Consider the following 53,742-nt stretch of genomic DNA (forward strand, 5'->3'; position numbering starts at 1 on the left):
GGTGGAAGAAGTACCAGTCCTCGCGGTCGAACCGGACGGCGATACGCGGCTTCGCGCCGAAGTTCCGGGCGAAAAACAGCAGCGCCTCGACCTCCTCGCCGGTGAGATAGATGGGGTCGCCGGCGCTGGATTTCGCCTCGATAGCGTAGAACGTCTCGCCGTCGCCCGAGAGCACGTCCGGCAGTTCCCGCTCGGTCGCGCTGCCACTGGCCGGCGCGCGCATCACCGCAAAGCCCGCCTCGTCGAGTGCGTTGACCAGTTCGCGCTCGCGGCGGTCGCCCTTCGCGTTCGAGTTTGCCATTATCAGGACGTGGAGCGACGGGGGTAAAACCGTTCAGATACGACCAGACCGTTCATTCCGTTCAGAGAGGTACACATCGATTTGACCTATCGCGGGGCATATACATGCCACTCCCATCCCACGCTATGGAATGAATACGTTCGCAACAGCAGCGACAGAACCGACAGCGACGACGACACAGATGGGGCGCGGCAGATGAGACGACGACGATTTATCGCCACGGGCGCTGGCGTCGGCGTCGGACTCCTTGCCGGCTGTTCCGGGTCAAGCGACACGGGCGGGTCCGACGGGTCCAGCGGCGACGGGACCAGCACCGATGACACCAGCGACAGCGACACGACAACGGACGACGGTGGCGCGGTCGGTGCGTTCCGCCTGCTCATCAGCGACCAGCCCGCGGCCATCGGCGATTTCGACTCGCTCGATGTATCGTTCTCGCGGGCTCGCATCTTCCACGCGGGCGGGGAGGACACAGAAAGTGAGACCGAAGCCACGGAGACGGCCGAGGCAACCGAGACGAACGAAACCGCCACAGCGGAGGCGACAGAGACTGCAACGGCCGAACCGACCGAGACGGCCGAGATGGACGACGAAGACCAGACAGCGGACGCAGACGACGAGGAAACGGACGACGACAACGGCTTCGTCGTCCGCGAACTCGACGGCGCGACCGTCGACCTCACCGAGGTCGTCGGCGACAAGGCCATCAGCGTCCTCGACGGGGAGCTCGAAGAAGGCCAGTACAGCAAGATCGAACTGTCTGCTGAATCCGTTGATGGGATCGTCGACGGCGAGTCAGTCGACGTGAAGATCCCGAGCGAAAAGCTCCAGATCGTCAAACCGTTCGAGGTCGTCGCCGGTGAATCGGTCGAGTTCGTCTTCGACATCAACGTCGTCAAGAAGGGCAACGGCGGATACAACCTCCTGCCGGTCATCTCGAAAAGCGGCGTCGCTGGCAAGGATGTCGAAGTCGAGGAAGTCGGTGAAGGCGCAGATGCCGACGACGAGAGTGACGATGACGCCGAGGAGACTGAAGTCGAGACGACCGACCGCGACTCGATGACGGAGTCGGACCGACGCGGCAACGAAACGACGGCTGACGAGTAACGGTCAGTTATTCTTCGATTCGGGACTCCAGTTCCTGAATGACCTCGTCGGTCGTGCCGCCGTCACCACGGACCGCCTGCGTGTAGCGTTTGTACTCCTGTGGGGACACCTGCACGGTCTTGGTCTCGCCTTTGTGCGAAATCTCTAGCTTGACGGTGCCATGTGGGTCGTTCCGGCGGCGGAAACTCGCCATCGCAGTAAAAACGAACCAGAACGCCACGCAGGACCCGATGAAGTACGCCATCGTCGTCTCGAACGCCAACGTCTGCTCGCCGACCGTCCAGTTGTACGGGTAGGCCATCTGGAACAGTCCGACACCGACCAGACAGAGGGCCGCCCCGACGGCGACACCGCCCTGCTCGCGGCGGCTCGAGGGGAGCACGGCGACGACGCTCAGGAACATCGCTGGGATACCCAGACCGCCCAGCGTCCCGCCGAGTTTCTCGGCGGCGTGGGGCGCTGTTGCGCCGACGACTGCCGACAGCGGGGTCGTGACGAGGAGAATCGCCACAATCACTGCCAGCGCACCGACAAATCCCAGGGTCGCACCGGCGACGACGCGACGCGGATCGCGCCCCTCCCAGCGCCGGTTATCGTACGCGTCCCCCAGGTTCTCCATACCGGCCCGTTGGCACCCGACCCACAAAACGCTACGTCAGACGCGTGTGCGACGCCGTGCGGCCGCCAGCGCGTCCTCGCCGGCGGCTGTCAGCGTCCCGAGATGGTCGCTGTCGACGAGTTCGAGCGAGGCCTCGGGAAGCCGCCGAACGAGTGTTCTTCCCGTCGACGGGGCGACGTTGGCATCCGCCCGGCCCTGGAACACCGTCACCGGAACGGACACGTCTTCGAGGGCGAACGGCCACGGCTGCGAGAGGAGTCGCTGCTCGCGGATAATCGCGCTCGGGCCGCGTGCCATCGCGGTGAGCATGTCCGCGCGGACGACGCGAGCCACTTCGTCGGCGGTCAGGGCGTCCGTCTCCGGCGTCTCCTCGGCGACGAACCCGACGGCATACGACGGGTCCCGGCGGACGGCGAACCACCGCTGCAGGCGGAAGAGGCGGCCGAGCGCCCACGGGGCGTGTCGGGACAGCGCCCCCACGAACTGCTGAACGCGCCCCGTCGCACCGATAGCCGGCGGGCCGCTGCCGCCAAGCAGTGCGATTCGCCGTATCTCGGGCAGCCGGTGACAGGCCAGTGCGAACGGACCGCCGCCGGAGAAGCCGACGGCACCGGCCGCGTCGACGCCGAGATGCGACAGGAGGTGTGCGGCGTCGTCCGGCCAGTCATCGAGCGTGGCCGGGGCGTCTTCCGAGTTCCCGATGCCCGGCCGGTCCGGAGCGATGAGGGACACGCTGCGCTCGCGGGCCGGTGCGGCAAGGAGCCGTGCGATGACGTGTGATCCGGGGGTGCCGTGACAGAAGAGAACCGGGTCGCCGTCGGCGGCGCCGTAGGTGGTGTAGGCCAGTCGCCGGCCGTCGGGCAGTGAGAGCGACTCCGTCTCGGAGTCGGCAGGCAGCCAGTCGGTAGCCGGAACCGGCGGCGCGGACGGCATCCGTCGTTATTCGCTCTGGATGCGGGGCGCGAGCATGTAGGTGACTCGGCCCTGTCCCTCGGCGAAGCTGAAGTGCATCTTGACCGGGAACTCCTCGCCCAGTTCCATCTCGACCTCGGCGTCTTTCGGGATGGCCTTGTTCATGTTCTTCAGGTAATCCAGCGAGAACAGCGAGTGGGCGTCCCCGGGGGTGAGGTCGATGAGGTCGTCGCGGGTGAGTTCGAGGTGCACGTCGTCAGTGTCGCCCTCAGCGTCGACGTAGAATAGCTCCTCTGTCGCGTCGACGCCCAGCGCGATGTGGTCGCTGACCATGTCTGCGGCGGTGACCGACCGGTCGATATCCTTCCCCTCGATGACGATGTTCGCCGAGAGGTCCAGGTCCGGGAGATCGGGCTCCTGGCGGATGGAGTCGGGGTCGATCAGCGCGAGCGTGTATTCGAGGCCGTCGATAGAGATGTGGAGTTTCCGCGTCTCCTCGTCTAGATCCAGATGGACGAGCTGGCCGGCGTCGGCCATGCCGGCGATGTCTTCCAGGCGGGAGAGATTGACGCCGATGAGCCCACCGTCGGTCTCGTAGGACTCGAAGGCCGCCGCGTCGAGCCGCAGGTCGACCATTCCAACGTTCGCCGGGTCGACTGCCCGGATTTCCAGCCCGTCTTCTTCGAGGTGGATCTTGCACTCGTCCACCAGCACGCTCACAGAGTCGAGAGTCGCCTGGAGCGTGTCTGCGCTCACGATGGCGTTGAACATCTTGAACCGAAGTATGCCCCCATCCATTAAAAAGTCCCTCATTGAAACCGCGTGCGCGCGAGCGGCCGATGCTGGCTACACTGCCGCTGGCAGGTCGGTCAGACTTCCGGCTGGAACACGTCGGGGTTCGCGTCTCCTTCGCGGTTGATGATTGCCATCATGCCCTTGCGGGCGACCCGCGAGAGTGCGTGATCGACCAGTTTGATCGGGCCGGGCACCTCGGCGTGGAGGGTCGCGATGGCACAGGACCCCGGCTTGACCGGCGTGGTCTGGACGAACTTGTTCGGCGGTCCGGCGATGGAGCCCTGCTGCCAGACCTCGTCCCAGACGGACCCGATGGGGTGGAAACTGGAGTCCAGGTTCGGACCGCCAGCCACGAAGTACACGCGGGCGGTGTCGCCGACCGACATGCTGGGCGCGCCGTATCGATCCGGCGTGATGGCGTACTTCTCGCCGTTCATCAGGACGTAGGTCGGGTCCTCGGCCACCATCGCCTCCATATCGAAGTCGTGGTGGCCCTTCTCGCCGGCGTCGCCGGTGGTGTACAGTTCGTGCTGGCCGAAGTAGAACTCGTGATCCACCTCGGGCAGCCCGTCTTCCGGCTCGACGAGTATCATCCCGAACATCCCCGAGGAGATGTGCATGTCGAGGTTCGGGACGGCGCAGTGGTAGATGAACGCGCCGGGGTAGGTGGCCTTGAACCGGAACGTCTTGGTCTGGCCCGGCGTGACCATCGACGCCTCCGCTCCGCCACCGGGGCCACGGACGGCGTGGAGGTCGATGTTGTGGGGCATCGAGTTCCCCTCCTCGTTCGTGATGGTGAGTTCGACGGTGTCGCCCCGGCGGACCCGGATCATCGGCCCGGGAATCTGGTCGCCGAACGTCATGTAGGTGTAGGTGACGCCCGGTTCGATCTCGGCGACCTGCTCTTTCGTGGTCATCTCGACCGACACGGTCTTTGGCTCCGACCGGTCGATGGGGTCCGGGATTGCGGTCGGGTCCGCGGCGATACGGTCGATGTCGGTCTGTTGTGCGGCGTTCATAGCTGGCTCCTGTGGGGTCGTCTTCTCCTCGGTCGGTTGCTCTCGTGCACCCGGCGCGCTGGCACAGCCCGCAAGCGCAGCCGTGCCGACGCCCAGGGCCTCTAACACCCGCCTCCGCGTCGCCGTCGGAATGGTTGACATTGGGGGGTCACTCCCTACAGATGGGACTCGGCGCGTGATCGGTATATACTGGGCTGTGAAATCTCAGCCCCTGAGACGTGTTCTTATGCGGTAAGAACGCCACTGAACGTGTTCGGCCTGACGGTCATAGGCTCTCCCGGAAAACCCGAGTCGGCATCCATTTCAGCGCTGACCGCCTCCGTGATACTATGACTACGATTTCGCCAGAGTTCGGCACTGAAGACGCACGCGGTGTGAGGTAACCATGTCGGGCAAAGACGACTACTACAACAGAGCAAAGCAGGAGGGCTACCGCGCCCGGTCGGCCTACAAGCTCCAGCAACTGGATGACACGGCCGGCCTCCTCGGTGAGGGCCGTACCGTCGTCGACCTCGGGGCCGCACCCGGCGGCTGGATGCAGGTCGCCGCCGAGCGCATCGGCGAGCGCGGGACGCTCGTCGGCGTCGACCGCCAGACTATCGACGACCTGGAGGACCCCGAACCGACCGTCGAGTACGTTCGCGGCGACATGACCGAGGACAGCACGAAAGCCGAAATCCGCGAGATCGTCGGCGAGGGCGACGGCAGCGGCGGCCCGGTCGACGTAGTCATCTCAGACATGGCTCCGAACATGACCGGCCAGTACGACCTCGACCACGCCCGGTCGGTCCATCTGGTCCGGCAGGCTTTCGAAGTGGCGACGGAGTTGCTCGACGCCGGTGGGGACTTCTGTGCGAAGGTGTTCGACGGGAAGGACCTCGACGACCTCATCGCCGATATCGAACCGGAGTTCGAGTACGTCCGCGAGGTTCGCCCCGACGCCTCCCGGGACTCCTCCTCGGAGCTGTATCTGGTCGCCAAACACCGACTGACAGCGCCGGTCCGTGAGGGCGATGTCGTCGAGGTCACCATCGACGACATGGGCGAGGAGGGCGACGGCATCGCCAAGGTCGAGAACTTCACCGTGTTCGTCAGCGGCGTCGAGGACGGCGACACAGTCGAAGTCCGCATCGACGACGTGAAGCCGCGGTACGCCTTCGCCGAGCCGGTTGAATAAGCCGCTGTCAGTTCTTCTCAGTCCGCTCGCGCCGGAGCCGGGGCGACATCGTTGCGCCGGGCGAACCCGACCACGGCGTAGACAAAGGGCGTATCGACGACGGCGATGGTGAGCTTCAGCAGGTACTGGCCGACGATGAGCCCCAGCGCCTCGCTCGGCGGCATGCCCTGGAACAGGACGAAGCCGACGCCGACGAAGATGACCGTGTCGATGAGCTGGCTGGAGGCCGTCGACCCGATGTTACGGAGCCAGAGCTTCTCGCCGTCCGTTCGCTCCCGGAGCCAGTGGAAGACGAACACGTCCCAGTTCTGGCTGACGACGTAGGCCGACAGGCTGGCGACGACGATGGCCGTACTGGCCCCGAGGACGTTCCGGAAGGATTCGAGATCGATGGTCTGTGCTGCCTGTGGCAGGCCAGGTGCGAGAATCGTGCTCCAGATCAGCGCCAGCAGGACGAAGTTCATCGCGAAGCCGACGTTGACGACGACCGTCGCGGCCCGGCGGCCGTACAGCTCGGCGTAGCAGTCGGAGGCGAAGAACGTCAGCGCGTACGCCAGCGCGGCCCCCGGCAAGACGAGCGTCGACCCAGCCAGCGGGAGCGAAAACGACAGTGAGAACGCGAGCAGCTTCGAGGCGGTCACTTGTGAGGTGACCAGCGCCGTCACGAACAGCGCGACGAGACCGACGCGGACTGCTTCGGAGCGCTCACCGCTCATCGTCGAGTCTTCCCTGGCGTTCGTCGATGTCGTCGAGGATATCGAGCGTCTTCCGCACCGAGGCGCGGATGGCCTCGCTCCGGTTGACGAACTTCCCGTCTTCGCCGACGTGCTCGTCGAGGTCGTTCAGCAGTTCGGCCGGGACTTCGACGCTTATCTTGGGCATATCCGTAGCGTACTCGGGGAGTCGTATAAGAATACCCGTCTGCCACGTGGGCCAGCGGATTCGCTGTGGCGAGAGCGAGTGACTGTCAGTCAGCCGGCTCGCTACGGCGGTTCGTCGTCCGCCGACCGCCGAGGGTGTACACCCAGAGAATGCCGAGGCCGAGCATGTACGCCAACGCGGTCGGGATGCCGACGAGGAACATCGTGAAGATGCCGCTGGGCGAGAGAATCGCCGAGAGGGCGACGATGCCGATGACGACCTCCCGCCAGCGCTCGTACATCAGGCGGAACGGGATGATGCCGCCCTTGTGGAACAGGAACATCGTCACCGGGATCTCCGCCAGCAGGCCGATCCCGATGGTGAGGAAGAACACGAGCCAGCCGAACTTGCTCACCCGGTAGGCGATGACCATGTTCGAGTTCAGCTGGTCGTAGGCGATCCAGGAGATCGTCATCGGGGCCACGTAGAGGAACCCGAGCAGGCTCCCGCCGATGAGCGCGGCGAACAACGTCCCGCCCCAGACGCCCAGGATGTTGCGGTTGCCGATGACGAGGCCGCGCTCGCGCATCGCCGGCCACGCGAAGTACAGCACCACAGGGATGACAGAGACGGCCCCGATGATCGTGGAGAACTTGACGATGAACACCAGGTGCTCGACGGGGTGGAGCGTGACGATGCTCACGTCGGCGGCCATCTCCGGCGGGAGCCGGCTGACGAACGTCCGCTGAATTGCACCGATGCCGCCCTGGTAGAGGAACAGGAACGCGGCGGCCAGCACCGCGCCGAAGATGCCCAGAATCACGAACGCACGGGAAGCCAGCGCGCTGAGGATGAACTGGATGTCGTAGTAGTAGCCGCCGATCTCGTCCTCGGTGGTCTCGTCCTCGGTGAAGGCGTCGACCATGCCGGCGGTCGTCGAGGTGAACACGCCCGAGTCCTCCTCAGGCTCTCCCTCGGCAGCGCCGTCCGCGCTGTCGCCGGCTTCGGCCTCGCCCTCCGCGTCGTCCTCGTGGGCCATGTCCCAGCGGTTGAGGACGGCCTGCGCTTTCTCCTTGTCGTCGTTCGCTAGGGCGGTGTCGGCGTGGGCTAAGGCCTCGTGTTCGGCCATCTCCTCGAACACTTCCGGCGGAGCGACCTCCACCGCAGAGGCGTTGAGTTCGCCGATATCGATGGCCGACGGGTCACCGACCTGGCCGGGACCGGCCTGCTCCGAGAGCGTGGTCAGGACGTGGTAGTAGAGGACGACAACAGCACCGATGACACCGAACACGGCGGCGAGAAGCAGTGCCGTGCTTTCGACGGGGAGCCCGAACAGCGCTGGCGGCTGGATGTCGCCGGTGAGGCGGTCGGAAGGGAACAACTCGGCGCCCCGCTGGATGTACTGGAACGCCTCGGTCGCGAAGAAGTAGTATACGACGCCGCCACCGAGGACCGCGCCGCCGAGAACCGTGTTCCAGTGCTCGCGGGCGACGGCTCGCGTGCTGACGAGGTCGCCGGAGCGGCGAATCAGCATGGCGAGTTTCGCCAGCGCGAGACTGATACCGTAGAGGCCACACAGCGGCGCGGCCCACATGATCTGGGTGAAGGGGTCCGGCGGCGAGAACAGCGCGCCGAAGGCGAAAATACCCATCACCGCGTAGCGCCACCTGTCCCGGAACGTCTCGTAGGGGACGATTTCGGTGTAGGAAAGCACTGTCATCACGAGCGGCAACTGGGCGGCGAGCCCGAAGGAGACGGCCAGCAGGAAGACGAACTGGAACCACTTGACGATGGAGTACTGCGGGACGAAGCCGGCCTTGAACGCGTCGCCGGCCAGGAAATTGAACATCAGCGGGAAGAACAGCTCGTAGGCGTAGGCGACGCCGCCGAAAAACAGCGCCAGGCTTATCGTGACGAACAGCCCGCCCTTCCAGGCCGGGATGTGTTCGGCGGGCCACCAGCCGCGCTGGCGGAGGCCGTCGCGGCCGAAGTAGATCAGCAGCGGCAGGGCCATGAGAATCCCGATGACTGCGCCGATTTTCACCTGCAGAAGGATCACATCGAACGGCGTCACTGCGACGATGCTCGTGGCCTCCTGCGTGGTGAGGTCCATCTGGGAGTACAGCAGATCCTGCCGCAGCGTGTCCCAGACGCCGTACTGCAGCGCCATGATCGTGCCGATCATCCCGATGACGAAGACGATGAACACCTTCTGAAGGTGCACCTGTGCCGAACGGAGCAGTGCGCCGAGCGTGGCGCGCCCGCTCTGGACCGTCTGGACGGTGTCCTCGTCGATAGCACTCGCCATCTTCTCTGTGCCTAGCCCAGTGGGCGTTATCAATTTATTCATCCCGATGACGGCGACTGCTCGAAAAGAAAGTTTACAACACCCACCGTCTAAGCCCGGGACAGATGGAGGACGGTGACGCGGACGACGAGCGTCGCAGGCCCGAAGAGCCGGTGCTACCGTCCGACGACGAGTCCGAGTCATCCGCGGATTCGCAGGACGCTATGAACGATGACGACACGTCCACACCTGACGGTACAGACGGTGAACCTGGCGATGCAGATATCGACGCCGACGATTCACCGCCCAAAACCGATCCTGTGGCCGAGGCCGATGCCAACCGGGAGACCGAGGCGGTAACCGGTCCCGCCCCCGCGCCGGCCGGCGGCGACGAGGACACTGTCGGCTCTCACGTTGCACCGATCGATTCCGAATCCAGCGCCGGGCTGTTCGACCGGGACGCGTCGGATATCGCCGCCGCTGTCCCGGCGGACGTTCCGACTGACTGGGGTAAGTCGACGCCGTCACCGGCCGGTGCCGGCGGTGCCGCGCCGACGACCGGCGGCGGGTCGGCCCCGTCGAGCTACGACCAGGACGACGACGTGCTCCACGAGGGCGCGCCCGACGACGAGGAGATGCCCCTGGCCGACCACGTCGAGGAGATGGCGATGCGGCTGTTCGTCGTCGTCGGCGTGATGGCCGTCATTGCCGTTATCGCGCTGCCGTACTCCGATGAACTCATCAACTTCCTGTGGTACTCGTTCCTCGATGGCCCTGCTGAAGCTTGCGGCCAGGTCGCGACGAATGCTGAGGGCAACGTCGTCGAGGGCGCGGACTGTCCGAACGTGTACAACCCGCTCGCGCTGATTCTGGCGCGGCTGAAGGTGTCCTCGCTAGTCGGATTTATCGCTGCCTTGCCGGTGTTCGTCTACCAGACGTACCTGTTCATGCGACCGGGGCTGTACCCCCGCGAGCGGCGCTACTACCTGGCCGCGGTGCCGACGAGCCTGGTGCTTGCAGCCGTCGGCGTCGGCTTCGCGTACTTCGCCGTGCTGCGGGCGATGTTCGATTATTTCATCACCTACTCCGACCGCGCGGCCGACCTGGCCTTCGGCCTCAGCGAGACGTTCAACCTCATCATCCTGATGCTCGGGCTGTTCGCGCTTATCTTCCAGATCCCGCTGTTCGTGATGCTCGCGGTCATGATGGGTGTGACCACCCGCCAGTGGCTCCAGGACCGGCGGCTGTACTTCTGGGGTGGGTTCGCCGCGGTGGCGTTCCTGTTCAGTCCGGACCCGACCGGAATGGCCCCGCTCATGGTCGCCGTGACGATGATCGGGCTGTTCGAGGGCACCTTGCTGCTCCTCCGCTGGACCGGCAGCACCTCCCCGGTCCCGACGGCCGATGACCTCGCCGCCCGCCGTCCGGCCGCGTGGCTGGTCTTCGCCCTCGCCGGCTACGTCCTCAGCCCCGCGCCGGTGCCGACGGGCTACTACGAGCAACTTCCGGCGGCTGTCACCGAGACGCTCGCGGCTGTCGGCCTCGGCAACGCCACGCCGATGCTGGTCGGGGGCGGCATGATCGTCCTGTTCGAGGCGCTGGCCTACGTGAACAAGAACTACTACGGCTCGGTCAGGCTCTGGCGCGGCTTCCGGGCCGCCCGCCTCCCCGTCTGGGCCGTCGCCATCGTCGTCGGCTACCTCGGCAGCCCCGACCCGACGCTGTTCCGCCTCGTGAACCAGTTCAGCCTCCCGCGAAACGCTGCCATCGCCGTCGCCGCCGGCCTCATCCTCCTCTATGAGGGAACCATCGCCGTCGGGCGCTGGCGACGCGAGGCGGAGGCGGAGACGTGACGACGCTGCTCGTCGCCCGGCACGGCCAGACGACCTGGAACCGCGACGGGCGCATTCAGGGATGGGCTCCGAGCCGGCTGACCGACCAGGGCCACGACCAGGCCACGGCGCTCGGGGACTGGCTCGACGACCGCTACGCCGTTGACCGCGTTTTCGCCTCGGACCTCCGGCGGACCCGCGAGACGGCCGCCGCGGCCGACGACGGCTACGGCGGCCTGCCCGACCCAGAGTTCGATACCGACTGGCGCGAGCGCGGCTTCGGCACCGTACAGGGTCTGTACGCCGAGGAACTGCTCGATGAATTTCCTGACCACGACCGGGATGCGAGCGTCATCTCGCTCGATGCGGCCCCGGAAGGCGGCGAGGGTATTCCGACCTTCCGCCAGCGGGTCGCGTCGGGATGGGACCGGGCGATTGCGGCCACCGACGCCGGTGAGACGACGCTGGTGGTCACCCACGGCGGCGTCATCAAGGTCCTGCTGGCGAAGCTCACGGACAGAGACCCCGACGCGGCGCTGGCCGAGGACTCACAGCCGAACTGCGCCGTCAACGAGATACGGCTCGACGGCGACGAACCGGAACTGGTCGGCGAGGAACTGACCGGCTGGCAGGCGCTGCTTGACTGAGCGCTTACTGTTGCTTGATGCGATACGACAAATCGCCGTACTCTCGCCGGTGAACCCTGAAGTACGAGCGACTGCGGGTTGTCGCCGCGCTGTGGCGCTGGCTATTTGACGAACATAAAATAGAGACTGATGACAATGAGCACAAGTGTTAGCGTCCCGACAGCGCTCTCCACGCCCGGGGATACTGTAATGAACCGACCCGGAACGAGCTTCGAGAGTACGTACGAGAGGCTGAGAAGCAGCGGTGCGACACGTTCTAACTTGGACTCGGATTCCGTGTTTTCGGTTGATTGCGCGAGAACTACCGGAATGGCCAACAACGAAAAGACACCGAGTACGAGAAGCGCCGAATCGAGTAACAGATCAAATCCCATACATAGCGTGGTATTCCTGCCGTGTTTCGAAGGCTGGCCGCGCATATCACTGAACCTAGCCCCAACCGCGGCCCACTGCGGTCTATATTTGTTCCGACTGTACCACCACACTTATACTTTATCTCACACTTCCTATCACAACGAAAGCGCTACTTTGCGTGCCTGATCGTCCAGCGAAGAAGCGATGGCTGACTGACGTACTCGTCAGAGAAGATAGCGCCGTCAGTCGACGGACGGGTAGTCGGCGTCGAAGACGCTCTCGACCACGTCTTCTGTTTCTTCTTCGCCTGGCTCCTCGGTTTCGGGACTCACACTGCCGGTCTCGTATCCGTGGAGGTCCAGCGTCACATGGTCGAAGCCACAGTCCTCGATGTGGTCGCGGGCGGTCCGAACGAAGTCCGGGTCCAGCGCGGTTTCGAGTTCTGCCTCGCCGACCTCGATGCGGGCGAGGCCGTCGTGGTCGCGCACGCGGAACTGCTCGAAGCCCCACGTCCGCAGGAGGCGCTCGGCCTTCTCGACGCGGGAGAGGCGTTCCTCCGTGACCTCCAGCCCGGTCGGAATCCGCGAGGAGAGACACGCCATCGAGGGCTTGTCGGCGACCGAGAGGTCGTACTCGCGGGCGATCTCGCGGACCTCTGCCTTTTCGATGTCGTGTTCCAGCAGCGGGGAGTAGGCGTCCAGTTCCTCGACGGCGCGCAGGCCGGGACGGTGGCCCTCGCCAACGTCGGAGGCGTTCGTCCCGTCACACACCACGTCGATGCCGAGTTCGCGGGCACGGTCGTACATCGCGCCCAGCCGCATCGACCGGCAGTGGTAACACCGCATGTCGTCGTTCTCGATGAACTCCTGACTATCGAGTTCGGAGAACTCCACAATCTCGTGTCGGATGCCGATCTCCTCGGCGACGCGGGTAGCGTCCTCCAGTTCAGCGGCGGGCAGCGTCTCGGACTTGGCGGTACAGGCGATGGCGTCGTCGCCGAGGGCGTCGTGGGCCAGCGCGGCGACGACACTCGAATCCACACCACCGGAGAAGGCGATCAGCACGCCGTCTCGCGATTCGAGGTCTTCGCGGGCGGCCGCTAGCTTCTCCGAAACAGCAGACATAGGACTCCCTTCTCGGTGGAGCGCAAAAACGCCTTCGCGTTCGGTGTTCGGCTGGGGCTTCTCCGACGGCAGTGAACTGATGGTCGCGTCCGGCTTGGGCGACGGGTTTTTTCTCGCTGGCGTCGAATGAGCGGGCAGATGGAGCTCGAATCGGTTCCGGGCGTCGGGGCAAAGACAGCCGCGGCGCTCCGGGAACTAGACGACCCGGAGGCGGCACTCCGGGACGGCGACGTGGCGTCGCTCGCACGCGCACCGGGCATCAGCGAGGGCCGAGCCGCCCGCATCGCTCGCGGCGCGATCCGGGCCGAACACGACGATCCGGGCGGGTTCACCGCGACGAAACGCGCCGGGGAGATCCACGAGGACGCACTGGCGCTGCTGACCGACCGGACGGTGACCGACTACGCCGCGAAGCGACTGGAGACGATCTATCCCAGCGGCGTCCGGAGCCGCATCGAGGAAGTCCGGGCCTTCGCCGAGTCGGCGATGGCTCGCGAGCCCGACCCGGCCGTTCTCGACGCCCTGTCGGCCGTCGAACCGCTTTCCGAACCCGGCGACGTGCGAGTCCGGGACCGCTGTCTGGCGACCCGTGACGCCGAGCGCTACGCCGATGCACAGGCCGCGATCCCGGAGGTCAGCGTCGAAGTCGTCGACGACGCCCGCCAGCTGGCCGAACTCGCTCGCTCGTACTCGACGGTCGTCGCACTGGACGAGGCCTTCGCCGGTGTCGATATCGAGGGCGACGTGCGGGTCGAACCGACCGCGCTGGAGGAGCCCGAATCGGTCGTGCCAGAACGCGTGCTCACGTTCTTCGCCCGCAACCGCGACCGGATACGGGCCGCTGCCGAGGTCCACCGCGTCGCCGACCTCGACGCGCCGTGTGACCTGGAGACGCTCCTGTCGGCGCTGGACCAGCTTGACGCGGACGGCAGCGTCAGCGGCGACGAGGAGCTCGACCGCCTCGCCACCGCTGTCGACGACCTCGACGCGGCGGTCTCCACGGCTGAAAGCGTCGCTAACGACCACCTCCGGGAGGCCATCGAGGAGCAGGACGTGACCATCGAGGGGACGGACCTGCTGTCACTGGTCGAGCGCGGCGCGGGCGTGGACTCGCTGCTCCAGCGCGAACTGGCCGACGAGTACGCCGCCGCCGTCGAGAAGGCCCGCGACCACCTCGTCGACGCGCTGGCACTCCGGGACATGGAGGCGACGGCGCGACGGGCGTTCCCCGACGACCCGGCCTATCCGGTCGAACACAGCGAGGATGTCGTTGCGCGCCTCCGCGAGGAACTGACTGCTGCGCGCGACCAGCGCGCGACCCGCCGGAAGCGGGAACTGGCTGACGACCTCGCCGAGATGCGCGACGACGCCGCTGCGCTGGTCGACGCGGCGCTGGAACTCGACGTTGAGCTGGCGATTGCCCGCTTCGCCGCCGATTTCGACTGCACGATGCCGGACATTACCGAGTCCGAAGGTGTCGCTATCGAAGGCGGGCGCTCGCCACTGCTCGACGTGCCCTTCGAAGCCGTCGAGCCCGTCGATTACGCCGTCGAGGGCGTGACTGTCCTTTCCGGGGTCAACAGCGGTGGCAAAACGTCGACGCTGGACCTCGTGGCGCTGGTGACGACGCTTGCCCACATGGGCCTGCCCGTCCCGGCGGCGTCGGCCCGTGTCGGCCGAATTTCCGAACTTCACTACCACGCCAAGACGCAGGGGACGCTCGACGCCGGCGCGTTCGAGGCCACGCTCCGGGAGTTCGGCGACCTGGTCGCCGATGTTGACCACCGGTCGGCAGCGGTAGAGGCGGACGGAGAGGGAGTGGAAGCTGATGGCGATGGGACCGCAGACGGCGACGGCCCAGCGGCCGGGACCGACGACCGCCCGGTGATGGTGCTGGTCGACGAACTCGAATCGATAACCGAGCCGGGGGCCAGCGCGAAAATCATGGCCGGCATCCTCGAAGCCCTGGGCGAACGGCAGGCCACGGCGATTTTCGTCTCCCACCTCGCACGCGATATCCGCGAGGCCGCCGAGACAGCGATTAGTATCGACGGTATCGAAGCGAAGGGGCTGGAAGACGGCGAACTGCGCGTCGAGCGTTCTCCGGTCAAGGGAAAGCTCGCCCGCTCGACGCCGGAGCTCATCGTCGAGAAGCTCGCCGACGATGGACAGGGCGACGAGGATGGCTTCTACAGCGACTTGCTCGGAAAGTTCGAGTAGCGACGGTCCCTCGCACACCTGTCACTGCTCGTGAACCTGTGGCAAATGGTTAAGTGCGCCGCGAAGCTCGGTGAAAGTGATGAGCGACGACCCCGAGGACCGGATGCTCGGCTGGGACGAGTCCGTCTTTCGGGACGAACACGTCTTCGAGATCGACTGGCTCCCGGAGACGTTCAAACACCGGGACACCCAGATGGAGACGCTGAAGTACGCGCTTCGGCCGGCCGTCCGCGGGTCGCGCCCGCTCAACGTCATCGCCCGCGGGCCGCCCGGGACGGGGAAGACGACGGCCGTCCAGATCCTCTTCGACGAACTCACCGCCCAGACGGACGTGAAAACGGTCCGGGTGAACTGCCAGATGGACTCGACGCGCTATGCCGTCTTTTCGCGCCTCTTTGCCGAGATATTTGACTATGAGCCGCCGTCCTCGGGAATATCCTTTAAGAAGCTGTTCTCCCAGATCACCGACAAGCTGGTCGAGGAAGACGAGGTGCTCGTCGTCGCCCTCGACGACGTGAACTACCTGTTCTACGAGAGCGAGGCCAGCGACACGCTGTACTCGCTGCTGCGCGCCCACGAGGCCCATTCGGGCGCGAAAATCGGCGTCATCTGCGTCTCCTCGGACCTCGAACTGGACGTTATCGACGCGCTCGATACGCGCGTTCAGTCGGTGTTTCGCCCCGAAGAGGTGTATTTCAACACCTACGGCCAGGCCGAAATCGCGGACATCCTCAGCGAGCGTGTCGAGCGGGGGTTCAACGAGGGCGTCGTCGGTCCCACGGTGCTTGACCGCGTCGCTGAACTGACTGAGGAGCAGGGCGGCGACCTCCGGGTCGGCATCGACCTCCTGCGCCGGGCCGGGATGAACGCCGAGATGCGCGCCTCACGCTCGGTCGAACCCGAGGACGTAGCGGAAGCCTACGACAAGTCCAAATACGTCCACCTCTCCCGGCGGTTGCAGGAGCTGTCGGACTCGGAAACCGCGCTCGTGGAGGTCATCGCCGCCCACGACGGCCAGCAGGCCGGCGACATCTACGACGCCTTCTCCGAGCAGACGGATCTGGGCTACACCCGGTACTCCGAAATCATCAACAAGCTCGACCAGCTCGACATCATCGACGCCGACTACACCAATGTCGAGGGCCGGGGCCGCTCGCGGGAGCTGACGCTCAACTACGACGCTGACGCGGTGCTGGAGCGGCTGTAGTACAACGTATTAAATCGTATTTCCCGGCCCATCGAAGCGGAACCGAGTCACTCCATCTTTTCAAAGGTCGTCTCGGTCCACTGGACGGCATAGTCAGCGCCGTGGTCCAGATAGGCGTCGGTGTCGAGCGCGTCGAAGGGCGCGGGCAAGTCGAGTCCGTGCTTGATGCCGCTACAGGCCAGTTCAGCGGCCGCAGCGAACTCCGTCTGGCCCTGTGCGATCTCGCTCGGGAGGTCGTCGAGGCGGGGCTGGAGACGCTCGCCGGCGTCGTCCCACGCCGCGTACAGATCCGGGAAGTCGTCGGCCCAGCCGGCGAACTCCGCGCGAGTTTGCAGTCCCAGATACGCCGTGTACATCGCCGCTGCGAGCTGATACCGGGCGTTGGCGTCGAGGTGGTCCTCGGTCGCACGCACGAAGGCCGGGTACTGGTCGCGGAAAAAGCCAAGGAAATGCTCGGGCTCGTCGAGGCTGACCTCGACCAGCGCCTCGGCGATGAGAAACGAGACGAAGTCGTCCGGCGAGGTCTCCAATCGCGGCTTGACGAATACGCAGGGCGGGACCGTCTGGCGCGTCCAGGCGACGCCGCCGTCGCCCGGCATCCCGATGGTGAGGTCGCTCCCGATGTACTGCTGGAGCACCTCCGGGGCCGTCGTCGGCAGCCACGCGCCGTCGTAGGAAATCTGGTCTAAACTGTCGGTCACCAGCAGCAACTCTTCGGCGACTGCGGGGTCGAGCGTCTCGAAGTCGCGGTCACAGTTCAGTACGAGCGTCTCCGGGGCGTAGCCCTCACGTACTGCCGGCAGGTCGCCGGACAGTGAACGCTCGGTGAACATCTACGCCGAGAACAGGACGAGGTTGATGACGATGCCGATCGACAGCAGTGCTGACACGCCGATTGTTCCGAGGACGATTTTCGTGGCCTTGCTCATGTCAATGGGTCTCTCGGGCCGGACATTAAAGCTTGAGAAACGACTTTCCGGTCCCGCTTCGACCGCCAGGTATGCGCCGCGAACGCGTCTCGACGGGTACGTCTTGGGAACAGCAGGTCGGCTACTCTCGGGCGATACGTGCGGGTGACACCGTCCGCGTCGCCGGCACCATCGCCACCGATGACGACGGCGAGGTCGTCGCACCGGGCGACCCCTACGAACAGACGAAACACGCCTTCAGTATCGTCGCGGACGCACTCACCTCTCTCGACGCCGCTATCGAGGACGTGGTCCAGACCCGGATGTACGTCACTGACATCGACGACCAGGAACGGGTCGGCGAGGCCCACAGCGAGTTCTTCGACGACGTGCGCCCCGTTGCGACGATGGTCGAGGTGAGCGGACTGGCGACACCCGAGGCCGTCGTCGAGGTCGAAGCCGTCGCACAGGTCGAGTGAGGCAACCGACAGCGAGTCGGTGTGGCCGATAGCGGTCGGCGTCAGTCGTCGGCCGCACCCACGTCCGACCGCCTGGCCACGTCGCGCCAGCCACCGGACCAGAACCGGCCCGCGTTGACCGCGGCCTTCAGGTAGAAATCGCCGACGAGCGCGGCGAAGATGGCCGGCAAGCCGAGCCCGAGGCCCGGCGAGACGGCGATGTCGAGAACGGGAAGTGTCACGACGAACGACGACGGGAGGGCGAGGGCAGCCACCGGAAGCCGGTAGCAGTAGCCGCCCAGAAATGTGCCGTACAGCGGCCAGCGGGTGTCGCCAGCGCCCCGTAGGCTCCCCCGCATCGTCCGGGAGATGGAGAAGCCGGCGACGAGCAGGCCGAACACGCGGACGAACGCTGCCGCCAGGTCAGGGTAGGCGGTCCCGAACAGGGCGACGATGGGGCGGGCGAAGGCCACGAGGAGGACCGCCGCGACGAGCTGGACGGCGAGCGCAATGCGAAGCGTCTGCCAGCCGTAGGCGGTCGCTTCCCCTTCGTCACCGGCCCCCAGGGACTGCCCGACCAGCGTTGACGCGGCGGTCGCATAGCCCCACGCCGGCATCAGCGCGAGCAGCATCACCCGGCGGCCGATGGCGTAGGCCGCGAGCGTCGGCGTCCCCAGCACGCCCAGAATAAACAGGAACGGGAAGCGGGCGAACGTCTGAAGCAGTCGCATCCCGGACAGTGGCAGGGCGACGCGGACGATCTCGCGCATGAGGCCGGCGCTGAACTGCGTCCCGCCAGGCCGGAGCGTGACGACGTACCGCCCGGACAGCAGCAGTCCGAGGAAGATGGCCGCCGCGAGCGTGTTCGCGATGGCCGTGCCCCACGCCGCGCCGGCGATGCCGAGTTCGGGGAACGGGCCGACCCCGAAGATAAGGACGGCGTTGAGCGCGACGTTCGTCGGTAGCGTGAGTAGGCGGACGTACATCGGCGTTCGGGTGTCGGCACTGCCCGCGAGCGCCCGGGCGGCGACCATGCTCCAGAACCGCGGGGCCAGCGATAACATGACGATGGCGAGATACGTCGCGCCGAGGCGGATGGTCGCCGGGTCGTCCGTGAGAATCCCGACGAGTAGCTCCGGATAGCGCCAGCAGATCGCCGACAGCGGGACGGAGATGAGCAGTGCGATCCACAGCGACTGCTTGACGGCGAGGTTCGCCCGCTCTGGCTGGTCGGCCCCCTGCAGCCGCGAGACGACGCTGATCGTCCCGGAGGAGACTGCCAGCGAGAGTCCGAACCCGACGAAGTAGTACTGGAAGCCGAGTTCGAGGCCGGCGATGGCCGCGTCACCGAGCGCCAGGCCGACCATCAGGAAGTCGGCGAGGCGCAGCAGGATGCGGAGGCCGCCCGTGACCATCACCGGCGCGGCGAGGTCGGTCGCGGCCGTCGCCTTCTCGCGATCGACCAGCCCTGCACTGGCCAGCAATGCGGGGAACGCGGTCAGAAGGCGGCGGAGGGGCCCACCAGTCGACATCGCGCTGGTCTCGGGGTCCCAGCCCCCTGTTGGTTTCGGGACGAGGGCGTGGCTTTTTCTCCCGGAGCGCCGACAGCCCTGCACATGCCTCCCGTCGAAGTCGGCGAGACGTTCACCGAGACACGGACGTTCCGGCCCGAAGACGTGGACCAGTTCGCCGCCCTCTCCGGCGATGACCAGGCCCGGCACACGGAGCCCAACGCAGAGGGGCGGCGGATGGTCCAGGGGTTGCTCACTGCCTCACTGCTAACCAGTATCGGCGGTGATCTCGAAGTGCTCGCCTCGCGGATGGACCTCCGGTTCCAGCGCCCGGTGTACACCGGCGAGCGGCTGGTTTGCGAACTGACGGTGGCGAGCGTCGACCCGCGGGCGGACGGCGGCGTGGATATCGTCGGCGATGTGACCGTTCGGCGCGTCAGTCACAGTGCTGAAACTGGTCAGACCGATATGACTGCTGCGAACTCGCGCGACGGTGACGCCGCCGGAACCGTCGTCCTCGAAGCGACCGTCGAAGGCATAATCAGGGGATGAGCTGCTCGCCGTCGTCGTCGTAGATGGTTATCGCGTCGACCGGACAGGACCGGGCCGCGAACTTCGCGTCCAGTTCGGCGTCGTCGGGAACCTCCCGGACGAACAGGTCCTCTTCCTGTTCCTCGCTGTCGGCCAGCACCGCCTTGCCGGCGTCCTCGTCGCGCTCGAAGGCGTCCCACTCGGCGACACACTGGAACATCCCGATACAGGTGTCGTAGTCGTATTCGACTCGCATACCCGGTGTTGGCCGCTCGCGGGCAAAGGCGTTCCCCTCGGCGCTCGACGCGCGTCGAGACCGGTGCAGTGCGACAGTTTAAATCAGGCCAGGACCCAATCGGGGTGTAATGGACGTTGCGGACCTGCCAGGCGTGCCCGACTGGCTACCGGACCACCTGCACGACGATGGCATCGAAGAGCTGTATCCACCCCAGGCCGAGGCCGTCGAGGCCGGCGTCACGGAGGGGGAAAACCTGGTCGCGTCGATCCCGACGGCGAGCGGAAAGACGCTCATCGCCGAGCTAGCGATGCTCTCCTCGGTCGCTCGCGGTGGCAAGGCGCTGTACATCGTCCCGCTGCGGGCGCTGGCCAGCGAGAAGCAGGCCGACTTCGAGGAGTTCGAACAGTACGGCCTCGACATCGGCGTCTCGACGGGCAACTACGAATCCGAGGGCGGCTGGCTCGCCGACAAGGACATCGTCGTCGCGACCAGCGAGAAGGTTGACTCGCTGGTCCGCAATGACGCCCCCTGGATCGAGGACCTCACCTGCGTCGTCACCGACGAGGTCCACCTCGTCGACGACGGCGAACGGGGGCCGACGTTGGAGGTGACGCTGGCGAAGCTCCGCCGGCTCAACCCCGACCTGCAGACCGTCGCGCTGTCGGCGACCATCGGCAACGCCGAGGCGCTGGCGACGTGGCTCGACGCGGGGCTCGTCGACTCCGATTGGCGACCCATCGACCTCCAGAAGGGGGTCCACTACGGGCAGGCGCTGCATCTCGAAGACGGGAGCCAGCAGCGGCTCTCGGTGCAGAACAACGAGAAGCAGACGGCGGCCATCGTCCGAGATACGCTGGAAGACGACGGGTCGACGCTGGTGTTCGTCAACTCCCGGCGCAACGCCGAGGCGGCGGCGGGCCGGCTGGCCAACACTGTCCGGCCCCACCTCACCGACGAGGAACGGGGCCAACTGGCCGACATCGCCGAGGAAATACGGGACGTGAGTGACACGGAGACGAGCGACGACCTCGCCGATGCCGTCGCTGACGGCGCGGCGTTCCACCACGCCGGTCTCTCGCGGGGCCACCGCGAACTCGTCGAGGACGCCTTCCGGGACCGGCTGGTGAAGGTCGTCTGTGCGACGCCGACGCTCGCGGCTGGCGTCAACACGCCCTCCCGGCGCGTCGTCGTCCGGGACTGGCGGCGCTACGACGGCTCGGCCGGTGGGATGGCCCCGCTGTCGGTGCTCGAAGTCCATCAGATGATGGGGCGGGCCGGCCGTCCGGGGCTCGACCCCTACGGCGAGGCGGTCCTCATCGCCTCTAGCCACGACGAAGTGGACGAACTGTTCGAACGGTACGTCTGGGCCGACCCGGAGCCGGTCCGGTCGAAACTGGCCGCCGAGCCGGCCCTGCGGACCCACATCCTCGCAACCGTCGCCTCGGGCTTTGCCCGCTCGCGCGAGGGACTGCTTGAGTTCCTCGCACAGACGCTGTACGCCAGCCAGACCGACGACAGCGGCCAACTGGAACGGGTCGTCGACGACGTGCTCACGTATCTGCAGCGCAACGACTTCTTAGAAATCGAAGGTGGGGAGTTGGATGCCACGTCGCTGGGCCACACCGTCTCGCGGCTCTACCTGGACCCGATGAGCGCCGCCGAGATTGTCGACGGTCTCCGGGACTGGGAGCGGGGCGTCAGCGACAGCACGTCGGCGAGCGGGTCGCCGGCCGACACGCCCGCGGAACCGCCGGCTGACAGCGGCTTCACCACGGCAAGCGAACTGGCTGAAGATGCGGACGGAAGCGACGACACCAACGCGGACCCGGACGATATCTCCGCGCTTGGACTCTACCATCTCGTCTCGCGCACGCCGGACATGTACCAGTTGTACCTCCGTTCGGGCGACCGCGAGGAGTACGAGATGGAGCTGTTCGAACGCGAGGACGAGCTGCTCGGCCCCACGCCCTCGGAGTTCGAGGAGGGCCGTTTCGAGGACTGGCTCTCGGCGCTGAAGACTGCCCGGCTGCTCGAAGACTGGGCGACGGAGGTCGACGAGGCAACCATCACGGAGCGATACGGCGTCGGCCCGGGCGACATCCGCGGGAAAGTCGAGACGGCCCAGTGGTTGCTCGGGGCCGCGGAATCACTGGCGAGCGAGGTCGATCTGGACGCCGCGCGGGCCATCAGTGAGGCCCGCATCCGCGTCGAACACGGCGTCCGCGAGGAACTGGTCGACCTGGCCGGCGTCCGTGGCGTCGGCCGCAAGCGCGCCCGGCGGCTGTTCCAGGCTGGTATCACCGACCGCGCCGAACTCCGGGATGCGGACAAATCAGTCGTGTTGGCGGCGCTCCGGGGCCGCCGGAAGACGGCCGAGAACGTGCTGGAGAACGCCGGCCACCGGGACCCGTCGATGGACGGCGTCGAACCCGCAGCGGATGTCTCTGTCGACCTTGATGACGGAGCGGACACCGACACGGACGCCGAAGCGGCGGCCAACGAGGACCAGTCGAGCCTGGGTGACTTCTGATGGAGGTCGTCGAAGGCACTGTTGACATCGACGACGTAGGGGTGTTCGTGGAGACGCTCGGATCCATTGGCGGCCGCCACGGCGTCACCGTGCAGGCGTTCGACGCCCGCTACGTCGTGGACCGCGAACACCTCGAACTGGCCGTCGAACTGGCAACTCGGGCGCGTGCTCGGGACGATACCATCGCTGAGGACTTCGGCGTCGAGATACTGCTGTACGCGGCCGGCCGCCGCCAGATAAACCGCGCGCTGACGATGGGCGTCAGCGGGGGGACCTGTCCCGTCGCGGTGGTGGTCGTCGGCCCTGAATCCGCAGATGCGCACGAAGGAAATAATGGTGATGAGGCTATCGAGGCAGCCGCAGACGAGGTCTGTGACCACCTCACGCCCGCGTCGACACTTGGCGCGTACGACGAGAACCGCGTCCGGTCGTTTTTCGACGTGGCCGATATCGAACTCGCCGCGACGGCCGGCGGACTTCCCGACGCCGTCCGGGAGCGCGTCGCGCTGTTGCCGGTCGAGAAGTAGCGATAGAATTTTGGCGATCTCCGTGCTAACTCCACTCATGGACCCACAGCGGACGGCACGGCAGCGGGCCAGCGAGCGCGCCCGCCGGGTCGAGGCGACGGTCGACCGCACCACCGGCGGGGCCGCGTACCCGGTCCGCGTGGAGGAACTGGCAGACGAGTACGGCAGCACCGACCGGCCGACCACGGACCTCACAACTGCGGTCGAGCGTAGCACCGACGGCGAGTTCGACTCGCCGACGGAGGTCCGGGTGGCCATTCAGCAGGCGACGCCGCAGGACCGCGGCCGTACCGAGGCGACGTTCGACGAGCGCGAGCAGCCGTGACCGCGCTGGAGACGCCGCTGCAGATCGGCGGCGTCGAGATACCAAACCGGCTGTACCGCGCCCCGGTACTGGAGTGTGCGGGCAACGGCGAAGCCGCCGTCGACACGCTCATCGACGAACTCGAGCCGACGGCAGCCTCCGGTGTCGGTCTCCTCTTTCAGGGGGCAAGCATCGTCACCGACCGCGGCGGCTGTGCCGCGCCGAACATGACGCGGGTCCACGACCCGGCCTTCGTCGAGCGCCTCGAACGGCTCACCGGGGCGATCCACGACCACGGTGGTCGGGTCTTCCTGCAGTTGGCCCACGGCGGTCTCCGGAGCATGGCGACGTGGCACGCCGAGTACCGCCAACAGCACCCGGACCAGCGCCAGCTCGCCGTCAGCCGGCCGCCGTGGCAGCTCCGTGCGCTTGACCGGGTCGGTCTGATTTCGCTGCAGCCGGACGTGCTCTCGACGAGCGAGGTGTGGGCCCTCGCCGAGCAGTTCGGCCGATGTGCCGGCTACGCGGTCGACGCAGGCTACGACGGCATCCACCTCTCGGCGGCGAACATGAGCCTGATCCAGCAGTTCCTCTCGCCGTTCTACAACCGTCGGGACGACGAGTTCGGCGACGGCGTTCGGTTCCTCGAAGCGATTCACGACGCCGTCCGTGAGCATGCCGGCGACGTGTCGCTGGTCACCAAGGTTCCGGCCGAAACCGCTGCGCCGGGGTTCGTCCGCCGCCATCTCTCCCGAACCGACGGTATCGCAATCGCCGAACGGGCGGCGGCCATCGGCTACGACGGCCTCGTCCCGGTCGAGGTGTCGCCGTTCTGGGACATGAGTATCGTCCGCGGCGCGTTCCCCGACCGAGCCTGGGCGGCGAGCGACCTGCAAGACGACTACGCGGCGGTCTTCGGCGGCCGGCTGCGAGCGAGCGCCGTCCAGTTGCTCAACAGACTGCAGGCTCGGCGCTTCGACCACGATCCGGGCTGGAACGCCGATTTCTGCCGGGCGGTTCGGGAGCGTGTGGACGTACCAGTCTTGCTGGAAGGTGGGCTTCGGACGCGGGCCGACTGCGACCGGTATCTCGGTGCGGCCGGGGACGACCCAGCCGCCGACGCGGTCGGGATGGCCCGCCCCTTCTACGCCGAGCCGCGGCTCGGCGCGCGCCTGCTCGACGGCGCGGATGCGCTGTGTGAGAGCTGTAACAACTGCACTGTCCCACAGGTCGCCGGCGAACCGGGTCGGTGCCGAACGCCGGCTATCGTCCGCGCGCAGGCCCGCCTCCGGCGTGACGGCGCGTACGAGCGCTCTGAGTGAATCGCCGATAACGAAGTGACTTACTGGTTTCAATCGGGGCTTTCCGGGATTCAAAGATACTGTACCCCTACAGCGCCGCCGTAACTGAGTGGATACAAAGGCTCATACGCGTCCGGTCCCGAACGAACGCCGATGACTAACGGGATTACGTCCGAACACGTCGAACTGTCCGTCGACGGCGAGGACGTTACCATTCACTACCGGACTGGTGGCGAGGGGCCGCCGATGGTGTTCCTCCACGGTATCGGGCTGGACGCCGCGACCGTCTCGTGGCGACACGCACTCCCCGCGCTCGCGCCGGAACGAACAGTGTATGCGCTTGATCTGCCGGGCCACGGCGACAGCGACAAGCCTGACCGCGCGTACACGACCGATTACTACCTTGAGACTGTGGCCGAGTTCATCGACGCGCTCGGCATCGAGGAGCCCGCAATGGCGGGGCTTTCGATGGGCGGTGCAATCGCGCTCGGCCACACGCTCGACGGCGGCCCCGTCGAACGCCTGGTATTAGTCGACAGCTACGGATTGGGAGCCGACGCCTACTGGCGAACGGCGGCCAGTAGCGTCTTGCAGACGCCGATACTCGGCAACATGCTCTGGCAGGGCGTGGGATCGTCCCAGCCGGCGATACGCAATAGCCTCAGAAGTATGGGTCCCGGTGAGCCGCCCCAGCAACTGGTCGAGGATATCGACAACGTCGTCGACCGGCAGACGGTCCGGGCGATGCGACGCTGGCAGCAAAGCGAGTTCCGGTGGTGTGGCTTCCGGACCGACTACTCCGACCGGTTAGACGAGCTAGATGTGCCGACGATGCTGATACACGGAGCCGTCGACCCGCTGCTCCCGCGCCGGTGGTCCGAGCAGGCGGCTGGGATAGTCACTGATAGTACGCTGAAAATATTCGAGGACTGCGGCCACTGTCCGCCGCGGGAACACCCCGACCGCTTCAACCGAGCCGTGCGAGCGTTCTGCTGAGCTATTCCGGCAGGTCGTCGATGAGGACGACCGCTTCACCGTCGATGACGACTTCGTCGTCTGCGAGGACGCGCGTGGTCAGCCGGTACTGTTCGTCGCCGAGGTCCTCGACGATCTCACACTCGGCGGTGAGGCGGTCGCCGATACGGACCGGATTATGGAACTCCAGGTCCTGCGAGAGGTAGATCGTCAGCCCTGGGAGTCGTGCCAGCGCCGCACTGATGAGGCTCCCGACGAGTGTCCCGTGGGCGATTCGGCCGCGGAAGCGGGTCTGTTCGGCGAACTCGTCGTCCAGGTGGAGCGGGTTCGTGTCACCGCTGGCGGCGGCGAACTGGCGTACGTCGTTCTCCGAGATTGTCTTGGTGAAATCGACGTGGTCGCCGACGCCGAGGCGGCCCGGATGGTTCTCGGAGATCGAGACGTGCCATTCCGGAAGGTCTTCGTTCGGTTCGATACGGTCTGCGGGCGTAACGCCGTTCTCGTCCTCCTGCTGGACGCCGAACGCGGCGAACGCTGCCCGGTTAGCTGCGACGACGCTGTTGAACATATGTGACGATGTTTCAGTCCATGTGTCTAACAGCGGATTCCGGTGCGATTCAGAACTCATCTGTTCTGGTAGTTTATTGGTCCGAGTATTAAACCTTGGTGTTGGTTTTGCCTCAGCTGTCGGTAAACACCGTCTAACGGGCGTCATGCGTCTGTTTGGGGTTACAGTTATCGGTGCTGCAGGGCGCAACGCTGCCCTTACCGCCGCTTAGCCCTTCATACCATTTGAAACCATTCAATGGTAATCAGTGGTTTTCAGGGGAAGTTTTATATTATTGAAGGGTCTACATGTACATGACCGATGGCCGACGAGGATGATGGCCTGATGTGGCCTCCGATGTTCAAGGGGATGCAACAGGCGAGCGAGAACGCGATGGAACAGCAACAGCAGCTGATGAAACAGATGTTCGCCAACGGTGGCATGCCGAGTTTCGATATGAATCAGCTCGGCGCCATGAGTCAGATGGCGACGTTCAAGACCCGCGTGCAGAGCGGGGGTCGAATCAGCATCCCCGATGCGGAGCGAGAGGCGCTTGGCATCGATGAAGGCGACATCGTCCAAGCCGTCGTCCTCCCGGTCACTAACAACAACAGCGAGTAATACACCAATGGTAGACTACACAACCCCCGTCACGACAGCGTTCGAGATGCAGCGTTCCACGATTGAGCAGAGCCAGAAGGCGCTCGAACAGAGCGTTTCCTTCCAGAAGAACGTCAACAACGCGGTCATCGATAGCCTCGACACGCAGGAGTCGGCCCAGCGGCGCGGCGTCGAGCTCCAGCAGACCGCGTTCCACAGCTGCCTCGACGCGATGGCAACGACGATGCCCGGCATGACCGAGACCGTCGAGCAGATCCGCGAGACCGTCGACGAGCAGTTCGACTTCCTGCTTGAGAACCACGCCGAGATCTTCGACAACATGGAAACGGAGCTCGAAGACGGCGCCGAAACCTACGACGAGATGACAGCGGAGTACGTCAGCGCCGTCAACGAGCAGGTCGACATGCTCGTCGAGGCCCACGAGGAACTCGAATCCCAGTCCGTCGAGGCCGCCGAGCAGTTCGGCGAGCAGCTCGAAGAAGTGCAGGAGCAGGTCGAGGAGATTCAGGAGCAGGTCGAGGAAGTGCAGGCCGAAGCCGCCGACGCAGTCGACGTCGAAGCGTAACAACGACAGCCGGTTTTTTTGTGCGCCCGCCGCCGAGGTACTATTATGAGTAATACAAACGACATTCAGGACGAATGGACGGAGATGGTTGAGGAGATGAACAACGCGGTCGCCGACTCGATGGAACAGAACATGAAGGCCCAGGCGGCCTTCGTTGAGTCGTGGGCCGACGCCGTCGAGGACACGATTCCCAAGGAAGAGGACCTTGCTGACGGGATGGACGGGTACAACCGCGCCTACGAGGAGTGGATCGACGCCGCCGAGCAGATGGTCGAGCGTTCGACCGAGGCCGCGCAAGGTGAGGACGTAGACCCCGCCGAGTTCCGTGACATCTGGCTGCAGTCCGCCAACGAGGCGTTCAAACACGTCATGGGTACCTCGGCCTTCGCGGCCGCCAACGGCCAGCTCGTCGAATCGATGATGGAGATGCAACAGGAGGCCGACGACCTGAGCCAGGACACCCTGGAACAGCTCGGCTTCCCGACACGCGATGACGTGGACGAGATCGGCGAGCGCCTCATCGAACTGGAGCGCCGCCAGCACGCGGTCGAACAGAAACTCGATCGCGTTCTCGAACACTTAGAAGAGTAACTCATGTCCAGCAACCCATTCAATCCGTTCGAGGCCGCGCTCAACTGGCAGCGCAAGACACTGGAGAACATGACCGACGCCGCCGAGACCAGTCAGATCGCCGGCGACCGGCTGGAGCTGATGGAGTCCGTCGATGTCGGCCAGACGCCAAGCAATGTCGTCTACGAGGAGAACAAGCTCGAACTCCTCCAGTACGACGCCGAGGCGGCCGGTATCGAGGTTCCGGAGGAGGACAAAGAGGACGTTCCGATCCTCATCGTCTACGCGCTCATCAACCGGCCGTACATCCTCGACTTGCAGGAGGAGCGGTCGGTCGTCCGACGCCTGCTGGAGGCGGGCCACGACGTGTACCTCATCGACTGGAACGAGCCCTCGCGGCTCGACCAGCACCTCACGCTCGACGACTACGTCAACCGCTATATGGACAACTGTGTCGACGTGGTCCGGGAACGCTCTGGCCAGGACGCCATCAACATCCTCGGGTACTGCATGGGCGGTACCATGTCGGTGATGTACACCGCGCTCCACAAGGAGAAGGTCAACGCGCTGGGGCTGATGGCTGCCGGGCTCTGTTTCGACCACACGGGCGGCGTCCTCGAAGAATGGGGATCCGAGGAGTACTACTCCCCGAGGGACGTGGTCGACACGTTCGGCAACGTCCCCTCGGACATGCTCGACATCGGCTTCGCGCTGATGGACCCCGTCGAGAACTACGTCACGAAGTACATCCGTTTCGCGGAGAACATGGAAAACGAGGGCTTCGTCGAGAACTTCGGCCGCATGGAGATGTGGCTCGGCGACGGTATCGACGTGGCCGGCGAGGCATACGTCCAGTTCCTCGAAGACGTGTACCAGGACAACAAGCTCTACAAGAACGAACTGGAGCTTGACGGGAAACACGTCGACCTGGCCAACATCGACATGCCAGTCCTCCAGCTCATGGGTGAGTACGACCACCTCATTCCGCCGGAGGCCTCCAAGCCGTTCAACGAGGTCATCGCCAGCGACGATACCCGAACTATCGAGTTCTCGACGGGCCACATCGGCCTCTCCGTGTCGTCCTCGACTCACGCCGACCTCTGGCCCGAGGTCGCCGAGTGGTACTCGGAGCGAAACGAGAGCAAGGAGGTCGACATTGAGGTCGAATCCCCCGACGCCGGGGCTGAAGACGACCCGGCGGACCAGTCGGAGCTCACCGACATCGACGTTGATGCGACCGGTGACACCGAGGGCGATGTCGCGGCTGACGACGAACCCGCTGATCTCGCCACCGTCTCCGGCATCGGCCCGACCTACGCCGACCGGCTGCACGACGCCGGTATCGAGACCGCCGAGGACCTCGCCGAGTACGACGCCACCGAACTGGCGGATATCGCCGAGACCAGCGAGTCCCGCGCCCGGGACTGGCTCGATCAGCTGTAATTCGGCGTCGTTTTTCCGTTCTCCCACCGAAACCCAGCCATGCGTGTATCCGTCATCGGTGGGTCGACAGTCACCGACGAACAGTATCGACAGGCGCGAGAGGTGGGCCGACACCTCGCCGAGCGGGGCCACGAGGTCGTCTGCGGTGGCCTCACGGGCGTGATGGAAGCGGTCTGTCGCGGCGCGAGCGAGGCTGGCGGGCACACTATCGGCATCTTGCCGGGCGAGCGCACTGCCGCGGCAAACGACTACGTCGAGACGGCCATCGCGACCGGGATGGGCAATGCCCGGAACGTCCTCGTCGTGATGAACGGCGCGGCCGTCATCGCGGTCGACGGCGGCACCGGGACGCTCTCGGAACTCGGCCACGCACTCGACATGGGCCGGCCCGTTGCCGGTCTGGGAACCCACCGCCTCGACGGCGCGACCGGCGGTGACGCCATCGAACACGTTGAGACGCCCGTCGAGGCTGTCGACTATGTCGAGTCGGCCGTGCAGTAGCCCCTTTCAGCCGAGTATCCGTTTCAGTACTGCCGCAACGACGAGATTCGCCACGCCGAGCAGCCTGACCCGCTGACGGGCCCCTTTCTGTGGCGTGAACTCCACTGCCAGCACCCAGCGGTAGCCAACTTTGGCCAGCGACAGCAACACCCCCGGAATAAGGAGATGTAGCACGCCCGCTATCGCCATTCCAGTCCACAACAGCCGTCCTTCGGTCCGTGTCAGGTCCATACCGCGTCAACGTGCTGTGTCGGTTTGACCCTGAGGTTTGCTTGCGAGGCGTGTACTTGTGACAGCATTCGAGGACTGAAACAGCGTCGTGACTCACCAGGACTGGAAACAGAAAAGATAGAACCACAGCGATTACCGCTTGAATCGACGAGTAGGGGCAAGTATCCGGCGCGCGAAGCGCGCCGGTTCAACCGCAGCGAGTGACTACCGCGCCGCGAAGCGGCGCGACAGGAACGAGCTGCGATTTTTCCCCACGTTTTTGCCTGAACGAGCGCCGCAGGGCGGCGCGAGTGAAGTGCAAAAAGTGGTTTTACATCATGCCGCCCATACCGCCGCCCATGCCGCCCATGCCGCCGCCCATTCCGCCGGGCGCGCCGCCTGGGCCGCCGGGTCCGCCTTCGTCCTCGTCGTCGTCGCCCTGGCCACCCTTCAGGTCGCCAGCGGCGATGACATCGTCGATGCGGAGGATCATGACGGCTGCCTCGGTTGCGCTCTCGACAGCTTGGGTCTTGACACGGAGCGGCTCGACGACGCCGTCCTCTTCCATGTCGACGACCTCACCGGTGTAGGCGTCCAGTCCGGACGTGACTGCACCGCCGTCGTGCTTGCTGCGGAGGTCGACCAGCGAGTCGATCGGGTCGAGACCGGCGTTCTCGGCGAGGGTGCGCGGGATAACGTCGATGGCGTCGGCGAAGGCCTCGACGGCGAGCTGCTCGCGGCCGCCGACGGAGTCGGCGTGGTCTCGGAGACCGAGGGCGAGCTGCGTCTCGGGGGCACCGCCGCCGGGCAGGACCTTGCCGTCCTCCAGCGTGGCGGCGACGACGCCGAGCGAGTCCTCGATGGCGCGCTCGACTTCGTCGACGACGTGTTCGGTGCCGCCGCGGAGAATCATCGTGACAGCGCGGGCGTCCTCGACATCCTCGACGAAGATGCGCTCGTCGCCGGCGATGTCCTTCTGGGCGACGGAGCCGGCGAAGCCGAGGTCGTCGGCTTCGATGTCGTCGATGTTCGAGATGATGCGTGCGCCGGTCGAGCGCGAGAGGGCCTCGATGTCGGACTTCTTGGCGCGGCGAACAGCGAGAATACCTTCCTGAGCGAGGTAGTGCTGGGCCATGTCGTCGATGCCCTTCTGGCAGAAGACGACATCAGCGCCGGCTTCTTTGAGCTTGTCGACCATCTCCTTGAGCTGTTTCTCTTCCTGGTCGAGGAACTGCTGGAGCTGGTCGGGGTCCGTGACGTTGACCTCGGTGTCGAGTTCGGTCTCCGGAACCTCGATGGCGGTGTCCAGCAGGGCGATATCGGCGTCCTCGACGGCGAAGGGCATGTTGTCGTGGACGCGCTCCTTGTCCACGATGACGCCTTCGACGAGCTCGGATTCGTCGGTCGCGCCGCCGACGACGGTTTCGAGCTGGATGTTGTCGGTGTCGACGGTACCGTCGTCGTCGACGACGGACTGGGCGGCACGGACGACGAGTTCGGCGAGGATGTCCTTGGAGGATTCCGCGCCCTTGCCGGTCATCGCGGTCGCGGCGACCTTTTCGAGGGTCTCCGTGTCGTCAGGTTCGACGTTGATGGCGTTGTCTTCGAGGATCTCCTTGGCTTTCTCGGCGGCCTGGCGGTACCCCTGGGCCAGGATGCTGGCGTGGATGTCCTGGTCGAGGAGTTCCTCGGCCTTCGAGAGGAGTTCGCCGGCCATGACGACTGCCGTGGTCGTACCGTCGCCCACTTCGTCTTCCTGGGTCTGGGCGACCTCGACAATCATGTTGGCGGCGGGGTGCTCGATGTCCATCTCATCGAGGATGGTGACGCCGTCGTTCGTGACGACGACCGAGCCCGAGTTGTCGACGAGCATCTTGTCCATGCCCTTCGGACCCAGTGTTGTCCGAACGGCCTCGGCGACGGCCGTCCCGGCCGTGATGTTCATCGACTGCGCGTCCTTTCCGGATGTCCGCTGGGACTCCTCGGAAAGTACAATCATGGGCTGGTTGCCCATCTGCTGTTGAGCCATAGTCAAACGATGATTGAATGTGATTCTATATAAAACCTGTGGTGGCGGCCGGTGTATTGCCCTAGTGCGCGCCACACTCGACAGTGTGATACCGTCTCACGTGGGTGGTTTATATACCCGTACAGGGCCGCTCAGCGCCCCATTCCGAACCGACGGTGGCGCAGTTCCGGCGTGATCTGGATGCGGGAGATGTCCTGGCCGGTCCGGTACCAGACGAACGCTGCCCTGGTGAACAGTTCGCGACACTCGATGCGGACCTCACGGGGGTTGCCCTCCGTCCGCTCGTGGATATCTTCAATCGCGGCCCGCGTGAACAGGTCCGGGGCCTGTCCCTCGTAGGGTTCGCCCCGGAAATACGCCAGCGAGCGGGCGGCGTACTCGGCCACGTCGTCGGGCGAAAACGGTTCGATGCCTTCGTAGTAGCGCAATCGGGAGTCGAGCGTCCCGCGGATCTCCGCCACGCGGCGCTTCCCCTCCGGCGTCCCGGTGAGGAACAGCCGAACGCCGGCGTCGCCGGCCACCTGCAGCGGTGACAGCAGGTCCGCCTCAAGCACTTCGATTTCGTCGACGACCAGCAGGAGGGTCTTGCCGTCATCGCGCACGCGACGGACGATCTCGTGGACGGCGTCTTTCGCCTCTGCCGTTGCCCACGGAATCCCGTCCCGGACCTGCGAGTAGTTTCGCTGGTCGATAGAGAACCCGGCCGCGTAGGCGGCGGTCAGCACCGTCTGGTACAGTTTCCGCGGGGTGGTCTCCCGTGGGTTGTCCAGATGCGTGATGACGAATCCCTCGTGTTTCGAGAGATCGCGTAGGACGATCTCGCGGAACGCCGTCTTTCCGGTGCCGTAGGGACTCACTAGCCCGATGTGCTGGTCCTGAAGCAGCCACGAGGTGATCTGGTTCAGCATCTCGGTGTCGTGGCGGACGTACAGCGGTTCTGGCATGTGGTCTAGCCCGGCTTCCTCAGTGAACGGGAGGTCGGTCACGGTGTCGGCTGTGCCGCCGAGGGCCTCGCCGAAGGCCAGCAAGCGCTGTTCGACCTCCTGCAACTGGTCCAGCAACACACCCGCTTCGGCGCTCTCGGTGCGGTCTTGCTCCTCGGACCGGAGCGATTCGAGCCGGTTCATGACCTCCGACACCGACTGTCCCGCGCCGCTGGCACCTGATCGCTCTGTGTCGTCTACCACGGCTATCTCTCTCAGTGTTGCCGATCCGGCGCGTTATATGTTACGCCCCGAATTTCGGGGAAGATAACGCGATTTACCGGGTCAAAACGGGAGCGGGAACGGGATCGAGCCGTAGGCGTACCCTTCCATGCTCCCGTCCGGCCGGGCGCGGAACACGATGGTCGGGGAGTAGCCCACGTCCGGTTTTTCACCGTAGACGCGCTGCCAGTCGTCGTCCGGGAAGGAACTGCAGTCGACCACGAGAACTGCTCCGGGGTGGGCCGCCAGCTGGTCCCGGGTCTTCGCGTCGCCGGAGGCCTTGACTGCGGCGATACCGGTGTTGACCTGCCGCCGGGACGGCGGCCGCGGGCGGGTCACCTCCACGAGCGTGTCTCCGACACGGAAATCGACGGAGTGGCCGGAATCGAGTTCGACCTCGGGCCTGATCTCGTTGCCCGCATCCACGAGCAGTTTGGCGACGTTGAACTCGCCCATCGTCGCCCGCATCCGCGAGAGGTCGAATCCCTCGCTGGTCCCGAGCTTGCTCGCCATCGTGTAGCGGTAGTCGTCCAGTGCGCCGGTCGCCAGGAAGTCGTCGTAAAACGCCAGTCCGTCCGCCCGGTCGGCGTCCGGGAAGCCGCCGGCGTGGTCCCGGAAGAACGTCCGCGTCGACTCCCGGCCGTCCTTCGAGAGAAACACGGGCAGGAAAAAGCGAGCCAGCGTCTCGTACTCGGTGAGCCACGGGTCCTCCACCTCTAACTGGGCGAACAGCTCGCGCTGGACCCATTCGCTGATGTCGTCGGGGACCTCGTCGAAGGTGTACTTCTCCGTCCGCCACAGCGTCTCCGGGGTCTCGGTGTTCCCGACCCAGTACGCCCGCTGGCCGTTCCAGCAAAACAGCGCGAGGTCGCCGTTGTCCATCTCCAACCGGCGCGCTGCCCATCCTTCCGGCGGGGCGAACCACGGATTGTTCATCGTCGCACCGAACGTGTTCTGTAGCGGCGTCAGCAGATCTGTCCGGACCCGATCTTCGCTCCATCGCTCGTTCGACTGTCGCAGACGTAAGGGACCAGCCACGGGTGCGTGTAAACGGCCAGTGGTCTTGGGCGTTCCGCCCTCTCCAAGCGCCCTCATTCGACCCACTCAGGGGCTCTATTGGCCGTGTGGTGCGGTTTCGGAGACCACCGTTACATTGATAGGGACTAACAGCCAAGGTTCACTGTGGTAACCTATGTCGATGGGAGCGTACGACGACGACGAACACGAACGCCGTGAGCGCAAGAACAGCGAGGTCGACCTGTCGGAAGACGATGACCGGAGCACGTACCACGGGAGTGTCGACTACGACGGCGACGAATCGACAGAAGAGCTGCTCGACCAGTTTAAGCAGATCAACTCTGACTGACGGGAGCCGCTCTCGACCGGTAGCGTAACAGCCCGACAGAGACGGCAGTCACGACTGTAACGGCGATCACGTGCCCAACTAGCGCCGCGAGCAGCACCGGCTGGTCGAGAATGAACGGGACGAGCACGAGTTGGAGGACACCGAACCCCCAGATCTCCAGGTCTGCCCGGATGAACACCCGTGCCGTCTCGGGATCGAACCGGTAGCGCGCCGACCGCCACAGGCCCGTGACGCTGGCCCACCAGCCCGTGCCGATGCGGTAGCTCACGTCCCAGAGGATAAGCAGCGTCAGATACACCACCAGCACCGGCGGCTCCGACCCGAACAGTTGGTCCAGCAGCGGCAGCGAACTGACCTGCGGGTCGAAGACGAACAGGTGGGTGAGCAGCGCTACGTACGCCAGCACGGACAGTACGACCTCGACGTTCGAGGCGAACAACAGCGCACGATAGGTCGGTGGCACGTCGATCCGGCGGATGAGCGTACTGATACGGAGCATCTCTGCGCTCCCGATGGTGGCGACGAACACGACGACCGTCCCGGCGACAGCGGCGCTCCAGACATTGTAGTACCACGACAGGCCGACGATAGCGACTTCGAAGATGAGTAGCTGGATCGCCATCGCCGCCCACGTGGGTATCTGGATTCCCGGCAGCGCCCCGATGATGCTCTCGTACACCCAGGTCTCGCCGTATTCGGGATGGGTGCTATCGCCGCTCATCTGCTTGCACCACCCGTGACCGCGGCCGCCTGTGCCGCCTCGTAACTCTGTGGTTCGTTGAGTGCGAGCCTGACCGCGTCCGCGAACGGCGTTAGATCGATGGCGAACTGTTTTCTGGCTCCTTCGGTGTCGGCGACCACTGGCGTTTTCAGTCCGTGGATGAGCGGCCGGGCGACGCTCGATGGCACGTCGGTTAGCAGACCGACACAGTATGCCGACAGCCGCGGCGTCAACACCGGTATCGGCACGATTTTCGGCTCCCCGGTTCCCATGATCTCCCCCGTCCGCTTCAGTATCTCCGCGTAGGTCAGCACCTCCGGACCGCCGATTTCGTAGGTCTCGCCGGCCGTCTCCGGCGTGTCGAGTACAGCGACCAGATACGCGATAACGTCGTCGATAGCGATGGGATGGCAGTCGGTCCGGACCCAGCGCGGCGTCACCAGCACCGGCAGTCGCGTCGCCAACTCGCGTATCATCCGGAAACTTGCCGACCCCGCGCCGATGATGATGGCCGCTCGGAACGTCGTCAGATCGTACTCGCCGTCTCTGAGGATGAACTCGACCTCCCGGCGCGACCGGAGGTGTTCGGACAGCGTCTCGTCTTCCTCGCCGAGGCCGCCGAGATAGACGACCCGGTCGACGCTGGCGTCGTCGGCCGCCCGACGGAAGTTCCGCGCCGCGCGCCGGTCCCGCTCGGCGTAATCGTCGCCTGCCCGCATCGAGTGGACGAGGTAGTACGCCACGTCAATGTCGGCGAAGGCGTCGTCGAGACTACCCGCGTCGAGCAGGTCCCCCGTCGCAATATCGACGCCGTCGGGCGGGTCGTACTCGCTCGGGTCGCGAACGAGCGCCCGGACGCTGTGGCCGGCCGCGAGGAGCGCCGGGACGAGATGGCTCCCGACGAACCCCGTCGCGCCGGTCACGAGAACATGCATACCCGTTCTGGAGGACGGGATGGGGTTAAAACCGCGGTCTGTTCGTGTCGTCGGTCAGGACTGTCGAACGAGCGGTTCGTACCAGTCGCGGTTGTCGCGGTACCAGTCGATGAACTTCGCGACGCCCTCCCGAATGGTGTGGTCGGGATCGTAGCCCAGCAGTTCCTCGGCGCGCTCGGTCGCGGCGTGGGTGTGTTCGGCGTCGGCGTCGTGGCGTTCCTCGTAGACCAGGTCGAGGTCCGGATCGATCTGGTCGCGGATCTCTGTCGCAAGCGTCTTGATCTCGATGTTGTCCGTCGACCCGATGTTCACCGCCATCCCGTCGGCGGCGTCCTCGTGCAGCAGCGTCATGTTCGCGTCGATGATATCCTCGATATAGGTGAAATCACGCGTCTGCGTGCCGTCCCCGTAGATGACCGGCGGCTCGCCGTTGTGACACCGGGAGACGAAATTCGAGATGGCCATGTTCGGGCGCATCCGCGGCCCGTAGACGGTGAAATATCGTAACGCGACGGCGGGCAGGTCGTACACCTCGCTGTAGGCGCAGGCGTAGCGCTCGGCGGCGAGCTTCGACGCGCCGTAGGGCGAGACCGGCGTCGTGGGGTGTTGCTCGTCGTAGGGGAGGTACTGTGGCTTACCGTAGACGGAGGAGGAGGAGGCCATCACGAACCGCTCGATGCCCTCGTCGCGGCAGGCGTCGAGGAGGTTCAGCGTGCCGTCGACGTTGACCTCGTCGTACTTGCGGGGGTTCTTGACACTCGGGCGGACGCCGGCCTGTGCGGCCTGATGGTAGACGTAGTCGGCGTCGGCGACGAGATCGGTCACCAGTTCCGCATCGCGAACATCGCCCTCGATGAACTCGTAGCTTCCGTCGCTGTTCCGGGCGGCCGCCTGCCCAGCCTCGACGTTGTGTTGCTTGATATCCAGATCGTAGAACGGGTCGCGGTTGTCCAGTACGATGACATCGTGGCTGTCGGCGGCGAACTGCTGTGCCAGATGGCCGCCGATGAACCCGGCACCCCCTGTCACGAGTATTTGCATTACCTGAACGGACCCCATCCGGCGACAAAAGTATGTCGAGAGTTAATCGTACTGAACTGTTCGAAGGGGCCAACTACCTTGAAGTATACACGGTGTATAAATGGTACCGAATGGCCTCCAGAGCCTGTGACGGGTGCGATACGAAGGTCTCGATAGCCGGCGGCATCGCCAACATCTGGTCCCAGGAGTCCAGACCGACCGAGGGGATCGTGCTCGAACTCGGCGACGACACTGAACATTTCCTCTGCTATGACTGCATCGACCGGTTGCCGGACGATCAGGAAGTGACGGCGGCGGACGTGGCCGCGCTGTCCGCAGCGAGTGACGACTAACCGTTAGTGTCTGACTTATTACGAACCGGACGCTGTCGCTTGTCGAGTAGTCTGATAAAACAAAGTGTCAGATGTGGTCGCCCGAAGGCGACCGGAAATCTGCCTTAGTTGCGGACGACGTTCGTCGCGCGGGGGCCTTTGTCGGCCTGTTCGATGTCGAATTCGATCTCCTCGCCTTCTTCGAGGTCAGGGCCGCCAACGTCTTCCATGTGGAAGAAAACGTCATCGTCCGCGTCCTCAGTCGAGATGAAACCGTAACCGCCTGTGTCGTTGAAGAAATCAACCTTACCGTTTGCCATTGCAAATATACGTACAGGGGGTATATGTATAAGGATTCCGAGAGTCGCAGTACCACGACCACGTGTATGTGCACACGACCCACGACAGGCATATCGGGCAATCGCTTCGCCGCTGACCCGACGACAGGAAAGGTTTAGGCCGCCTCGTCCGTTGCCTTCTGGCGTGTACCCCGCGCGGATTACCGACGAGTTCCCGGCCCCGTCCTACCGGGGCAATCAGAAGCAGGCCCTGGCTGATATCCGTGCGGCCTTCGAGAGCGGCAAGGATGTCGTCCTCGTCCGTGCGCCGACCGGCAGTGGCAAATCCCTGCTGGCCCGGGCCATCGCTGGGTGTGCCCGGACCGCCGGTGAGGCCGCCCCCGAGCAGGTCATCGACGCTTACTACACCACGCCGCAGGTCTCTCAGTTAGACGACGTGGCCGAGGATGCCCTGCTTGAGGACCTCTGTGTCATCCGCGGGAAGAACAACTACGACTGCATCCTCCCCGGCGAGACGGACACGCCGGTGAACCAGGCCCCGTGCGTGCGCGAACGGAAATTCGACTGCCAGGTCAAGCACCGCTGTCCGTACTTCTCTGACCGCGCTATCGCTTCGAACCGACGCATCGCCGCGATGACGCTGGCGTATTTCATGCAGACCGCCGGCAGCGACGTGTTCGGCAAGCGCGACGTGGTCGTCATCGACGAGGCTCACGGCCTGGGCGAGTGGGCGGAGATGTACGCCACCATCGACCTCTCGCCCCAGTCGATTCCGATGTGGAACGACATCGACGTACCCGACATCGACGGACTGGACGAGGCCGTCGCCTTCACCGAACGCGTCGAACACCTCGCCGAGCGCCGGGTGAAGGAACTGCGGAACAAGGCGGAACTCACCGGCGAGGAAGTGGCCGAACGGGACTCGTTGAACACGCTCCGGCAGGACCTCGGCTGGTTCCGCGAGGACTACACCGACACCGAGAGCGCGACCACCTGGGTCGTCGACCAGGCTGATGGCGAAAACGCTCCAGTGACGATCAAACCGATGAACCCCGAGCGCTACCTCAAACACACCGTCTGGGACCGGGGTAACCGCTTCGCCCTGCTGTCGGCAACCATCCTCAACAAGGAGGCATTCTGTGCCAACGTCGGCCTCGATCCCGAGAACGTCGCGCTCGTGGAAGTTGGCCACACCTTCCCCGTCGAGAACCGGCCGCTGTACGACGTGGCCCAGGGGAAGATGACCTACGAACACCGCGACGATACACTGCCAGACATCGCCCGGACCATCGTGCGCATCATGGCCCAGCACCCCGACGAGAAGGGGCTGATCCACTGCCACTCCTACGCTATTCAGGAGCAACTGAAGGATCTCCTTGACGATTTCGGCGTCGGCGCACGCGTCCGGACTCACGACAAAGAGGGGCGCGATGGGGCATTATCCGCCTGGAAGCGTAGCGACAACCCCGACGTGTTCCTCTCGGTGAAGATGGAGGAGGCGCTGGACCTGGAGGGCGACCTCTGTCGCTGGCAGGTGCTGTGCAAGGCCCCCTATCCCAACACCCGCGATTCCCGCGTCGCTCGGCGGCTCGAAGACGATCAGTGGGGCTGGTACTACCGGACAGCGCTGCGGACGGTCATCCAGGCCTGTGGCCGCGTCGTCCGCGCGCCCGACGACTACGGTGCGACCTACCTCGCGGACTCGTCGCTACTGGACCTGTTCGAGCGCGCCGACCACGATATGCCCGACTGGTTCCGCGCGCAGGTCGACCGACTCTCACAGCCAGACTTGCCGCGATTCGCGCCGGACCAGGCGCTCTCGGGACTCAGTTCGGGGACGAAACGCCGGCACGACCGCTCGCGCTCGCGGTCCGGGGACGGAAATCATCCGCTGTCGGACGTGTGGGACTAGAAGAAGGCGAAGGCTAACCCGTAGACCACTGACGACCCGACCATCAGGCCGACCAGTATGATGGCGATAATCTGTTGTCTGTCCATGCTGTGCTCTTGACTACTCGCCTAATTAGGCGTTACGACCGTCTATTCGTGTGTGTTACTCGTTCTCTCCCGCCAACCTGGCAGTCTGCGTAAAGACGCCCTACTGCACCCGAGCGTCGACGACGACGTGGGCGACGCCCTCGCTGTACTCCTTGACGCGTCGGGTGGCAAGAATCTCCACGTCGCGGCCGGCCTCGTCAGCGGCCGCCTCCAGTCGCTCGATGGGGCGGTCGAAGACGAGCGCATCCGGCGTCGCCTCGTGCATGTGGAGGACGCCGCCGGGTGCGAGCGCGTCGAGCGCGCTGTCGAGGTACTCGTGGGAAGCGTCGGGCGGAGCCCGACTGTCCTCCGCGCGCGGCGCGGAGGCCTCGTAGTAGCCCATCACGACCCGGTCGGCCCGTCGTTCATCCGCGAACCCAGGCACCACATCCCGGCAGTCGGCCCGATAGGGATGCACTTGGTCGTCGACCTCGTTGAGTCGGATGTTCTCGACGAGGAAGCGAAACGCCGTGGGATTGCGCTCGACGGCGGTGACGTGTGCGCCGGCGCGGGCCATCGGGAGCGTGAAGTAGCCGATGCCAGCGAACATGTCCAGTACACGTTCCTCTGACGCGACCACATCGCCCATCCGCGCCCGCTCGGCCTTGTTGCCGGGCGAGAACATCACTTCTGCGAGATCCATCGCGTAGCGCGTCCCGTGTTCGGTGTGGACCGTTTCCGTGTCGCCGTCGCCGGCAATGACCTCGACGCTGGGTTCGCGGTGCTCGCCGGAAATGCCGTGACGGGCCAGCACCGTTTCGGCCTCGCCGTGGAGCGCCAGCAGCGCTTCGCCGACCGCTGCCGGTCGGGGGCTGTCGCCGATGTCGACCAGCACGACGGAGCCCAGCACGGCCCAGGAACTCGGCGCAGCGGCGATTTCCTCGTCGGTCCAGCCACGCTCTCGGAGGTGGTCGTCGAGGGTCTTGAGCCGGCGCTCGCCGACCTGCCGGACGATCTCCCGGAACTGCGTCGCCTGTGGGGGATGGGTCACCGGAATAGCGACGCTGTCCGCGGTCCACTCGCTGATGCTTCTGGTGTCGTCGTAGACGCCCTCGGCCCGCAGGGATTCGATGGCTGCCTGCGAGCGGAGTTTGTCGACGACGGCGGCCAGACGCTGGTCGTCCGCCTCGCTCGGCTCGCGGCCGGCACCGTCGTCACTCATCGGTATCCGTGTTGGCTCCCTCGCTCGGGAGAATGTGCAGCCCGGCGTGGCTCTTCAGCACCGGAACCTCGTCGGCGTCGGTGTCGAGGTACGTCGGCCGCGGGACGGTCTTGCTCTCGAAGGTTTCGGGGTCCAGCACCTGGACGGCGTTGTCGTCCTCGACGGCGACAAGCGTGGTCGTCTGGGCGCCCTCACGGAACCCCAGCCGGCGAGCGTCGGGCGTCTCGCCCTCCTCGAAACTGGCCTCGTAGTCCTCGCCGGTCGCCAGGCGAACCCCTTTGAGGTTCCCCTGGACCGAGCGGACCAGCACCGGCCCGTCGCCGTCCTCCGGGTCGATGATTTCGCCCTGGCGGTAGCGGGGCAGGCGGACGGCGTAGGTCATCCGGTACAGCTCCTGCCCGTCCTCGTCCTCGGAGATGAGTCGCCGTGAATCCGAGTAGGAGCCGCCAAGCTGGGCAGTGATGCGCTTGGCGATACCCAGACCCATCTGGTTGGTCGAGATTTTCATGTCCAGACCGTCGTCGACGGATTTGGTCTCGGTGATGAAGGCGTTGCGGTCGCCGGTCTCCTCGCGGGCGGCGATGTACTCCTGGGCGATTTCTTCGGCCCGCTCGCGCTCGTCGTCGGTCGGGTCGCGGCCGTCGGCCCGCACCTGGACGATGCTGGCGAAGGAGCCGCCGGCGATCTTCCCACAGCGCTCGCACGTCTGCCGGGAGATGCGGACAGGGACGGTCACCTCCTCGGTGACCGGCGTCCCGCGGATGATGCCGGAGAACTCCGCGTGCATCCGGATGTTGTTCTTGTCGAGTTGCTCGGGGGCGACCTGCCAGGCGACCGACTGGGCGTCGACGTGGATGCCAAGCGCCTCGCTGACCTGCTCAACGGCGATGTCGGTGTAGTCCTCTGCCCCGATGTCGACCCAGCGGTTCCCCTTGTGGACCGCGCCACACCGGGAACAGACCCGCACCTGGATGGTGTCGGGGGCGTCCACCAGGTCGAACTCCTCGAAGTAGCAGGCGTCACAGAGGACGTGCTCGGAGTTGCGCTGGCCGCCGGCACCCGCCAACTCCGGGCGCTCGTCGGTGCCCTCCGGTATCTCGTCGCCGCAGCGTGGACAGAACTCTCCCGACCGGCTCATTACACTGTCATACTGTACTGAACCGTTTAAGCCGTGTGTTCCGACTATCGGAGCCGCTCGACTGCCGTGGGGCGCTTTCACACAATAGCGAGGTTTTAGAGTGTCGACCGCCTATCGACGGGTATGGAATGGCAAACGGACTGGGGGCTCCGCGGCCGGATGGCCCTGACGATGTTCCTGCTGTTCGCCCTGTACATCGTCTTCCTCGGAGCGCTCACGCTATATTTCCAGAACTTCGCGCTCATCGTCGTCGTCATGGGACTGTTCCTCGGCGCGCAGTTCTTTTTCAGCGACAAGCTCGCCCTGTACTCGATGGGAGCCCGGACGGTCGAACCGGAGGAGTACCCCGAGCTCCACCGGATGGTTGACCGCCTCTCCCAGCAGGCCGACCTCCCGAAGCCGAAAGTCGCCGTCGCCGACTCGCGGGTGCCCAACGCCTTCGCCACCGGTCGGTCAAAGAGCAGTTCGGCCGTCTGCGTAACGACGGGCATCATGGACACGCTGGAGCAGGACGAACTGGAGGGCGTCATCGCCCACGAACTGGCCCACATCAAGAACCGCGACGTGATGGTGATGACCATCGCGTCGTTCCTCTCGACGATTGCCTTCCTCATCGTCCGGTGGGGCTGGCTGTTCAGCGGCGGCCGCGAACGCGGCGGCCAGCAGGTCCCGGTCATCGTCGCCATCCTCATCTCGCTGGCCGTCTGGGTCGTTTCGTTCCTCCTCATCCGGACGCTCAGTCGCTACCGCGAGTACGCCGCCGACCGCGGCGGGGCGATGATTACCGGCAAGCCCGCCGCTCTCGCCAACGCGCTGATGAAAATCGACGGCCAGATGGACAAAGTGCCAAAGGAAGATATGCGCGACCAGGCGGAGATGAACGCCTTCTTCATCATCCCCATCAACGTCGGGTGGATCGGCCGACTGGCCAGCACGCACCCCTCGACGGAGAAGCGCATCGACCGCCTGCAGGACCTCGAACGCGAACTCGAAAGCCGCTAGCATCGGTTGGTTTTCTGATTGTCGTCTCTGGAGTAGTACGGATTCCCGCAGTGACCGCTATACAGAACCAGAAAGCCCCGGCTGTCTGAACTCGGGGGACTCGCTGCGCGCTTCACTCACTCCGTTCGTTCCAGTGCTTACGTCGTCCGCCGTCGTTCAGACAGCCGCCCCTTTCAATCCCACCGTAGGCGGTTGGTCAATCCAGGCTGGGTGGGGCTGAAAGGGGCCGTGCTATCGGCGAACCCCGGCGACGCAAGCACCTACCGGAGCGCAGCAAGTCGCGGGAGCCGATAGCACGGGGGCTTTCTGGCTGTTAGAGTACGTGATTTCGTACACAAACACTCTCACTAGCCGAGACACAAACCACCTTGGTGCCCGGGCCGTAGGGACTCGCATATGGGACTGCTCGACGGACTCAAGAGCGTTCTCGGGGTGAAAGCCGAGGCCGACGCGACGCGCGACGCCGACCCCGACGACCTGTTCGGGATGAGTACCGCCTACATCACGATGGAAGCGGACCTGGGCTATGAGTCGACCGGCGAGGCGGCGCTGTGTTTCGCCGACGTGGATAGCACGGACTTCCAGGACGCCGTGGACGAAGTCGAGTCCATCCTCGACGCTGGGATGGTCGAGACGGGGACGCGAGCGACCTTCGAAACCGACGACCACGGCTATCAGTGGGTCGTCTTGCACGACGACGATTTCGAGGACCTGCTCACGTCGATCCACTTCGCGGCGGACACGCTCGTGGAGCGACGCTACGGGTCGCGCCTGCTCGCGGCGCTGTTCGCCTTCGAGCACACGCGCGACGACCAGACCGTCTACTGGGTGTACTCCTTCCGGCGGGGCGCGTACTACCCGTTCGCGCCTGACCCCCACGACAGCCACGAGCGAAACACCTCCGCGGAGTTCAAACTGGACAGCAATCTCAGCGACGAAATCACGGTCGAGGACGACAAGGAGTACTGGTACCCGCTGTGGCCGGACCGCCCCGGCTACCACCCCTGGGAGTGAAATGACCGACGGCGGCGTCGCTGTCGGCGACCACGTTCGCCCGACAGAGAGCGACAACCGTGATAGCCCCGCTCCCGACGGCGTCTACCGCGTTGTCGGCACGAGCGAGGACGTAGTCACGTTGCTGCTCGTGGGGACTACAACTGGCCGGCGCGTCAACACCGGTGCGGTGGTGACTGTCTCCCGCGAGGACCTTGATTCGTTCGAGCCCGCGGAAAACCCAGACGGGAACCGTTCCGTGAGTTCGATGCTGCTGTCCTTTCTCGACTCGTTCTGGTGGACAGTGTGGGTCTTCGGCCAGACGACAGTGGCCCGGCCGCTACCCGCGGCCGTGGCGCTTGCGCTCGTCGCACTGGGAATCTTCGGTGACGGACTGCTTTCGCTCCCGCCGTTCGGCGCTACGCTGTTGTTTCTCGCCGGCTTTTTCTTCCTGGTCTACCTCTCTCGAACGGCTTCCTCCCGGTGACAGTGCGACCCTCTCTGGCGGTTGATCTTTCCCCGCTGTAGCGGTGTGCCTGGGATGACGGGCTCCAATTGAGCCGCCCGCTTTCGATGCTAAAGGTTTGGATATCGACTCGGAGAACCACGCCGCTGCCCCACACTTTCACTTTCACTCTGGTGTTAACGAGGCTTTATACCCCCGGACGCACAAGCCATGTCCATGTCCGCAAGTGAGGACCTCGAAGAGCTGCCGGGTGTCGGTCCGGCGACAGCAGAGAAACTCGAAGAGAACGGCTACGACTCCTACCAGGGGATTGCAGTCGCGTCACCCGGCGAACTGTCGAACACAGCCGACATCGGCGAGTCGTCGGCGGCCGACATCATCAACGCAGCCCGCGAGGCGGCCGACATCGGCGGCTTCGAAACCGGCTCGACCGTGCTCGAACGCCGCGAGCAGATCGGCAAGCTCTCCTGGGGCGTCGACGAGGTCGACGACCTGCTGGGCGGCGGCGTCGAGACCCAGTCAATCACCGAGGTGTACGGTGAGTTCGGGGCCGGCAAGTCCCAGGTGACCCACCAGCTCTCGGTCAACGTCCAGCTACCGGCCGAACACGGCGGGCTGGAGGGCAGCGCTATCTTCGTCGACTCCGAGGACACGTTCCGGCCCGAGCGTATCGAACAGATGGTCAAAGGCCTCTCCGACGAGGTTCTGACAGACACGATTGTCCTCCACGGCATCGTCGAGGAGGAGGCCGACGCTGACCCGACCGACGAGGGACAGCTCGATGCCCTCGTCGCCTCAGTGCTGGAGAAGATCCACGTCGCGAAGGCGTTCAACTCCAACCACCAGATCCTTCTGGCCGAGAAGGCCCAGGAGATCGCCAGCGAGAGCCAGGACGAGGAGTTCCCCGTCCGCCTGCTCGCCGTCGACTCTCTGACCGCGCACTTCCGCGCCGAGTACGTCGGCCGTGGTGAACTCGCCGACCGCCAGCAGAAGCTCAACAAGCACCTCCACGACCTGATGCGGGTCGGCGACCTCAACAACACCGCCGTCGTCGTCACGAACCAGGTCGCCTCTAACCCCGACTCCTTCTTCGGCGACCCGACCCAGCCCATCGGTGGCAACATCCTGGGCCACACGTCGACGTTCCGGATGTACCTCCGCAAGTCCAAGGGGAACAAGCGCATCGTCAAACTCGTCGACGCGCCGAACCTCCCGGACGGCGAGGGCGTCATGCGCGTCGAAGAGGACGGCCTGCTGAACGAGTAACCCACACTCGTAGAGACGCTTTTACCGCGTGAGGTTGTATGTGAACGCGTGACACTTGAGTCGTCGGTCCGGAGCACTCTCACGGAGGCGGTCTTCGACGAGCATCCGGACCAGATTGCCGTCATTGACACCGACGGCGTCATCCGGGCCACGAACCGGGCCTGGGAGACGTTCGGTGCCGAGAACGGCGCTGTGATAGCGACAGACATGATCGGCGATAACTATCTGGCGGCGTGTCGGAACGGTGACGACGAGGTCGGGGCGCGGGCGGCAGACGGCATCGAGGCCGTCATCGACGGCAGCCAGTCCACATTCACGGTCGAGTACCCGTGTCACTCTCCGACAGAGCAACGCTGGTTCACGATGCACGCTCAACCGTTTACGGTTGCGGAGGAGTCGTTCGTCCTCATCGACCACGCCGACATCACCGACCGATACCAGGCGGAGCAGGCCGTCGCCGAACGAAACGAACTGCTCGAACTCGTCGCGGGCGTCCTCAGCCACGACCTGCGCAGTCCGCTGTCGGTCGCCCTGGCCCGCATCGAACTCATCGAGAGCGACGGGACTCACGCCGACACCGTCCGGGGGTCGCTCGAACGGATGGGCGACATCATCGAGGACGCGCTCCTCATCGCCCGCGAGAAAGACCTCGGCCCACTCGAAACAGTGGCCCTGGACAGCGCCGCACAGAATGCGTGGGCCCACGTCTCGACTGGCGACGCGACACTGACCGTCGACACCGCGGCGTCGATTGCGGCCGACGCGAGCCTGCTCTCCCAACTGCTCGAGAACCTGTTTCGCAACAGTGTGGAGCACGGCACCGGGGACGGACAGCCGCGATCAACCGACGCCGGGGCGGTCGCGGTCACGGTCACGGCCCGCGACGACGGATTCGCCGTGACCGACGACGGTCCCGGCATCCCGCCCGACCGCCGCGAGCAGGTGTTCAACGCCGGATTCACGACCAGCACCCAGGGAACTGGGACGGGGCTGGGGCTGCTCATCGTCAGGGAGATCGCCAGAGCTCACGGCTGGTCCGTCCGCGCCACCGACGCCCCCGGCGGCGGTGCCATGGTCGTCGTCTCCGGTGCGAGCATGTCAGAGTGAGGCTCTGTCTCTGGGGCCGCGAACCCATTCCCGCCGAGTCCCAGCCCTGTCCGGACGATTTCTCGGCACCCGTGTGGACTGGTCCCGCAACACGACCCCTCCGTTTCACCTCGAACCCGCTCCCGTCTGGCGTCTTGCGTTCGTCTGACGAACCGGAGTGAATGTGAAACTTTACCATCCTAACCGCCGGACGGCGATACATCTCCTGTCGAAACGGAGGGGTCGCAAACGAAAACCGACAGACGACTGTCTGGTTGCTGCTGACTACCAGGGGTCAATTATCGACTGGAGATTTTGCGTCCGCCCGCTGCCGTTCGGACGGCAAGGCTGTGTGCTGTACTGGAACACAAACCCCGTTGCAGCGGCGGAATCAGTCGCCCGCCGACTTCATGCCCGTCTCTTCGAGGTCCGCACCGCCGACCGACGAGCGCAGGGCGTCCATCCCGTCGTCGCGGTCGATGCCGAAGTTGTCCCGGTACAGGTCTTGGACGCGGTCGTACTCCTCGTCGCTGAGCGGCGGCGTGTCGGGCGCACCGGCCCACTCGTCGATGTCGGCGTTGGTCCGGAACGTCGGGGTGACCGATGCCACTTCGTCGTTGTAGAGGAGCCACTGGATGGCAGCCTGGCCCAGCGTCCGCTCGCCGTCCCGCTCTAAGAAGCGGATTTCCTCGACTTTCTCCCAACCGGTTTCGTACCACTCGGTCGGCCGGTGCGAGCGGTGGTCGCCCTTGCCGAGTTCTGTCTCGGGGGTCACCTGCTCGTTGAGCAGGCCCGAGGAGTGGGGGACGCGAGCCAGCACCGACGTATCGGCGTTTTGCTCGCGGATGGTGTCGATGAAGTGCTGGCCGGGGGTCTGCTCGAAGAGGTTAAAGACGGTCTGGAGGGCGTCGAACTCGTTGGCGACGGCGGCGTCGCCCTCGGCGAGCCAGCCGATAGAGGGGCCAAGCGCCCAGCCGATGGCCTCGACTTTGCCCTCCTCGCGGAGTTCGTCCAGCGCCTCCAGCACGTCTTCGTCGACCTCGTCGACGTTGGCGTTGTGGAGCATCAACAGTTCGACGTGGTCCATGCCGAGGCGGTCGAGCGAGCGGTCGACGGCGGTGTGGACCCACTCCGGCGTGACCTTCTTCGGGAGTTCGCCGTGGCCGGCCTGGGGGTTGTTGTAGAAGTCGTAGCCGATCTTCGTCGAGACGGTGACCTCGTCGCGGTGTTCCGCCAGCGCCTCGCCGATGATCTCCTCGCTGTCGCCGTGGCCGTACACGTCGCCGGTGTCGAAGAACGTCACGTCCTGATCGAGCGCGTGCTGGACCATCTCCACGGCGTCCTCGCGGCTGCGGTCGCCCCACCAGTCCGTCCCGACGACCCAGGCACCGAACCCGACTTCCGATACCTCGACGCCGGAGTTTCCGAGTGTCGTGTATTCCATATCCGATGTAGCGGCGCGGTCCACTTAGCCGTCTTGGTTCGCTGTGTCAGCCCGTGTCCGAATCCGGAGCTCGGGGGTTGCAATATCGTCCAGTAGTTCGACCGCGCCGTACTCGCGGCGGACCCACCAGTACAGCGCGATTACTGCAAGAACGAGCGACAGGAGGGCGAGGAGGCCGCCCTCTGGACCAAAGGATCCGCCAGTCACCAGCGGGTCGCCAGTGACTGCCAGATTGAGCAACGAAACGCCAGTGGTGAGGCCGCTGACCGGAAATCCGAGCACGGCCAGCGCATAGTTCCACGCCACGTGGAACCCGGCGGCCACACCCAACCGGCCGGTCACCGCGTAACAAGCGCCTAAAAAGAAGCCATAAAGCATGACGTTCAAAACGGCCAATCCGGTCGCGCCCGGATTCGATCCGTGGACGACGCCGAACAGCACACCGGTTACCAGCACCGCTACCGCGACAGCACGGGTTCGTCCCAAGATCCCGGCGACCCCCTCAGCAGCGTTCGTCAGCAGATAACTACGAAAGAGTACCTCCTCGGAAGTGGCCTGCACAACAAAAAACGGGACCAACAGGAGCAGGCGACCAACGGCCCCGATTGACCCGGTCGGGAACAGTCCACCATCCGTCGTCGCCAAGACGCCTGTTACGGCTGCCAGCCCCGCTGCGAGCTGGAGGCCGAGTATGAGTGTCGGCAGTGCGGCTCCGAGAACCAAGCCGAAGGCGGTATCACGCCACCACTGACGGTCACGTTTCAGACCGTAGTCGGCGAGCGTCCGGCGGTCGAGCAGGTAGCCCACGCCTAGCCCTGCGATGAGGAGCACTGCGAACGTCCAGCCCTGTTCGAGGAGGATATAGAGCGCAGTGGCGACGCTGCCCTCGTCTCTTGGGGCCGGTATGAGGCTAAACAGCAGAGCGAGAACGATGGCGACGAAACCGGATGCGAACAGCCAGACTGTGACCCGCCACGGCGCTCGCAGCCGGTGTTCCGTGGGGTTGATAATGTAGCCCCGTACTTCCGTGATGAAGTCCGACCTGACCATGTCGTCGCCTGGACCGGAGGCGTCTTAACTGTGGCCTGCTCTCCGAACCAAGTGCGACACGGTGTCGTGACACGGGTGTTACTGGGTAGGTTTCACGTAACGGAAACCCATATCTGCCCGCGAAGCCACGTACTCGACATGACGAAGCGTCACGTGTCGCTGCCGCCGCTCGCCGAAGAAGGGCTCAGGGCGTTTATCGACGAGGTTGACGAACGCCTCTCCGGTGACGAGGACACCTGCGATGTTGTCACCGACGTGCTCGTTGACCTTCATGGCGACCGAGAGGCCTACGAGCGCTGGCAGAACGGCGCGGATATCTCCCCGGCCGAGCGGGTTCGGCTCCAGGGGTATGACCCCTGTAACACGACCCTCGAAAGCGAGTACTACGCCGAGAAAGACGAGGAGCGGTTCAAACGCTCGAAGCACCTCCAGTGGCTCTGGCGGCAGTTCGACGCGACGCCGATGGCGGACAACGTCGAGTTCGCGCTCCGGTTCCGGCGGATGCTCGCCGACCATCTCTTCGAGTCCTGTGGCGAGGGCTGTCGGTTCTTCAAGGGGATCAGCTTCACCTACGGCCACAACATCGAGGTCGGCGACAACGTCGTCGTCCACGACGACGTGCACCTGGACGACCGCGGGAAGCTCACCATCGGTGACCGGGTCTCCATCTCCGATGACACCCACGTCTACAGCCACGACCACGACGCTGTCGACCAGACCCACGTCGATAACTACCACACCATCATCGAGGACGACGTGCGCCTGACCTACGACTCGATGGTCCGGGCCGGCGTCCGGGTCGGAGAAAACGCCATTCTCGCGGCGAAGTCCATCGCCGGCAAGGACATCCCCGCCCACCATATCGCCGCCGGCACGCCGGCGAAGTCCCTGACGGTCAAGGACGGCTGGGAATCCGTCGCGGAACCGATAGAGGGAGCGAACGTCGACCGCCGCGCCGAGCGGCAACTACCCTTTGACCTGCCCGAGGGACTGGAGCAGTTCGACGAGTTCCAGCGCGACCTCTCGCCGCCGGACCGCGAGTAGTCAGCGACGCCGCGTCGGCACTCCTTTTGTTGCGGCCGCCGACGGTCACCTATGCGAAGCGTCGCCATCAACGTCGGAGCCAACACGAACGAGCCCGGCTTCCGCGGCCCGCTGTTTCCCGACGGCTCCTTCGAGTACATCCCGATTCCCGAGTCGAAGCCGACGAGCGAGCCGGTTCCGACCTACGGCGATCTCGACCTGCAAACCGACGTGTCCGCAGTGGCCGACCAGCAGGTCCACTTCGACCCGGAGTTTCCCGAGGCCGGCGGCGAGCGCTACACGTACGGCGACGAACACGGCGTGAAGGCCGGGCCACTCTCGGAGCTGTCGGCCGGCGACTACCTGTTTTTCTACGCGACGCTCTCGACCGTCGAGGAGCGCCCGGACTGGGCCTCGCCGGAGTGGGGTGCCCACATCATCGGTCACTTCCGGCTCGCTCATGACGCGGTGACCGGCGACGCGTACCGCGACCTCCCGGCAGACGAACAGGCCCAGTTCGCCTCGAACGCCCACGTGAAACGCGACCCCTTCGACGCTCGCGTTCTCATTCGTGGCACTGCCGACGAATCACGACTGTACGACACAGTGGTCCCACTTTCCGAGCCAAGCGGCGGCACCGACGCGAACGAACTGGTCACCGAACTGTCCTCTGATTCGGGGAAGGGACCGTGGTGGCGGCGGCCGATGCGGTTCGACGAGACCGGGACGGAGCGACTGCTGGAACTGGCCGATAGCCACCCCAGGGCTATCAGCCGCTGACCCAGCCGAATAAGTTATCACCGGTGAAAATAGAAGGTGAAAGCATATGTCCAGACGGACTCAGGTAGCTGATATGCGTCTCTCTAGTGGGGTCCCCGGTTTCGACGAACTCATTGAGGGGGGGTTACTCCCGAATCGTCTCTACGTGGTCAGTGGCCCGCCGGGCAGCGGGAAGACTACCTTCTGTTCACAGTTCATCACGCAGGGCGTCAAAGAGGGCGAGACGTGTCTGTACGTGACGATGCACGAGACCAAGACCGAGCTGATGCAGGACATGGCCGGCTATGAGTTCGGCTTCGACCGCGCGATGCAGTCCGACGCCATCCAGTTTCTGAACCTCGTCACCGAGAGCGGGAAACGAACCATCACGCAGTTCGGCAGCGAAGGCGGGCTGACGAACCGACTCGTCGCCTACATCAGACAGAACGACATCCAGCGGGTCGTCATCGACTCGACCATGCTGTTGCAGCATTTCATGAACGATGTCGAAGACGAAATCACGGGCTTTCTCTCCGCGCTGAAACAGACGGACGCGACGACGCTGCTCATCTCCGAGATGACTGACCCGTCCTCGTATAGCGACGAACACTACCTCGCCCACGGCGTCATCTTCTTCCACAATTTCCTCGAAAACGGCAGCATGACCCGCGGCGTGCAGGTCATCAAGATGCGGGGCACCGCTATCGACTGTGACATCCGGGAGATATCCTTTTCCGACTCCGGACTGCAGGTCCACGCTGACCGGAAAGTGGAGTCATGAGCCGCTACGAGCGCGAGTTCGGGACCGACTGGGAGACCCTCGACAAGGACGAGGCCACCGACCGGGCCTACGCCATCGGCGTCGCCGAGCGCCTCGGGGAGTACAACCGCGAGGAACTCGAAGCCATCTACGCCGAGATGAACTCGGCGTATCACAAGAGCATGGTCGAACTCGCGTACGACGAAGGGCGCAACGAAGCGAAGGAAGCGGCGGAGACGACCAGCGCCGACCGGGACGCCCTCTGGGCCGACCTGGTCAAGGGTGAGAAGACCTACATTGACGAAAGCGACGTGCCGACCGGCGGCCGTGACGGGCTGCCGTCGGCACTCGACTCCTCGGAACTGCTGGACAAGCAGTCAATCGACAGCACTGACGCCGTCGACAAGCCCGACTTTCTCGATAGGTAGCCGCTCCAGTGCGTGTGTGCACTCGCTGACAGCGACAGCTCTCGCTCACGTTGACAGCGCTGTCGCTCGTGAGTGAAAAACGAATGAGACGGGGGACCCCGTCCAGAGCTGGGGGACCGCGTACGGGACGCGGTCAACAGGAAGTAGCTGGCAGGGCCGTCAGAACGAGACTTCTTCGGGACCGTCCTCGCCCATGCAGACCGGGTCGCGGTCGGAGTAGCCCTTCCGGCCGATGGCCTTGCTCGAAACGCCCGAGAAGGCCGCGAGCTTCGCGTCCTCGGCGCTCTCGAACGTCTCCGGAGCCGAGATGCTGAGCGCGTCGCCCAGGCGTTCGGTCCCGTTTGGCAGTTCGAGCTCCATGTCGCCGTCGCTCTCGATGATTTCCTCGGCGGAGATCGGGTAGTCGTACGATTTGAAGGCGTCCGTCGCGTTGCTTAGCATTCGCATATCTCGAGAAAGTTCATGGTCGATAATAAACCCTCACTATAGATAATTATGATGTCCCTTAATGCGTATAAGGGACTCACGTGCCATGTGTCCATATCCCGTGATTTCAGCAGAAACGGCTTCCCACTGGGGGTTGTGGTAACGGTATGGTCGTCGCTGACTTGCACGTGCATACGACCCGCTCTGACGGGACACTCTCCGTTGACGAGGTTCCCGCCGCGGCGCGACGAGCGGGCGTCGAGGTCGTCGCCGTCACGGACCACGACCGACTCCAGCCCGAAATCGACGGTCCGGTCACCGAGCGGAACGGTGTGACGCTCGTCCACGGCATCGAACTCCGCGTCGAAACCGAAACCCAGCGGCTGGACCTGCTGGGCTACGGCGTCGACCCGACCGAGGAACTCCGGGCCGAGTGCGAACGTATCCAGCGGAACCGTCGCGAGCGCGGCGCGCGCATCATCGACTGCGTCGAGGACCGCCTCGGTGTCTCCCTGCCAGTCGAACCGCACGACGGCCTGGGTCGTCCACACATCGCCCGCGCCATCGCCGAGGCGTCCGACCACACCTTCCAG

Annotated in this window: 58 protein-coding genes (2 of these 58 only partly in view); 31 read left to right on the forward strand and 27 right to left on the reverse strand. The window is 65.1% G+C overall.

Features of this window, described 5'->3' with window-relative positions:
- Positions 1-301, reverse strand: partial view of a Holliday junction resolvase Hjc gene (gene hjc / locus NDI54_RS03265; protein WP_310895041.1) — the 5' portion only. 218 nt of this gene lie to the left of the window's left edge; only the first 301 of its 519 coding nucleotides appear in the window; the start codon lies at positions 299-301; the stop codon falls past the left edge of the window.
- A gap of 195 nt (positions 302-496) precedes the next feature.
- Between hjc and NDI54_RS03270 the strand changes: the two genes are divergently transcribed.
- Positions 497-1,408, forward strand: a complete 912-nt coding sequence (locus tag NDI54_RS03270) for a DUF4382 domain-containing protein (RefSeq protein ID WP_310895042.1) — start codon at positions 497-499, stop codon at positions 1,406-1,408.
- 7 nt (positions 1,409-1,415) lie between these two features.
- On the opposite strand, the gene NDI54_RS03275 is transcribed toward NDI54_RS03270, so the two are convergent.
- From NDI54_RS03275 to nirK, 4 genes are all read right to left on the reverse strand, one after another.
- Positions 1,416-2,027 carry a DUF7139 domain-containing protein gene (locus NDI54_RS03275; RefSeq protein ID WP_310895043.1) on the reverse strand — a complete coding sequence of 204 codons (612 nt, stop codon included), beginning with the start codon at positions 2,025-2,027 and terminating at the stop codon, positions 1,416-1,418.
- A 36-nt stretch (positions 2,028-2,063) separates the two neighbouring features.
- On the reverse strand, positions 2,064-2,960 hold the full coding sequence (locus tag NDI54_RS03280; protein ID WP_310895044.1) for an alpha/beta fold hydrolase: 897 nt from the start codon (positions 2,958-2,960) through the stop codon (positions 2,064-2,066).
- A gap of 6 nt (positions 2,961-2,966) precedes the next feature.
- Positions 2,967-3,710 (reverse strand): DNA polymerase sliding clamp, encoded by a 744-nt coding sequence (locus tag NDI54_RS03285; protein ID WP_004516027.1) that lies wholly within the window; start codon positions 3,708-3,710, stop codon positions 2,967-2,969.
- 98 nt (positions 3,711-3,808) lie between these two features.
- Positions 3,809-4,894, reverse strand: coding sequence for a copper-containing nitrite reductase (nirK, locus tag NDI54_RS03290; RefSeq protein WP_310895045.1), 1,086 nt, complete (start codon positions 4,892-4,894; stop codon positions 3,809-3,811).
- A gap of 244 nt (positions 4,895-5,138) precedes the next feature.
- Between nirK and NDI54_RS03295 the strand changes: the two genes are divergently transcribed.
- The gene (locus NDI54_RS03295) at positions 5,139-5,930 is read left to right on the forward strand and encodes a 23S rRNA (uridine(2552)-2'-O)-methyltransferase (protein ID WP_310895046.1); all 792 of its coding nucleotides are present in this window, start codon (positions 5,139-5,141) and stop codon (positions 5,928-5,930) included.
- A 17-nt stretch (positions 5,931-5,947) separates the two neighbouring features.
- On the opposite strand, the gene NDI54_RS03300 is transcribed toward NDI54_RS03295, so the two are convergent.
- The 3 genes from NDI54_RS03300 to NDI54_RS03310 form a co-directional block, all read right to left on the reverse strand.
- Positions 5,948-6,646: a queuosine precursor transporter gene (locus tag NDI54_RS03300; RefSeq protein WP_310895047.1), complete on the reverse strand. Its 699-nt coding sequence runs from the start codon at positions 6,644-6,646 to the stop codon at positions 5,948-5,950.
- Complete coding sequence (locus NDI54_RS03305; RefSeq protein ID WP_310895048.1) at positions 6,636-6,812, reverse strand: ribbon-helix-helix domain-containing protein; 177 nt, start codon at positions 6,810-6,812, stop codon at positions 6,636-6,638. Before NDI54_RS03305 ends, NDI54_RS03300 begins: the two co-directional genes overlap by 11 nt.
- Positions 6,813-6,897: 85 nt before the next feature.
- Entirely contained in the window at positions 6,898-9,099 is a 2,202-nt protein-coding gene (locus NDI54_RS03310; RefSeq protein WP_310895049.1) for a twin-arginine translocase subunit TatC, read from the reverse strand.
- Positions 9,100-9,203: 104 nt separating this feature from the next.
- Here NDI54_RS03310 and NDI54_RS03315 point away from each other — a divergent pair, with 104 nt between their 5' ends.
- On the forward strand, positions 9,204-10,931 hold the full coding sequence (locus NDI54_RS03315) for a twin-arginine translocase subunit TatC (protein ID WP_310895050.1): 1,728 nt from the start codon (positions 9,204-9,206) through the stop codon (positions 10,929-10,931).
- The gene (locus NDI54_RS03320; RefSeq protein ID WP_310895051.1) at positions 10,928-11,557 is read left to right on the forward strand and encodes a histidine phosphatase family protein; all 630 of its coding nucleotides are present in this window, start codon (positions 10,928-10,930) and stop codon (positions 11,555-11,557) included. Before NDI54_RS03315 ends, NDI54_RS03320 begins: the two co-directional genes overlap by 4 nt.
- Before the next feature lie 596 nt (positions 11,558-12,153).
- Here NDI54_RS03320 and larE read toward each other — a convergent pair.
- Positions 12,154-13,035, reverse strand: a complete 882-nt coding sequence (larE, locus tag NDI54_RS03325; RefSeq protein WP_310895052.1) for an ATP-dependent sacrificial sulfur transferase LarE — start codon at positions 13,033-13,035, stop codon at positions 12,154-12,156.
- Between the two features lie 138 nt (positions 13,036-13,173).
- Here larE and NDI54_RS03330 point away from each other — a divergent pair, with 138 nt between their 5' ends.
- Together NDI54_RS03330 and NDI54_RS03335 are read left to right on the forward strand one after the other, a co-directional pair.
- A complete protein-coding gene (locus NDI54_RS03330; RefSeq protein ID WP_310895053.1) occupies positions 13,174-15,255 on the forward strand; it encodes a helix-hairpin-helix domain-containing protein in 2,082 nt (693 codons plus the stop codon).
- A gap of 79 nt (positions 15,256-15,334) precedes the next feature.
- Positions 15,335-16,462: an ORC1-type DNA replication protein gene (locus NDI54_RS03335; RefSeq protein WP_310895054.1), complete on the forward strand. Its 1,128-nt coding sequence runs from the start codon at positions 15,335-15,337 to the stop codon at positions 16,460-16,462.
- Between the two features lie 47 nt (positions 16,463-16,509).
- Here NDI54_RS03335 and NDI54_RS03340 read toward each other — a convergent pair whose 3' ends face one another.
- Together NDI54_RS03340 and NDI54_RS21520 are read right to left on the reverse strand one after the other, a co-directional pair.
- The gene (locus tag NDI54_RS03340) at positions 16,510-17,295 is read right to left on the reverse strand and encodes a DUF7089 family protein (protein WP_310895055.1); all 786 of its coding nucleotides are present in this window, start codon (positions 17,293-17,295) and stop codon (positions 16,510-16,512) included.
- Complete coding sequence (locus tag NDI54_RS21520; RefSeq protein ID WP_008306998.1) at positions 17,296-17,391, reverse strand: hypothetical protein; 96 nt, start codon at positions 17,389-17,391, stop codon at positions 17,296-17,298.
- Between the two features lie 71 nt (positions 17,392-17,462).
- Here NDI54_RS21520 and NDI54_RS03345 point away from each other — a divergent pair, with 71 nt between their 5' ends.
- Positions 17,463-17,849, forward strand: coding sequence for a RidA family protein (locus NDI54_RS03345; RefSeq protein ID WP_310895056.1), 387 nt, complete (start codon positions 17,463-17,465; stop codon positions 17,847-17,849).
- A 41-nt stretch (positions 17,850-17,890) separates the two neighbouring features.
- Here the strand turns inward: NDI54_RS03345 and NDI54_RS03350 are convergent, their stop codons facing one another.
- Positions 17,891-19,360 carry an MATE family efflux transporter gene (locus NDI54_RS03350; protein ID WP_310895057.1) on the reverse strand — a complete coding sequence of 490 codons (1,470 nt, stop codon included), beginning with the start codon at positions 19,358-19,360 and terminating at the stop codon, positions 17,891-17,893.
- Between the two features lie 84 nt (positions 19,361-19,444).
- On the opposite strand from NDI54_RS03350, the gene NDI54_RS03355 reads away from it, so the two are divergent.
- Positions 19,445-19,891 (forward strand): MaoC/PaaZ C-terminal domain-containing protein, encoded by a 447-nt coding sequence (locus NDI54_RS03355; protein ID WP_310895058.1) that lies wholly within the window; start codon positions 19,445-19,447, stop codon positions 19,889-19,891.
- Here NDI54_RS03355 and NDI54_RS03360 read toward each other — a convergent pair.
- Positions 19,881-20,126, reverse strand: a complete 246-nt coding sequence (locus NDI54_RS03360; protein WP_310895059.1) for a ferredoxin — start codon at positions 20,124-20,126, stop codon at positions 19,881-19,883. The two genes, NDI54_RS03355 and NDI54_RS03360, sit on opposite strands and share 11 nt — an antisense overlap.
- Before the next feature lie 109 nt (positions 20,127-20,235).
- Between NDI54_RS03360 and NDI54_RS03365 the strand changes: the two genes are divergently transcribed.
- The 5 genes from NDI54_RS03365 (at position 20,236) to NDI54_RS03385 (ending at position 25,766) form a co-directional block, all read left to right on the forward strand.
- Entirely contained in the window at positions 20,236-22,638 is a 2,403-nt protein-coding gene (locus NDI54_RS03365; protein WP_310895060.1) for an ATP-dependent DNA helicase, read from the forward strand.
- Positions 22,638-23,165 carry a KEOPS complex subunit Cgi121 gene (cgi121, locus tag NDI54_RS03370; protein ID WP_310895061.1) on the forward strand — a complete coding sequence of 176 codons (528 nt, stop codon included), beginning with the start codon at positions 22,638-22,640 and terminating at the stop codon, positions 23,163-23,165. Before NDI54_RS03365 ends, cgi121 begins: the two co-directional genes overlap by 1 nt.
- 37 nt (positions 23,166-23,202) lie before the next feature.
- Complete coding sequence (locus NDI54_RS03375) at positions 23,203-23,490, forward strand: hypothetical protein (protein ID WP_310895062.1); 288 nt, start codon at positions 23,203-23,205, stop codon at positions 23,488-23,490.
- Entirely contained in the window at positions 23,487-24,791 is a 1,305-nt protein-coding gene (locus NDI54_RS03380; RefSeq protein WP_310895063.1) for an oxidoreductase, read from the forward strand. Before NDI54_RS03375 ends, NDI54_RS03380 begins: the two co-directional genes overlap by 4 nt.
- Positions 24,792-24,923: 132 nt before the next feature.
- Entirely contained in the window at positions 24,924-25,766 is an 843-nt protein-coding gene (locus tag NDI54_RS03385) for an alpha/beta fold hydrolase (RefSeq protein ID WP_310895064.1), read from the forward strand.
- Position 25,767: 1 nt separating this feature from the next.
- Here the strand turns inward: NDI54_RS03385 and NDI54_RS03390 are convergent, their stop codons facing one another.
- A complete protein-coding gene (locus NDI54_RS03390) occupies positions 25,768-26,313 on the reverse strand; it encodes a MaoC family dehydratase (RefSeq protein ID WP_310895147.1) in 546 nt (181 codons plus the stop codon).
- Between the two features lie 300 nt (positions 26,314-26,613).
- Here NDI54_RS03390 and NDI54_RS03395 point away from each other — a divergent pair, with 300 nt between their 5' ends.
- The 5 genes from NDI54_RS03395 to NDI54_RS03415 are packed head-to-tail and all read left to right on the forward strand — an operon-like array spanning position 26,614 to position 29,992.
- A complete protein-coding gene (locus NDI54_RS03395) occupies positions 26,614-26,913 on the forward strand; it encodes an AbrB/MazE/SpoVT family DNA-binding domain-containing protein (RefSeq protein ID WP_004590068.1) in 300 nt (99 codons plus the stop codon).
- Positions 26,914-26,920: 7 nt separating this feature from the next.
- The gene (locus NDI54_RS03400) at positions 26,921-27,478 is read left to right on the forward strand and encodes a hypothetical protein (RefSeq protein ID WP_310895065.1); all 558 of its coding nucleotides are present in this window, start codon (positions 26,921-26,923) and stop codon (positions 27,476-27,478) included.
- A 45-nt stretch (positions 27,479-27,523) separates the two neighbouring features.
- Positions 27,524-28,069 carry a poly(R)-hydroxyalkanoic acid synthase subunit PhaE gene (locus NDI54_RS03405; RefSeq protein WP_310895066.1) on the forward strand — a complete coding sequence of 182 codons (546 nt, stop codon included), beginning with the start codon at positions 27,524-27,526 and terminating at the stop codon, positions 28,067-28,069.
- A gap of 3 nt (positions 28,070-28,072) precedes the next feature.
- Positions 28,073-29,491, forward strand: coding sequence for a poly(3-hydroxyalkanoate) polymerase subunit PhaC (phaC, locus tag NDI54_RS03410; protein WP_310895067.1), 1,419 nt, complete (start codon positions 28,073-28,075; stop codon positions 29,489-29,491).
- A 39-nt stretch (positions 29,492-29,530) separates the two neighbouring features.
- Entirely contained in the window at positions 29,531-29,992 is a 462-nt protein-coding gene (locus NDI54_RS03415) for a TIGR00725 family protein (protein WP_310895068.1), read from the forward strand.
- Positions 29,993-29,998: 6 nt separating this feature from the next.
- Here NDI54_RS03415 and NDI54_RS03420 read toward each other — a convergent pair whose 3' ends face one another.
- The 4 genes from NDI54_RS03420 to NDI54_RS03435 form a co-directional block, all read right to left on the reverse strand.
- Entirely contained in the window at positions 29,999-30,223 is a 225-nt protein-coding gene (locus tag NDI54_RS03420; RefSeq protein ID WP_310895069.1) for a hypothetical protein, read from the reverse strand.
- 310 nt (positions 30,224-30,533) lie between these two features.
- Positions 30,534-32,216: a thermosome subunit alpha gene (gene thsA / locus NDI54_RS03425; RefSeq protein ID WP_310895148.1), complete on the reverse strand. Its 1,683-nt coding sequence runs from the start codon at positions 32,214-32,216 to the stop codon at positions 30,534-30,536.
- A gap of 146 nt (positions 32,217-32,362) precedes the next feature.
- The gene (locus NDI54_RS03430; protein WP_310895149.1) at positions 32,363-33,358 is read right to left on the reverse strand and encodes an AAA family ATPase; all 996 of its coding nucleotides are present in this window, start codon (positions 33,356-33,358) and stop codon (positions 32,363-32,365) included.
- Positions 33,359-33,499: 141 nt separating this feature from the next.
- The gene (locus NDI54_RS03435; RefSeq protein WP_310895070.1) at positions 33,500-34,474 is read right to left on the reverse strand and encodes a DUF5784 family protein; all 975 of its coding nucleotides are present in this window, start codon (positions 34,472-34,474) and stop codon (positions 33,500-33,502) included.
- Positions 34,475-34,628: 154 nt separating this feature from the next.
- On the opposite strand from NDI54_RS03435, the gene NDI54_RS03440 reads away from it, so the two are divergent.
- On the forward strand, positions 34,629-34,802 hold the full coding sequence (locus tag NDI54_RS03440) for a DUF5786 family protein (protein ID WP_004516474.1): 174 nt from the start codon (positions 34,629-34,631) through the stop codon (positions 34,800-34,802).
- Here the strand turns inward: NDI54_RS03440 and NDI54_RS03445 are convergent.
- The 3 genes from NDI54_RS03445 to NDI54_RS03455 are packed head-to-tail and all read right to left on the reverse strand — an operon-like array spanning position 34,789 to position 37,499.
- Positions 34,789-35,523, reverse strand: coding sequence for a DUF7530 family protein (locus tag NDI54_RS03445; RefSeq protein WP_310895071.1), 735 nt, complete (start codon positions 35,521-35,523; stop codon positions 34,789-34,791). The two genes, NDI54_RS03440 and NDI54_RS03445, sit on opposite strands and share 14 nt — an antisense overlap.
- Complete coding sequence (locus NDI54_RS03450) at positions 35,520-36,458, reverse strand: NAD(P)H-binding protein (RefSeq protein ID WP_310895072.1); 939 nt, start codon at positions 36,456-36,458, stop codon at positions 35,520-35,522. The genes NDI54_RS03445 and NDI54_RS03450 overlap by 4 nt, the downstream gene beginning before the upstream one ends.
- Positions 36,459-36,512: 54 nt before the next feature.
- Positions 36,513-37,499 (reverse strand): NAD-dependent epimerase/dehydratase family protein, encoded by a 987-nt coding sequence (locus NDI54_RS03455; RefSeq protein ID WP_310895073.1) that lies wholly within the window; start codon positions 37,497-37,499, stop codon positions 36,513-36,515.
- A gap of 110 nt (positions 37,500-37,609) precedes the next feature.
- On the opposite strand from NDI54_RS03455, the gene NDI54_RS03460 reads away from it, so the two are divergent.
- On the forward strand, positions 37,610-37,831 hold the full coding sequence (locus NDI54_RS03460; RefSeq protein ID WP_310895074.1) for a DUF7561 family protein: 222 nt from the start codon (positions 37,610-37,612) through the stop codon (positions 37,829-37,831).
- Positions 37,832-37,935: 104 nt separating this feature from the next.
- Here NDI54_RS03460 and NDI54_RS03465 read toward each other — a convergent pair whose 3' ends face one another.
- Positions 37,936-38,130 (reverse strand): cold-shock protein, encoded by a 195-nt coding sequence (locus tag NDI54_RS03465; RefSeq protein WP_004516469.1) that lies wholly within the window; start codon positions 38,128-38,130, stop codon positions 37,936-37,938.
- Between the two features lie 163 nt (positions 38,131-38,293).
- Between NDI54_RS03465 and NDI54_RS03470 the strand changes: the two genes are divergently transcribed.
- Positions 38,294-40,021 carry an ATP-dependent DNA helicase gene (locus tag NDI54_RS03470; RefSeq protein ID WP_310895075.1) on the forward strand — a complete coding sequence of 576 codons (1,728 nt, stop codon included), beginning with the start codon at positions 38,294-38,296 and terminating at the stop codon, positions 40,019-40,021.
- A 186-nt stretch (positions 40,022-40,207) separates the two neighbouring features.
- On the opposite strand, the gene NDI54_RS03475 is transcribed toward NDI54_RS03470, so the two are convergent.
- Together NDI54_RS03475 and NDI54_RS03480 are read right to left on the reverse strand one after the other, a co-directional pair.
- Positions 40,208-41,308, reverse strand: coding sequence for a class I SAM-dependent methyltransferase (locus tag NDI54_RS03475; protein WP_310895076.1), 1,101 nt, complete (start codon positions 41,306-41,308; stop codon positions 40,208-40,210).
- Positions 41,301-42,446 carry a 60S ribosomal export protein NMD3 gene (locus NDI54_RS03480; protein WP_310895077.1) on the reverse strand — a complete coding sequence of 382 codons (1,146 nt, stop codon included), beginning with the start codon at positions 42,444-42,446 and terminating at the stop codon, positions 41,301-41,303. The genes NDI54_RS03475 and NDI54_RS03480 overlap by 8 nt, the downstream gene beginning before the upstream one ends.
- A 123-nt stretch (positions 42,447-42,569) precedes the next feature.
- On the opposite strand from NDI54_RS03480, the gene htpX reads away from it, so the two are divergent.
- From htpX to NDI54_RS03505, 5 genes are all read left to right on the forward strand, one after another.
- The gene (htpX, locus tag NDI54_RS03485; RefSeq protein WP_310895078.1) at positions 42,570-43,448 is read left to right on the forward strand and encodes a zinc metalloprotease HtpX; all 879 of its coding nucleotides are present in this window, start codon (positions 42,570-42,572) and stop codon (positions 43,446-43,448) included.
- 396 nt (positions 43,449-43,844) lie between these two features.
- Positions 43,845-44,462 carry a PspA-associated protein PspAB gene (pspAB, locus tag NDI54_RS03490; protein ID WP_310895079.1) on the forward strand — a complete coding sequence of 206 codons (618 nt, stop codon included), beginning with the start codon at positions 43,845-43,847 and terminating at the stop codon, positions 44,460-44,462.
- A 1-nt stretch (position 44,463) separates the two neighbouring features.
- On the forward strand, positions 44,464-44,928 hold the full coding sequence (locus NDI54_RS03495) for a hypothetical protein (protein WP_310895080.1): 465 nt from the start codon (positions 44,464-44,466) through the stop codon (positions 44,926-44,928).
- 195 nt (positions 44,929-45,123) lie between these two features.
- Positions 45,124-46,173 (forward strand): DNA repair and recombination protein RadA, encoded by a 1,050-nt coding sequence (radA, locus tag NDI54_RS03500; RefSeq protein ID WP_310895081.1) that lies wholly within the window; start codon positions 45,124-45,126, stop codon positions 46,171-46,173.
- 48 nt (positions 46,174-46,221) lie between these two features.
- Positions 46,222-47,280, forward strand: a complete 1,059-nt coding sequence (locus tag NDI54_RS03505) for a PAS domain-containing sensor histidine kinase (RefSeq protein ID WP_310895082.1) — start codon at positions 46,222-46,224, stop codon at positions 47,278-47,280.
- A 370-nt stretch (positions 47,281-47,650) separates the two neighbouring features.
- Here the strand turns inward: NDI54_RS03505 and NDI54_RS03510 are convergent, their stop codons facing one another.
- Together NDI54_RS03510 and NDI54_RS03515 are read right to left on the reverse strand one after the other, a co-directional pair.
- The gene (locus tag NDI54_RS03510) at positions 47,651-48,703 is read right to left on the reverse strand and encodes an aldo/keto reductase (RefSeq protein ID WP_310895083.1); all 1,053 of its coding nucleotides are present in this window, start codon (positions 48,701-48,703) and stop codon (positions 47,651-47,653) included.
- A gap of 24 nt (positions 48,704-48,727) precedes the next feature.
- Positions 48,728-49,753 (reverse strand): CPBP family intramembrane glutamic endopeptidase, encoded by a 1,026-nt coding sequence (locus tag NDI54_RS03515; protein ID WP_310895084.1) that lies wholly within the window; start codon positions 49,751-49,753, stop codon positions 48,728-48,730.
- A 138-nt stretch (positions 49,754-49,891) separates the two neighbouring features.
- Here NDI54_RS03515 and NDI54_RS03520 point away from each other — a divergent pair, with 138 nt between their 5' ends.
- The 4 genes from NDI54_RS03520 to NDI54_RS03535 all read left to right on the forward strand — a co-directional run bounded on the left by NDI54_RS03520 (position 49,892) and on the right by NDI54_RS03535 (position 52,723).
- Positions 49,892-50,797: an acyltransferase gene (locus tag NDI54_RS03520; protein WP_310895085.1), complete on the forward strand. Its 906-nt coding sequence runs from the start codon at positions 49,892-49,894 to the stop codon at positions 50,795-50,797.
- A gap of 51 nt (positions 50,798-50,848) precedes the next feature.
- Entirely contained in the window at positions 50,849-51,556 is a 708-nt protein-coding gene (locus NDI54_RS03525; RefSeq protein WP_310895086.1) for an Nmad3 family putative nucleotide modification protein, read from the forward strand.
- Between the two features lie 73 nt (positions 51,557-51,629).
- Positions 51,630-52,316, forward strand: coding sequence for an RAD55 family ATPase (locus NDI54_RS03530; protein ID WP_137683189.1), 687 nt, complete (start codon positions 51,630-51,632; stop codon positions 52,314-52,316).
- Positions 52,313-52,723 (forward strand): hypothetical protein, encoded by a 411-nt coding sequence (locus tag NDI54_RS03535; protein ID WP_310895087.1) that lies wholly within the window; start codon positions 52,313-52,315, stop codon positions 52,721-52,723. The genes NDI54_RS03530 and NDI54_RS03535 overlap by 4 nt, the downstream gene beginning before the upstream one ends.
- Before the next feature lie 159 nt (positions 52,724-52,882).
- On the opposite strand, the gene NDI54_RS03540 is transcribed toward NDI54_RS03535, so the two are convergent.
- A complete protein-coding gene (locus NDI54_RS03540) occupies positions 52,883-53,170 on the reverse strand; it encodes a DUF5789 family protein (protein WP_310895088.1) in 288 nt (95 codons plus the stop codon).
- Between the two features lie 146 nt (positions 53,171-53,316).
- Between NDI54_RS03540 and NDI54_RS03545 the strand changes: the two genes are divergently transcribed.
- On the forward strand, positions 53,317-53,742 hold the 5' portion of the coding sequence (locus NDI54_RS03545) for a PHP domain-containing protein (RefSeq protein WP_310895089.1). 351 nt of this gene lie beyond the right edge of the window; only the first 426 of its 777 coding nucleotides appear in the window; its start codon is at positions 53,317-53,319; its stop codon lies beyond the right edge, outside the window.

The organism is Haloarcula terrestris, from assembly GCF_031624315.1.
Taxonomy (GTDB): Archaea; Halobacteriota; Halobacteria; order Halobacteriales; family Haloarculaceae; genus Haloarcula; species Haloarcula terrestris.

Excerpts from the sequence above, each read along its gene's own strand:
- radA (WP_310895081.1), top strand. The coding sequence starts at position 45,124 with ATGTCCGCAAGTGAGGACCTCGAAGAGCTGCCGGGTGTCGGTCCGGCG.
- NDI54_RS03535 (WP_310895087.1), top strand. The coding sequence starts at position 52,313 with ATGAGCCGCTACGAGCGCGAGTTCGGGACCGACTGGGAGACCCTCGAC.
- NDI54_RS03355 (WP_310895058.1), top strand. The coding sequence starts at position 19,445 with ATGCCTCCCGTCGAAGTCGGCGAGACGTTCACCGAGACACGGACGTTC.
- NDI54_RS03375 (WP_310895062.1), top strand. The coding sequence starts at position 23,203 with ATGGACCCACAGCGGACGGCACGGCAGCGGGCCAGCGAGCGCGCCCGC.
- nirK (WP_310895045.1), bottom strand. The coding sequence starts at position 4,894 with ATGTCAACCATTCCGACGGCGACGCGGAGGCGGGTGTTAGAGGCCCTG.
- NDI54_RS03295 (WP_310895046.1), top strand. The coding sequence starts at position 5,139 with ATGTCGGGCAAAGACGACTACTACAACAGAGCAAAGCAGGAGGGCTAC.
- larE (WP_310895052.1), bottom strand. The coding sequence starts at position 13,035 with ATGTCTGCTGTTTCGGAGAAGCTAGCGGCCGCCCGCGAAGACCTCGAA.
- NDI54_RS03365 (WP_310895060.1), top strand. The coding sequence starts at position 20,236 with ATGGACGTTGCGGACCTGCCAGGCGTGCCCGACTGGCTACCGGACCAC.
- NDI54_RS03450 (WP_310895072.1), bottom strand. The coding sequence starts at position 36,458 with ATGCATGTTCTCGTGACCGGCGCGACGGGGTTCGTCGGGAGCCATCTC.
- NDI54_RS03495 (WP_310895080.1), top strand. The coding sequence starts at position 44,464 with ATGACCGACGGCGGCGTCGCTGTCGGCGACCACGTTCGCCCGACAGAG.
- NDI54_RS03420 (WP_310895069.1), bottom strand. The coding sequence starts at position 30,223 with ATGGACCTGACACGGACCGAAGGACGGCTGTTGTGGACTGGAATGGCG.
- NDI54_RS21520 (WP_008306998.1), bottom strand. The coding sequence starts at position 17,391 with ATGAGCAAGGCCACGAAAATCGTCCTCGGAACAATCGGCGTGTCAGCA.
- NDI54_RS03270 (WP_310895042.1), top strand. The coding sequence starts at position 497 with ATGAGACGACGACGATTTATCGCCACGGGCGCTGGCGTCGGCGTCGGA.
- phaC (WP_310895067.1), top strand. The coding sequence starts at position 28,073 with ATGTCCAGCAACCCATTCAATCCGTTCGAGGCCGCGCTCAACTGGCAG.
- NDI54_RS03430 (WP_310895149.1), bottom strand. The coding sequence starts at position 33,358 with ATGAACCGGCTCGAATCGCTCCGGTCCGAGGAGCAAGACCGCACCGAG.
- NDI54_RS03285 (WP_004516027.1), bottom strand. The coding sequence starts at position 3,710 with ATGTTCAACGCCATCGTGAGCGCAGACACGCTCCAGGCGACTCTCGAC.
- NDI54_RS03400 (WP_310895065.1), top strand. The coding sequence starts at position 26,921 with ATGGTAGACTACACAACCCCCGTCACGACAGCGTTCGAGATGCAGCGT.
- NDI54_RS03310 (WP_310895049.1), bottom strand. The coding sequence starts at position 9,099 with ATGGCGAGTGCTATCGACGAGGACACCGTCCAGACGGTCCAGAGCGGG.
- NDI54_RS03510 (WP_310895083.1), bottom strand. The coding sequence starts at position 48,703 with ATGGAATACACGACACTCGGAAACTCCGGCGTCGAGGTATCGGAAGTC.
- NDI54_RS03480 (WP_310895077.1), bottom strand. The coding sequence starts at position 42,446 with ATGAGCCGGTCGGGAGAGTTCTGTCCACGCTGCGGCGACGAGATACCG.
- NDI54_RS03415 (WP_310895068.1), top strand. The coding sequence starts at position 29,531 with ATGCGTGTATCCGTCATCGGTGGGTCGACAGTCACCGACGAACAGTAT.
- NDI54_RS03440 (WP_004516474.1), top strand. The coding sequence starts at position 34,629 with ATGTCGATGGGAGCGTACGACGACGACGAACACGAACGCCGTGAGCGC.
- NDI54_RS03530 (WP_137683189.1), top strand. The coding sequence starts at position 51,630 with ATGCGTCTCTCTAGTGGGGTCCCCGGTTTCGACGAACTCATTGAGGGG.
- NDI54_RS03360 (WP_310895059.1), bottom strand. The coding sequence starts at position 20,126 with ATGCGAGTCGAATACGACTACGACACCTGTATCGGGATGTTCCAGTGT.
- NDI54_RS03395 (WP_004590068.1), top strand. The coding sequence starts at position 26,614 with ATGGCCGACGAGGATGATGGCCTGATGTGGCCTCCGATGTTCAAGGGG.
- NDI54_RS03275 (WP_310895043.1), bottom strand. The coding sequence starts at position 2,027 with ATGGAGAACCTGGGGGACGCGTACGATAACCGGCGCTGGGAGGGGCGC.
- NDI54_RS03515 (WP_310895084.1), bottom strand. The coding sequence starts at position 49,753 with ATGGTCAGGTCGGACTTCATCACGGAAGTACGGGGCTACATTATCAAC.
- NDI54_RS03315 (WP_310895050.1), top strand. The coding sequence starts at position 9,204 with ATGGAGGACGGTGACGCGGACGACGAGCGTCGCAGGCCCGAAGAGCCG.
- NDI54_RS03345 (WP_310895056.1), top strand. The coding sequence starts at position 17,463 with ATGCGCCGCGAACGCGTCTCGACGGGTACGTCTTGGGAACAGCAGGTC.
- NDI54_RS03280 (WP_310895044.1), bottom strand. The coding sequence starts at position 2,960 with ATGCCGTCCGCGCCGCCGGTTCCGGCTACCGACTGGCTGCCTGCCGAC.
- NDI54_RS03340 (WP_310895055.1), bottom strand. The coding sequence starts at position 17,295 with ATGTTCACCGAGCGTTCACTGTCCGGCGACCTGCCGGCAGTACGTGAG.
- NDI54_RS03305 (WP_310895048.1), bottom strand. The coding sequence starts at position 6,812 with ATGCCCAAGATAAGCGTCGAAGTCCCGGCCGAACTGCTGAACGACCTC.
- NDI54_RS03445 (WP_310895071.1), bottom strand. The coding sequence starts at position 35,523 with ATGAGCGGCGATAGCACCCATCCCGAATACGGCGAGACCTGGGTGTAC.
- NDI54_RS03330 (WP_310895053.1), top strand. The coding sequence starts at position 13,174 with ATGGAGCTCGAATCGGTTCCGGGCGTCGGGGCAAAGACAGCCGCGGCG.
- thsA (WP_310895148.1), bottom strand. The coding sequence starts at position 32,216 with ATGGGCAACCAGCCCATGATTGTACTTTCCGAGGAGTCCCAGCGGACA.
- htpX (WP_310895078.1), top strand. The coding sequence starts at position 42,570 with ATGGAATGGCAAACGGACTGGGGGCTCCGCGGCCGGATGGCCCTGACG.
- NDI54_RS03390 (WP_310895147.1), bottom strand. The coding sequence starts at position 26,313 with ATGTTCAACAGCGTCGTCGCAGCTAACCGGGCAGCGTTCGCCGCGTTC.
- NDI54_RS03475 (WP_310895076.1), bottom strand. The coding sequence starts at position 41,308 with ATGAGTGACGACGGTGCCGGCCGCGAGCCGAGCGAGGCGGACGACCAG.
- NDI54_RS03300 (WP_310895047.1), bottom strand. The coding sequence starts at position 6,646 with ATGAGCGGTGAGCGCTCCGAAGCAGTCCGCGTCGGTCTCGTCGCGCTG.
- cgi121 (WP_310895061.1), top strand. The coding sequence starts at position 22,638 with ATGGAGGTCGTCGAAGGCACTGTTGACATCGACGACGTAGGGGTGTTC.
- NDI54_RS03350 (WP_310895057.1), bottom strand. The coding sequence starts at position 19,360 with ATGTCGACTGGTGGGCCCCTCCGCCGCCTTCTGACCGCGTTCCCCGCA.
- pspAB (WP_310895079.1), top strand. The coding sequence starts at position 43,845 with ATGGGACTGCTCGACGGACTCAAGAGCGTTCTCGGGGTGAAAGCCGAG.
- NDI54_RS03465 (WP_004516469.1), bottom strand. The coding sequence starts at position 38,130 with ATGGCAAACGGTAAGGTTGATTTCTTCAACGACACAGGCGGTTACGGT.
- NDI54_RS03405 (WP_310895066.1), top strand. The coding sequence starts at position 27,524 with ATGAGTAATACAAACGACATTCAGGACGAATGGACGGAGATGGTTGAG.
- NDI54_RS03455 (WP_310895073.1), bottom strand. The coding sequence starts at position 37,499 with ATGCAAATACTCGTGACAGGGGGTGCCGGGTTCATCGGCGGCCATCTG.
- NDI54_RS03335 (WP_310895054.1), top strand. The coding sequence starts at position 15,335 with ATGAGCGACGACCCCGAGGACCGGATGCTCGGCTGGGACGAGTCCGTC.
- NDI54_RS03385 (WP_310895064.1), top strand. The coding sequence starts at position 24,924 with ATGACTAACGGGATTACGTCCGAACACGTCGAACTGTCCGTCGACGGC.
- NDI54_RS03460 (WP_310895074.1), top strand. The coding sequence starts at position 37,610 with ATGGCCTCCAGAGCCTGTGACGGGTGCGATACGAAGGTCTCGATAGCC.
- NDI54_RS03540 (WP_310895088.1), bottom strand. The coding sequence starts at position 53,170 with ATGCGAATGCTAAGCAACGCGACGGACGCCTTCAAATCGTACGACTAC.
- NDI54_RS03525 (WP_310895086.1), top strand. The coding sequence starts at position 50,849 with ATGCGAAGCGTCGCCATCAACGTCGGAGCCAACACGAACGAGCCCGGC.
- NDI54_RS03520 (WP_310895085.1), top strand. The coding sequence starts at position 49,892 with ATGACGAAGCGTCACGTGTCGCTGCCGCCGCTCGCCGAAGAAGGGCTC.